The following is a 57,497-nucleotide window of genomic DNA, read 5'->3' as shown; positions in this document are numbered from 1 at the left end:
CTGCATCCACTTCGACAACTCGTGGCGCGGGCCTTCCTCGCGCGAGCCCAGGAGCAGCGAGGCCACGGCGGGCACATGCTCCACGATGCGCACCACGAGCAGCGGGAAGAGCGGCAGCAGCGCGGTCCACCCGAAGGGCGGGTGCCAGGCCGTCAACGTCAACACGCCGTAGGGCACCATCAGCGCCGCGGCGAAGGGATGGCGCAGCGCGCGCGTCCACAGGAGTGGCAGCAGCGCTGGACCGAGGAGCGCGAGCGGGATGGCGCCGCGGAGCTCCGACAGCGCGTGCCCGTGCCACGCCCACGAGGCGTCCGCCAGCACCACCATCGCGCCCACCGCGGAGACGACGCGGAAGGACTCGCCGCCCGCGGCGATGCGCCGCACGGCGGGCACTTCCTCCAGGAGGGCCAGGACACTGAGGAACGCGGCGAGCCCCACCAGGGCCAGCGGGCCGGACGCGTGCAGCGCGAAGGTGGCCTCGAGGGTGGCCAGCACCAGGCCCAGCGTCACGGGCAGGGTCCGGGCGGTGAACAGCGCCGCCAGCGCCGCGCCCATCAGGAACACGGACCCATCACCGGAACGGGACAGGGCCACCGGCAAGAGCGGCAGGAGGAGCGCGAGGATGCCCGCGGTGGTGGTGCTCGCGCTCTTCCCCTTGCGCGCGGCGACGATGGAGGCCACGAGCGACCCCAGGATGAGCAGTCCCAGCGACAGCCCCGGCGGCAGACCCCATGCGGTGTACACGTGCGGCACATCCGGCAGGAGCGCGAAGCCCACGAGCACGACCGCGAACGGCCGCACGCCGGGGAAGCTGCGGGAGGTCACCGCCACGGACGCGGCGGCGGTGAGGAGCACGGGCCCCATGAAGGCCTGATCGACCAGGCCCCACATCACGGCGAGCCCCGCGTACAGGAGGCCCGGCACACCGAACCGCTTGAACAGGCCGCCACGCTCGCCCAGGAGCGCCAGCACCAGCGAGCCGCCCACCATCGTCGCGAGCAGCGCCTGCGTGGAGTGGACCGCGGCGAGCTTCGGCAGGATGGCACCCGCGAGGAACGCGCCGTAGGCCAGGTAGCGCTCGTCGCGCAGCCGCAGCGCGGCCACCAGCACGCCCGCGCCTCCCAGCGTCATGCCCACGACGGGCGCGGCGACAGGCGTCGTGCCGAGCGCGATGGCGAAGCCGCATGTCGCGATGACGCCGACCACGGCGGAGACGAAGCGCCGCGTGCGCTCGTCCGTGAGCCGCCAGACAAGGCCCGCGAGGCCCAGGGCCAACACGCCCGCCACGACGGCCGCGGTGCCCGCGCCGTAGACGCGGAAGGCGGTGAAGGGCAGGAGGCCGAAGAGCACCGAGCCCACGGCGGACAGCGGGAAGCGCTTGAACAGCAGGCCCGCGCCCAGGGACATCACGGCCAGGGCCAGCGTGGCGAAGAAGGAGGGACGCGAGTCGGCGCCCAGGTGCGAGTAGAGCGCGAACGCGGGCGCGGCCCAGGTGGTGGCTCGCAGCAGCACGTCCGCGACCCCCAGGGAACGCGCGTCACCGGTGCGCTCGCCGCGCTTCTGGGAGAAGAACGCGAGCACCAGCCCCGCGAGCACGAACGGAAGGGCCGTCAGCGCGCCGTAGTGGAGGGGCAGCGGCGCCGAGGGCGGGTAGCCCATGCGCGTCTTGAGGGCATTGATGAGGAGGGTGAGCGCGTGCGGGATCAACTGCGCGCTGGACGCATAGCTGAAGTAGGCGCCCACGTACGCCGGGTAGAGCCACGGCAGGCGGTTCACGGGGCCGCGCGACAGCGACACGACCGTGCCGGTGAAGATGGCGGCGGTGAAGAAGAAGGCGGGCTTCGTGCCGGTGATGGCGCCCGCGAGGCAGGCCACCTGGAGCGCGATGATGAGGACCGCGAGCGGATCCGCGGCGCGCTTCTCGTCGAGCGTGCGGAAGCGCAGGCAGGTGGCGAGCAGGAACGCGACGAAGGGCGCGTAGGTGCCTGGAGGGACGGAGGTGCCCTCGGCGCCCAGCGCCAGGTGCAGGCGGATGGCGAACAGCGCGGTGAGGTACAGAGGCGCGGCGAGCGCGAAGGCGAGCGCATCACCCTTGCGCGGGGTGGTGAGGGCCTTGCTCGACAGCAGGAAGAAGAGGATGCACGGCAGGGCGTTGAGCCACACCGCAGGGGCCCCCAGGCGCGCGGCCAGCGGGGCCAGGCCCATGATGAGCGTGGCGCCGACGAGGCCCAGCTGGATGAACGGCCGGGAGGGCGCGTCGAAGGACTCTGCGGGCTTGCGGGCGAGCCAGGCCGCGGCGCCGGACCAGGCGAAGAGGAGCGGCACGAGCAGCACGGGGCGCACGCCGTCGAGTTGGAGGGCTTCACCGAAGCCCATGGGCCCCAGCGCGAGGCCACCGAGCGGAGCCACGGCGGAACCGATGAGGCCCAGGATGTGGCCCGGCTTGCGCAGCGATTCACGGCGGGCGAGGTAGCCGCCCCAGACGGAGAAGCCGACGGAGTAGCCCACGGTCATGAGGAAGACCGTGAGCGAGCGGGTGACGGACGTCATCCCGGCCCAGGACTCGAAGACGAAGTAGAGCGTGCCGGAGAGGATGAGGAACGCGCCGATGAACCACGCGATGCTCTCGTAGAGGAACGGCCGCCACACGCGGCTCCACGTCGAGGTCTCCTCGACGAGGCGGGCGGTGCGGCTGTTCGGAGCGGGAGGCTCCATGAACGCTTCGCCCGGGTTCGGGGGCAACTGGCGGGCCGCGCGCTGTTCGTTCAAGGCCCGCGTGCGGGACTCGGCAGAAGCACGGGCCGCGTTCGAAGCGTGAGCGGCGCGGGGGAGCCCGGGAGACGGAGGGGCGATCCCCAGGGCCGCGGCGAGGTCGAGCGTGGTGAAGCGGACGGCGGAGGCGCTGGTCGCGGCAGGGGGCGCTGAAGCGTCGGTGACAGCGGCGGAAGCGTTCGGAGCTTCGGAGACAGCGTCGTTGGCGACGGAGGCGTGAGCGGTCGGAGCTTCGGAGACAGCGTCGTTGGCGACGGAGGCGTGAGCGTCAGGAGCAGCGGCACCCGCGACGAAAGGCTCGGAGCCAGCCTCCGCGACGACATTCGCAGCCGCATGCGCGACGGAGGCCTCTTCGGCATCGGAGCTCACGCCGTGCGCGACAGGCACTTCAGCGGAAGCAGCGTCCCCGGTGGAGAACGCCACGGGGCCGAGGGCGACAGCCCCCTCCCCCATCGCCTGAGGCGCCACGGCCTCGTCGCGAGGCTCGACGGGCGCGGACGTCAGCGCGTCGACGGGAATCTCGGTGAGGACGGAGAGGAGGATGCGGGCCTGGCGCTCGTAGCGCTCGGTGAGGCGGCGGCCGACGTGGATCGGAACGTCGTGGGCGTCCCAGCGTCGCACCTCGTCCAGGAGGAAGTGGACATGCGCGAGCTCGGCCTCGATGGCGGACCGGGCTCTGGCGGCGAGACGATTGCCACAGACGACGCACTGGGACGCGCTTCCCAGGCGTTCTTGTCGGCAGGCAGGACAGTACATGGTGCTTCCCCCTCTACAACGACCGTGCCACGCACAATGCCCTGGAAGGGCACGGGATTGAAACCCACCGGGGTGCGTCGGGCGCGTGGCGGTTGTGCAGGGCGCTGCACACGTGCACACCCGACGCCGCTGGCCGGCGGGGCGGAGTCATGGGACCGTGGAGGTCATGAGCACGGAACTGACGTTGCGGCCCATCGAGGCCCGGGACGACGCGGCGATGGCCGCGGTCATCCGCGCGGTGATGCCGGAGTTCGGAGCGGACGGCCCGGGCTTCGCGATCCACGACCCGGAAGTGGACGCGATGAGCGCGGCCTACGGCCGTCCCCGGCACGTGTATTTCATCGTGGAGCATGGGGGCCAGGTGGTGGGAGGCGCGGGCATCGCGCCGCTGGACGGAGGCGCGCCGGACGTCTGCGAGCTGCGCAAGATGTACTTCCTGCCCACGGCCCGGGGCCACGGCATGGGCGAGCGCTTGTTGAGACACTGTCTGGAGTTCGCGCGAAGCGCCGGCTTCAAGCAGTGCTACCTGGAAACGCTGGGAGGCATGGAGCAGGCCCAGAAGCTCTACCGCAAGGTCGGCTTCGAACCGCTCTGCGCCCCCATGGGCCGCACCGGCCACTTCGGCTGCGACCGCTGGTACGCGATGAACCTCACCCCGCCCGCCTGAGCGCTACGGCATGAACGCGCGCCGCCCAAGGACCTTGCCCTCGGGTGACACCGCGTACAGCTCGAACCAGTCGAACTCCAGCTGGCTGCCCACGGGCCATCCACATCGGTCGAGCCGTCGATCGACCCGGACAAAGTAGACGCCCCCCTCCAGGCCCACCACCACGTCCAGCGAGCGGGCAGACGACTCACACGCCCCCGCGTCCTGTTTGGGGAAACTGGAAAGGACGCGCTGGAGCACGGCATGGGCCGCCATGACCGCGGGCCCCTCCAGCGTCGCGAGCGGGCGCAAGTCCGTGGGCCACTGGATGCCTGCATCCGAAGCTGCGGCCACGACTCCCCCATCCGGCCTCGCAGGAGTCCCGGCATCGGTTCGAGAGGGCGGGCTTCCGCCATCCGCCACGAGCGACACCAGCAGCAGGACGTGATGAGGCTTCAGCAAGTGGCACCTCGCCCGCGGAGACGATGAACCCGCATCATCGTGGGTAGCACTTCGGAGGAGAAAGGGTCGAACCGATATTGCTGGGAGGAGCGGGCTCGCAGCGGGCCTCGCCAAGTCTGACCGCTGGAAACACCCGCAGGTCCGCACTGCTCATGTCCGTCCCACACGGATGGTTGTGCGCGAAGCCGAAGATGGGCAGGTCGCTTCCGAAGTCCTGATCCACGACACCTCCCATCGGGGACTGACAGCCTCCTCGCTCCCCTATCTGTTTGCGGACGGGCCAGGAGACACGCCAGTCCTTCGGCGTCCGATACACGGCGAGGCAATACTCGGTGGCATCGGGTCGCGGGCGTCCTGTGTTCGCGTCACACGCATCCGTGGCCCCAGGAAGTGCCATCAAGGTCTTGAGTGCGGGTAGCACCAAGTCATCAGGGACAGCGCCCATGTCCGCGTACACCACGGGGACATCCGGATGCGTCCAGGGCCCAGGCGCGACAATCAACCTCGGGTTGTTCTCCAGTTGAGGCAGTTCACTGCTCAGGAAGTAGAGCCTGGGGCTCGCGCAGGCGAGTACCAGCCCAAGGAGGCTCCACAGGATGGAGTAGTAACGTTGCCGCATCACCTCACCAGCCTGACCGCCCGCCCACCGGCCCGGCAAGTACGCCCGGCACGTCACGTCCTCCAGACCCAACTTCCCAGGTCAGGAGGCCCGCATGGCGGCCAAGAAGCAGCCCCGGTCCACGACGACGTCAGCACCCCTGCGTGCACCGCGCGCCCAGAGCGCCCGCACCGCGCACTCCGCTCCGTCGAACACGGACAATCTCCCGTTCGACATCGAGGAGGTCCTCCGCCGCGTGCGCCATGAAGTCCGCTCCTTCGCGGACGCGGCCATGTTCGAGCTCGCCGCCAAGGGCCATGGCTCCCTCTTCGAACAGCTCATCGCGTGCATCCTCTCCATCCGCACGCTCGATGAGATCAGCCTCCCCGCGTCCCTCCGCCTCCTGAGCCGAGCGCACACGCCCGAAGCCCTCGCGCGCCTCACGCCGGAAGAGATCGACGCCCTCATCCGCCCCGCCACCTTCCACGAAGGCAAGGCCTGGCAGGTCCACGCCATCGCGGTGCGCACGCGCGACGAGTTCCACGGCCAGCTCCCCGCCGACGCGGACGTGCTCCAGTCCTTCAAGGGCGTGGGCCCCAAGTGCGCGCACCTGGCGCTCGGCATCGCTTGCAGCCACGAAGTCATCAGCGTGGACATCCACGTCCACCGCGTCACCAACCGCTGGGGCTACGTGAAGGCCTCCACCCCGGAACGCACCCTGGCCGCGCTCGAAGCCGTGCTCCCCCGCCCCTACTGGGTGGAGCTCAACCGGCTCCTCGTCCCTTTCGGCAAACACGTGTGCACCGGCAACCGCCCGAAGTGCTCCACCTGTCCCGTCCTCCCCTACTGCCGGCAGGAGGGCGTCACCTCCCACCGCTGAGGAACGCCGCTACCGGTCGTGCCCCGCCCACTGCGTGGCCCGCCGCGCGAACCTCCGCCACGGGTTCGTCCGGCCGCCGTTCTCCAGCGAGATCTCCTTCGAGTGCCGCACGTCCTTCTCCCAGCACCCCTCCAGCTTCGAAGCAATCTCCCGGTCCTCGAACACCAGCGACCCTTCGCTCAACTTGTTGAGCGACAGCGAGTCCATGTTCGTGGAGCCCACGACACACAGCCAGTCGTCCACCAGCATCGTCTTCGAGTGCAGCATCGCCGGCTGGTACTCCCAGATGCGCACCCCCGCCGCCAGGAGCCGCTCGTACGTGGACCGCTGCGACGCGCGCACCACTGGCACGTCGTGGTTCGGTCCCGGGCCCAGCACCCGCACGTCCACGCCCTGCCGGACCTTCACCTCCAGCTGCTCCAGGATGTCGTTGGGCGGCGTGAAGTACGCGTTGGCGATCCACAGCCGCTTCGTCGCCGCCGCCACCACCAGCCGCACCATCCGCTCCGCCTCGGTGATGCCCAACCGCCCGGCGCTGTCGATGAACGCCGCGCACCCGCCGCCGTCCGCCTTCAGCTCCGGGAAGCAATCGCGCGGCAGGAACCCTCCGCCCGACTCAATCCAGTGCTTGGAGAACGTCACCTGGATGCGCCGCACCTCCGGCCCCTCCACGCGGATGTGCGTGTCGCGCCAGTTGTCCGGCTTCAGCCCGTCCCCCTCCCACACCTTCCAGATGCCGAAGCCGCCCGTGTACGCGATGCGCCCGTCCACCACGACGATCTTCTGGTGCGACCGGCTCAACAGCCGCCCCAGCACCTTGCCCGCGAGCAGCCGGTAGTAGTGCACCTCCACGCCCGCGTCCGTCAGCCGCTTCTCGATCTGCTGGTCGAAGTCCTTGTCCCCGGTCGTCTCCTCGCTGCCCACCGGATCCACCACCACGCGGCACTGCACACCCGCGCGCGAGCGTTCAATCAACGCCTCCACGAACCGGTCCGACAGCTCGCACGGCCGCCAGATGTAGATGAGCATGTGCACGCTGTGCTTCGCCGCGCGGATGTCCTCCAACATCCGGTCGAAGACCTGGCTGTTCTCCAGGAGGTGCATCCGGTGCCCCGGCGACAGCCCCACGCCCGTGGCCTGGTAGAGCGCGAACGAGAAGCCCTCGGGCCCGGGTGGCAGTTCGAACGGGCCCTGCATCTCGTGCTTGCGCGTCTCGTCGCCGCCGTCGAACCCATGCGCCCCCGGCTGGGGCAGCAACTCGTCCGTAAGCTCGCTCATGGTCCCTGCAACGTAGGGACGCCCGCCCACTCCTGGGAGTCTCCGCCCGCCCTCCGGCTCCGCCCGGTGAACAGGTCCCCATTCCGTCGTTGCCGGAGCCTTCCGCCATGGCGACACTGCCCGGATTCGGTTCCCTCGCCTGGAGAGACTGCATGCTCGACGCCCCATCACGCCCCTCCGCCCGGGAGCTGCTGTCCCTGGCCAGCCTCGCGCCGCTGGTCCCCATGCTGTACGTCGCCTGGACGGACGGCGAGCTGACAGGCGACGAGCTCCGGACCCTGGGCGCCGCTGCCCGCACCCAGCCCTGGCTGGACCTCAAGTCCAGCTCCGTCCTGGCCCTCTGGGTGGATCCGCTGCGTCCGCCCCCGCCCCGCGAGCTGGCCCTCCTGCGCGAACACATCCGCGCCACCGCGGAGAAGCTGGCCAACAGTCAGCAGCAGAACCTGGCGGAGCTGGGCGTGCAGCTGGCCCAGGCGCTCGCGGGGGATGCGCCCCTGAGCATCGCGCCGGCGGAGCTGGCCAGGGCCCTGGCCTCCATCGAGGCCACCCTGGGCGTGGACGGCAAGGAGGCGGTGCGCTCGCTGGTGCCCAGGGCGTCGCGCGTCCCGCGCGCGGAGCCGCGTTCCCACACGGCCTCGTTCGACCCCGCGGCGATGACCGCCGTGTTGGACCGCACCTACGCGGACGTGCGCCAGCGGGTGCGCGGTTGGCTGGAGGACGCGGACTTCCGTTACAAGGAAGGGCTCGGCACCACCGCCTACCGCGACCAGGTCTTCGACTGGCTCAAGCACCTGGCCGATGACGGTCTGGGCCAGCTCGCCTTCCCCAAGGGGCGCGAGGGCGGCGGGGACCTGGGCGCGTTCATCGCCGCGTTCGAGACGATGGCCTTCTTCGACCTGAGCCTCGTCATCAAGGCGGGCGTGCACTTCGGCCTGTTCGGCTCCAGCATCCTGTTCCTGGGCACGAAGCGGCACCACCAGCAGTACCTGCCCAAGGTCGCCTCGTTCGAGCTGCCCGGCTGCTTCGCGATGAGCGAGCTGGGCCACGGCTCCAACGTGCGCGACTGCGAGACGGTGGCCCGCTACGACGCGGCCACCAGCGAGTTCGTCATCCACACGCCGTCGGAGACCGCGCGCAAGGAGTGGATTGGCAACGCCGCCCGCCACGCGCGCATCGGCACGGTGTTCGCGCAGCTGGAGGTGGATGGGGAACGGCTGGGCGTGCACGCGCTGCTCGTCCCGCTGCGCGATTCTCACGGCAAGGTGCTGCCGGGCATCCGCATCGAGGACTGCGGCGAGAAGATGGGCCTCAACGGCGTGGACAACGGCCGGCTGTGGTTCGACCACGTGCGCGTGCCGCGCGACAACCTGCTCGACCGCTACGGCCAGGTGACGGAAGCCGGCGAATACACCTCCTCCATCACCGGCGACTCCAAGCGCTTCTTCACCATGCTGGGCGCGCTGGTGGCGGGCCGCGTGAGCGTGGCTTGCGCGTCGCTGTCCGCGACCAAGAGCGCGCTGACCATCGCGGTGCGCTACGGCGACCTGCGCCGCCAGTTCGGCCCCCAGGGCGCGCCCGAGGTGCGCCTCCTGGATCACCAGTCGCACCAGCTGCGGCTGTTGCCGCTCGTGGCCAAGGCCTACGCGGTGGACTTCGCGCTGGAGTACCTGGTGGACCGCTACGTCCACCGCACGGAGGACGACGCGCGCGAGGTGGAGGCGCTGGCCGCGGGCCTCAAGGCCTACGCGTCGTGGAACGCCACCGCCTCCATTCAAGAGTGCCGGGAGGCGTGCGGCGGCCAGGGCTACCTCACCGCGAACCGGTTCGCCTCGCTCAAGGCGGACACGGACGTGTTCACCACCTTCGAGGGCGACAACACCGTGCTCATGCAGCTGGTGGCCAAGGGCCTGCTCACGGGCTACCGCCAGCGCTTCGAGGACGACCGCGTCTTCGCGGTCTTGCGTCTCATCGTGGACCAGGCCACCACGGTGATCACGGACAGGAACCCCATCGCGGGCCGGCGCACGGACACGGACCACCTGCGCGACAGCGACTTCCAGCTGCGCGCCCTGCGCTTCCGCGAAGAGGCCCTGCTCGCGTCGGTGTCCAAGCGGATCCGCAAGCGGCTCACCGCGGGCGTGGAGGCCTTCGAGGCCTTCAACCAGGTGCAGGCGCACCTGCTGGCCCTGGCGCACGCGAGCGTGGAGCGCATCGTGCTGGAGCAGTTCCTGCGCGGCGTGGCGGCGGTGAAGGATGAAGCGCTCAAGCCGGTGCTGGGGCGCATGGCGGACCTCTTCGGCCTGTCCTGCCTGGAGTCCGCCAGCGGCTGGTTCCTGGAGCACGGCTGGCTCACGGCCCCCAAGGCCCAGGCCATCCGCAAGGAGCGCGTGAAGCTGTGCGAGGAGCTGCGGCCGGACGCCGTGGGGCTGGTGGACGCCTTCGGGATTCCGGACACGTGCCTGGCGGCGCCCATCGGGCTGGGGCGGCTGGCGCCCGGCGGTGAACGCTTCGACGACACGGCGGCTGACAGCGCCCGTGCGGGCCCGGCAGATTCCCGCGCGTCATGAGGACCTGTGTGTCGTGGGTGGTGGTGGGGCTCGTGGGGCTGACCGGTTGCGCGACGGTGTCCCCGGCGGAGCGGGCCCGGCAGGTGGGCGAGTCCAACAAGGAGCGCGCCCGCCTGTTCACCGAGGAGATCTACAACCAGAAGCGCCTGGAGCGCATCCCGGAGTACGTCGCGGCCGACTTCGTGGACCGCTCCGAGGGCGCGCCCCAGGAGCTCCGGGGCCCGGACGTCGTGCGAACCCAGGCGGAGCAGGGGTTCACCCTCTTCCCGGACCTGAAGTTCGAGCTGCTCCACGTGATGGCGGAGGACGACTGGGTGCTGGTGCGCTGGCGCGCGACGGGCACGGACACCCAGGGCCCGCCCACCCTCGGCGGCAAGTCCCGTCCGGTCACGTTCCACGGGGACTCGCTGTACCGCCTGCGCGACGGCCGGCTGGTGGAGTCGTGGGACCTCACCGACCGGCTGGCACCGCTGCTCCAGCGCGGGTTCAAGATCGTGCCGCCAGACCCTTGAAGAATCTCCGCAACCTCTTCGCCAGACGCGGGTTGAAGGGGGCTCATCCCTCCGGAGGCCCCTGGTGCCGAAGACCGTCCAAGCGTTGCTGCTGGCCCTCACCCTGACCGCGTGCGGGGGCGCCTCCACGTCCGGAGGCCCCGCGGACGACGGCGGCACGGCGGAGGCGCCGGACGCGGGCGCCGTGGATGCCGGGGGACAGGACCCGTGGTCGCGCGTGGATGCCATCGTCACGGCGACCGTGGCGGACGCGGGCGTGCCGGGCCTGACGCTCGCCGTCTACGACGCGCAGGACCGCCGCGTCTTCGTGAAGAGCTACGGCGACTTCGAGCCCACGCGCCGCGTGGCCATCGCGTCCGCCTCCAAGATGGTGTCCGGCATGGCGCTGCTGCGGCTGGTGGACGCGGGCGTGCTGTCGCTGGACACCACCACGGGCCAGGTGCTCGGGTGGACGGGGCTCAAGGGCACCATCACCCTGCGCCACCTGTTGTCCTTCACCTCCGGGATGAACCCCCGGGCCGACTGCAACGTGCAGTCCGGCATCACGCTGGCCCAGTGCGTGGATCAGATCGCCGCCGCGGCGCAGGTGGCCACGCCCGGCACGCGCTTCGACTACGGCTCCACGCACCTGCACGTCGCCGCGCGGATGGCGGAGGTGCTCACCGGCAAGACGTGGCAGCAGATCTTCACGGAGCAGGTGAAGACGCCGCTGGGGCTCACCAGCGACGAGCTCGCGTACTACACCTTCCCGCGCAACACCCTGGGCACCACCAACCCGCTGATCGCGGGCGGCCTGCGCGCCACGATGGACGAGTACGCGAGGATGTTGGCCGTCGTGTACCACCAGGGCCTCACCGTGGACGGCGCGCGCTACGCGTCCCAGGGCCTCTTCGAGGCGCAGTCGCGCGAGCCGTACACCGTCGAAGTGGGCAGCTCGCCCATGGCGGACGTGGGGCTGCCGTACCGCTATGGCCTCACCGCGTGGTTGGAGTGCGACACGCCGTCCACGGGCTGCGCGGCGGTGTCGTCCCCCGGCGCGTTCGGCTTCACGCCGTGGGTGGACCGCGACAGCGGCTACTACGCCATCCTGGGCATGGAGCTGGAGGTCAGCCAGGAGGAGCGCGTGGCCGCCTTCTCCATGGGGCTGGAGCAGCAGCTGCGGCCGGAGATTCGCGCCGCCGTGGCCCTGACCCGTTAGCGCGCCGAACGGCCACGGGTCGTGCCCGACGCCGCTGGAGTCAGGAAAAACCGGTCACCGTCGAAACGTCTCCCCATTGACACCCACGCACCGGACCCATCAGGGTCCGGGGATGAGGATGAACGCGGGACCCATGCGGGCCGCGGACAAGGCCCGCCAGAAGGCCTTCCGCACGGCCTTTCCCTCCTACGGCCAGCGGCCGTCCTGGGGCAGCAGGTTGTTGCGCCTGTTCGGATGGGGCCTGCTCCTGCTGGGCGTGGTCCTGCTGATTGTCGTCATCGACGGGTGGCGTGCGTTCGGCACGGGGGCGGAAGGGGCGCGGCTGGAGCGGATGGCGCGCTCGCCGCAGTGGCACGACGGCGGGTTCGTGAACCCGCAGCCCATCCTCAACAACTGGGAGCGCACGCTGTCGGACCTGTTCCACTCGAGTCCGGAGAGTTCGCCCCGGATGCCGGTGGTGGTGGACCGCATCGACCCGAAGCGCTTCGCCACGCCGCCCGCGGACGGGCTGCGCGTCACCTGGATGGGGCACTCGTCCACGCTGGTGGAGATTGACGGGCTGCGCGTGCTCACCGACCCCATGTGGGGCGAGCGCACGTCGCCGCTGGAGTGGATTGGCCCGAAGCGCTGGTTCCCGGCGCCCATCGCTCTGGACGCGCTGCCCCCCATCGACGCGGTGGTGATCTCCCACGACCACTACGACCACCTGGACTTCGCCACCATCACGGCGATGAAGGACTGGAACACCACGTTCGTGGTGCCGCTGGGCGTGGGCGCGCACCTGGAATACTGGGGCGTGCCGGCCAACCACATCGTGGAGCTGGACTGGTGGGAGCGCACGAAGGTGAAGGGGCTGGACATCGTGTGCACGCCCGCGCGGCATGCGTCGGGCCGGTTCCTTCAGCAGGACAAGACGCTGTGGGCGGGATGGGCGCTGGTGGGGCCGCAGCACCGCGTCTACTACTCCGGCGACACCGGCCTGTTCCCCGCGATGGAGGAGATTGGCGCGAAGCTGGGGCCGTTCGATTTGACGATGATTGAAACGGGCCAGTACGGCGCGGGCTGGCCGGACTGGCACCTGGGCCCGGAGCAGGCGGTGCTCGCCCACCGGCTGGTGAAGGGCCGCTTGATGCTGCCGGTGCACTGGGGGCTGGTGACGCTCGCGTACCACGGCTGGACGGAGCCCATCGAGCGCTCGCTGGTGGCCGCGAAGCACGACGGCGTGGGCATCACCGCGCCCCGGCCCGGGCAGGACTTCCTCGCGTTGGCGCCGCTGCCCGTGGAGCGCTGGTGGCCCGACCGCCCGTGGAAGACGGCGGAGGAGGCCCCCATCGTGGCCAGCCAGATTCCGCCCAAGCTTCGGGAAGGACACCCGGCGCTGCCGCTGCTCCTGGTTCCAGCGGCCGTGAGCCCGCAGGGCACGGGCACGCAGGCCGCGAAGCCGAACGCGCAGACCGCGCCGCCCACCGGGAGCGTGCCGGCCGCGAATCCACAAGCCGCACCGCAAGGCGCGAATCCGACGGCCGCGAAGCCACCGGTCACACCTCCGGCCACGAATCCTCCGGAGATGAACGCGCCGGCAACGGCTCCGCGGGGCGCGAGCCCGACGGCCGCGAATCCGCAAGCCGCACCGGCGACCGCGAGCCCGCCGTCGTCGCCTCCGCAGGGTGCCGGGACGAAGCCCGCGAACCCACCCGCCGTGGCCGCTCCGGCCACCAGCCCGCAGGGGGCGGGCCCGGCGGTCGCCACTCCGCATGAGTGACGCAGGACGGGCCGCGCTGCACGCGGCCTTCAAGGCCACGGGCTACGTCGTGCGTCCGCACCCGCTCGTCGGAAACGCCAAACACGTGCTGCGCGTGGACGCCGAGCACCCATCGCTCGACGCCGCGCTCACCGTGCACGGCTTCACCACCTGGGCCTTCCTCACCGCGTGGAACCCCCACGCGCAGGCGCGCCCGCCCCGCACCAACGCGCGCCTTCAACAGCGCCTCGTTGCACTGCTCGAAGCCCAGAGCCACCCGAGCGTGTCCGGAGTGGGCGTGGCTGACGACCGGCGCTGGTTCGAGGAGAGCCTCTTCGTCCCCGGCCTGTTCCGCGACGAGGCCCTGCGCCTTGGCCGCCTGTTCGACCAGGAGGCCGTGCTCTGGGGCGCGGTGGGCGGCACCGCGGAGCTGGTGATGTGCCTGGAGCCCTCCCGCTCCTGAGCCCGCCGCGGGTATCGGACAGGTCACATCCACCTGGACGACACCCATTCGGAACCCGGCCCTCACAGGCGCGCCACGTGACGATGCAAGGGTCCCCCCTCGCTTGTCAGCCCCAGGAGCCGCCTCGATGCAGCCTTCCGCCCCGCGCGCGCGTGATGTCGCGCGTCCCAGCGTCTTCCTCCTCGCCGGCGCCTTCGTCACCGGCCTGCTGCTCGCCTTCCACGGCGGCTGTGGCAACAACGAGTGCACCAACGCCTTCGACTGCCAGGCAGAGAACCCCGCGCCGGAAGGCCAGGGCTGGACCTGCGTGGACCACGTCTGCAAGGCCGTCACCTTTCCGCCTCCGGGCGGCGGTGACACCGACGCGGGCACCGGCGACGCGGGCACCGGCACGGACGACGGCGGCACCACCGTCTCCGTGAAGATCATCGCATTCAACGACTTCCACGGGCAGCTGGAGCCCGCGGCCGGCAGCGGTGGACAGATTGCCCAGGCCCTCCTGCCGGACGGTGGCGTGGACACCACCAGCCGGGTGAACGCGGGCGGCGCCGTGTACTTCGCCCGGTATGTCGCGGACCTGCGCGCGAAGACCCCGAACTCCATCGTGGTGTCCGCCGGTGACCTCATCGGCGCCACGCCGCTGCTCTCCGCGCTCTTCCACGACGAGCCCACCATCGAGGCCATGAACGACATCGGCCTGGACATCAGCGCCGTGGGCAACCACGAGTTCGATGAGGGGGGCTCGGAGCTGCTGCGCATGCAGGCTGGCGGCTGCCACCCGAAGGACGGCTGCCAGGACGGCACCGGCTTCACCGGCGCGAAGTTCAAGTTCCTCGCGGCCAACGTGGCCACCGGCCCGGACCGCACCCTCTTCCCGCGCTACGACGTGCGCACCTTCGAAGGCGTGAAGATCGCCTTCGTCGGCATGACGCTGGAGGGGACGACGACCCTCGTCACGCCCACGGGCATCGCCGGCCTCCAGTTCAAGGACGAGGTGGAGACCGTCAACGCGCTCGTCCCGGAGCTGAAGGCGCAGGGCGTGAACGCCATCGTCGTCATCGTGCACGAGGGCGGCGTGCCCGCCGTCAACTCGCTCTACGACGAGTGCAAGGGCATCACCGGCCCCATCGTGGACATCGCGGCGAACCTGGACCCCGCCGTGAGCGTCATCGTCAGCGGCCACACGCACAACGCCTACAACTGCACGCTGAGCGGCAAGCTCGTCACCAGCGCCGCGTCGGTGGGCCGGCTCGTCACGGACATCGATCTGACGCTGGACGCGGCCACGGGCCAGGTCGTGAAGGCCCAGGCCCAGAACCTCATCGTCACCCGCACGGTGACGCCCGACCCCGAGGTCACCGAGCTCATCACCCGCTACAAGGGCCTCACCTCGCCGCTGGAGAACCGCGTCATCGGCTGGATTGACCAGACGCTCACGCGCGGCAGCATCCAGACGGACCCCACCGGCCAGTCCACCCTGGGCTTTGTCATCGCGGACGCGCAGCTGGAGGCCACGAAGCCCGCGAACCTGGGCGGCGCCCAGATTGCCTTCATGAACCCCGGCGGCGTGCGCGCGGACCTGGTGCGCGACCCGGCGGACCCCAACGACCGGGGCGCCGTCACCTACGGCGAGGCCTTCACCGTGCAGCCCTTCGGCAACACCCTGGCCACCCTGACGCTGACGGGCGCGCAGATTGAACGCCTGCTGGAGCAGCAGTGGCCCAACGCCACCACCACCCGCATCCTCCACCCGTCCGCGGGCTTCACGTACGCGTTCAGCGCGTCCGCGCCCACGGGCTCCAAGGTGGACCCCGCGAGCATCCAGCTCAACGGCGTGACCCTCGACCCGGCTGGCACCTACCGCGTCACCGTGAACAGCTTCCTCGCGCCCGGCGGCGACGGCTTCAGCGTCCTCCCGGAGGGCACGAACCTGTTGGGCGGCGCGGTGGACTCGGACGCGCTGGAGGCGTACCTCGCCGCGAAGAGCTCGCAGGGCACACCGCTGCGGGCCCCGGCGCTCGACCGCATCACCCGGCTGCCGTAGCCGTCACTGGGGGCCCGAGCCGCCCGTCGCGGGGCTCGACTCGCTGGGCAGGGAAGTGCGGGGGATGGGCGACTGGGCGGAGGTGATGTCCAGGCGCCGCGACCCCGTCACGCGCTGCGCCAGCTCGTCGAAGTCCAGCTCCAGGAACTTCCCGGAGCCCTCCTCCGGGAGCCCGAAGCGGATCCGCCAGTAGTTGGGGCGGATCCGCACCGCATCACCGTAGTCCGCCAGCACCATGCCGTTCTGCCGGGCGTACTCCGCGCCCGCGTCGACGACGTTGCGCTCGCCCAGCTCCTCCTGGACCGGCTGGGAGCTGGGGGGCACGGGCAGGCGGCCCGTCGGGCCAGTGGCGCACCCCACACCGGCAAGGAGGGCAGGCAGCAGAGCGGCAACGAGGAAGCGGGGAGCCATACCCGAACGCTGGGCACGTCCCCGTCAAGCCGCACCCCGGGACGGCTTGCGAAGCCGCCACCCGTCGCATGCCCGCCCGGAGGAACGGCACGGGGCCTGCTCCTCCGGTCTCCTTCGGAATGGAAAGCTACTTGGGCGCAGGCACGCCGGAGGCGCGCTCCACGACCTCGTCGATGAGGCCGTACTGCCGGGCCTCCTCGGCGCTCATGAAGTAGTCGCGCTCGGTGTCCTTCTCGATGCGCTCGATGGTGTGGCCCGTGTGCTTCACGAACAGGCCGTTGAGGTACGTGCGCAGGCGGAGGATTTCCTTGGCCTGGATGTCGATGTCCGTCGCCTGACCCTGCGCGCCGCCCAGCGGCTGGTGGATCATGATGCGGCTGTTGGGCAGGGCGTAGCGCTTGCCCTTGGAGCCCGCCAGCAGCAGCAGCGCGCCCGCGGAGGCCGCCTGGCCCACGCAGATGGTGGACACGGGGCATTTGACGTACTGCATCGTGTCATACATCGCGAGCGCCGCCGTGACGGAGCCACCGGGCGAGTTGATGTAGAGGTTGATGCCCTTGTCCGGGTCCTCGGACTCCAGGAACAGCAGCTGGGCGACGATGAGGTTGGCCACATCGTCGTTGATGGGCGTGCCCAGGAGGATGATGCGGTCCTTGAGCAGACGGCTGTAGAGGTCGTACGCCCGCTCGCCGCGGTGCGTGGTCTCAATGACGAAGGGGACGTTCATGGCTCCCGTACCCTAATCGTCCCCCCGCGCGCGCGCTCCCCCCTTCTTGCAGGAGCGTGCGCTGTCCCACGCTTGGGCGGGTCGGAGGGGGGCCTACAGGTTGCCAGTCATCTTCTCCGGGCGGACCCACTGGTCGAACTGTTCCGCGGTGACGAGCCCCAGCTCCACGGCGACCTCCTTGAGCGTCTTGCCCTGCTTGTGCGCCGTCTTCGCGATCTTCGCCGCGTTGTCGTAGCCGATGTGCGGGTTGAGGGCCGTCACCAGCATCAGGCTGCGCTGGAGGTTCTCCTGAAGGCGCGGGAGGTTGGGCTCGATGCCCACCGCGCAGTTGAGGCGGAAGCTGCGCATGCCGTCCGCCAGGAGCCGGGTGCTCTGCAGGAAGTTCTGGATGATGAGCGGCTTGAAGACGTTGAGCTCGAAGTTGCCGGACGCGCCGCCCAGGGAGATGGCCACGTCGTTGCCCATCACCTGGGCGGACAGCATGGTGAGCGCCTCGCTCTGCGTGGGGTTCACCTTGCCCGGCATGATGGAGCTGCCCGGTTCGTTCTCCGGGATGTTGATTTCCCCAATGCCCGAGCGGGGGCCCGAAGACAGCCAGCGGATGTCATTGGCCACCTTGAACAGGACCGCCGCCAGCCCCTTGAGCGCGCCGTGCGCCTGCACCAGCGCGTCGTTGGCGGCCAGCGCCTCGAACTTGTTGGGCGCGGTGACGAAGGCGTGGCCGGTGAGCTTCGCGATTTCGGCCGCCACGCGCTCGGCGTAGCCCGGGGGCGCGTTGAGGCCGGTGCCCACGGCGGTGCCGCCCAGCGCCAGCTCCAAGAGGTGCGGCAGGGACGCCTCGATGTGGCCCTTGGCGCGGTCCAACTGCGCCACGTAGCCGCTGAACTCCTGGCCCAGGGTGAGCGGCGTCGCGTCCTGCAGGTGCGTGCGGCCAATCTTCACGATGGCCTGGAACGCCTGGGCCTTCTGGGCGAGCACGTCGCGCAGGGCCTGGAGCTCCGGCAGCACGTGCTTCACCACGGCCTCCACGGCGGCCACGCTCATCGCGGTGGGGAACACGTCGTTGGAGCTCTGGCCCTTGTTGACGTCGTCGTTGGCGTGGACCTTGCGCCCTTCACCGCGCTCGCCGCCCAGGAGCTCCGAGGCGCGGTTGGCCAGCACCTCGTTGCAGTTCATGTTCGTCTGGGTGCCGCTGCCCGTCTGCCAGACCAGCAGGGGGAACTCCTCGTCGTGCTGGCCGGCGAGGACCTCGTCCGCGGCCTTCACGATGACCTGGGCCTTCTCCTTGGACAGCGAGCCGTTCTCCTGGTTCACGAGCGCGGCGGCCTTCTTCACCAGCACCAGCGCGTGCACGAGCGCCAGGGGCATGCGCTCCGAGGAGATGGCGAAGTTCTGACGGCTGCGCTGCGTCTGGGCGCCCCAGAGCCGGTCGGCCGGGACTTCGATGGGACCAAAGGTGTCCTTCTCGATGCGAACGTTCTTCGTGCTCACGGTGGGGCCTCTCCAGGCAGGAACGATGTCCCGCGCCATTAACACCGCCGCGCCGCCACGGCAGGCCTGAGTGACGGGCCGCCCCCTCACCAAAGAAGCCCCCCAGCGTTAGTGTCACGTCGTGAGCACCGCAGGCACCATCCGAGCCCTCTTCCTGGCCCAGGAGCGAGGCACGCCCATGCGCCGGGTCCCCGAGGCCCGCGCCGTGGAGCAGCACGGCTTCGAAGGCGACCGCCACCAGCGCAGGGCGGTGGGCCACAAGCGCCAGCTCCTGCTGCTGGATGAGGCCGAGCGAGCGGCGCTGGATGTGCCCGAAGGCGCGCTCAAGGAGAACGTGCTGGTGGAGGGCCTGTCCCTGGACGCGCTGCCGCCGGGACAGCGCCTGGCATTGGGAGACGCGGTGGTGGTGGAGCTGACCGAACCCTGCGTCCCCTGCTGGAAGCTGGACGCCCTGCGCCCGGGATTGTTGAAGGAGAGCTGGGGCCGGAGGGGTCAGCTCGCGCGCGTGCTGAAGGCAGGCACCGTGCATGAAGGCGACACCGTGCGCCTGCTGGACGTGAACCCGGACGCACCGCGCATCATCCGGCCGAAGCTGCCCTGAGCCGTCACCAGAGCCAGAGCTTGCCCATGTTCAAGGGCACCGCATCGAAGGGAGCGGCATTCACGGTTCCACTGCCCAGGTGCACGCCGTGCAGGCGCCACTGCCCTTCCTGGAGACGGTGGATCTCCAGCCCCTCGCCCAGCGGATCAATGAACCACAGCCATTCCACGCCCGCGCGCGCATAGACGCGCATCTTCGGGCCGCGGTCCCACGCCTGCGTGACGTCGGACACCACTTCGCATGCCCAATCCGGCGCGAGTGAGAAGTAGGGCACATCGGGCATGCGGGGCATCCGCTCTCGCCGCCACGCGGTGACGTCCGGAACCAATGCATCGCCCAACGCAGGAAAGCGCAGCTCCGGCTCGAACAGGAAGATCCAACCACCGGGTCCATTGCTGCCCTCATCGAACGGCCCATCCAGCCACCCCCCAAGCTTCGTCGCCGCCCGCGCGTGGGGAGACGCGGGCCTGGGACTGACGACCAGCTCCCCTTCGATGATCTCCCCCACCTTCGTCGGCGGCACGTCCTCCAGGACGGCATACGACACCGACTTCCCCTTCCCGCTCCCGTTTCCATCGCCCATGCGCGCAAGGATGCCTCCTACCCCTGACATCCTCAAGCCAACGGCCGACCCCATCCCCAACACACAGGAGCAGGAAGACAGGCCCGCGCAGTGCTGCCTGCCCTGAAACCGCTGAAAACACGCTTAATTTGAATTATTCAAATCACGCCCGCCTGGGTGACTGCGCGAACGGTTCCATGACACACTTTTCTCAACCGTTCTCACGGCTCCTGGGGGCGTCTGTTGATGGCCATATTCTGGATGGGATTGGCGCTGACCGTTGGGGGTCAGCTCCCTCCCGACGGTGTCGCGCAGCTCCAGAAGGTGGACGGCGTGATGCCGCACCTGCGGCGGCTGGCTGAAGACCCGGAAGTGGTGCGGGCCATCCGCGCCCAGAACGCGCGCCGCGTCCCGCTCGCCACCATCCAGCAGCACGACGCGGAGTGGATGGCGACCCCGGCCCTCACGCCGTTCAAGCAACGCATCCTGGACGGCCCGTGCACGGGCGCGCTCCGCCGCCTGCGGGAGCGGCTGGGCCCGGCGATGGCGGAGGCCTTCGCCATGGACGGCCAGGGCGCGCTCGTCTGCGCCAGCCGGCGCACGTCCGACTACTGGCAGGGGGACGAGTCCAAGTGGCTCCGCACCTACGCCGGAGGCCAGGGCGGTCCCGCGCTGCGCGAAGCCCCCTTCTTCGACGAGTCCTCCCAGGCCTACGTCATCCAGGTGTCCCTCCCCGTCCGCGACGGCGCCCAGGTCATTGGCGCGCTCACCGTGGGCCTGTCCCTGCTCGACCTGTGACACCGACCGTTCCCACCCAGGGTCCTCACGCATGCGCCTGTCCGGATTGAAGTTGCGGGGCCGCCTCACGCTGTGGGTCTGCCTGCTGCTCGTCGCGGCCCTCACCCCCGTCGTCGCGGTAGGGGTCCACGTCATCCGGCGCAACCTGGAGCAGCAGGTGCAAGGCGTCCTCCACGTGGAGGCCCAGGGCCTGCAAGACCTCATCGAAGCGTCCCTGCACGAGCGCGAAGCGAACGCCCGCGCGTGGACCGAGGACGCCATCGTGCGCGGCGCGCTCCTCTTCGACACCTACGCCAAGAGCGACGCGGTGCTCGCCTCCCTCAACGGCCGCCACACCAGCTTCGCGGGCCTGGTGCTGTTCACCGCGGATGGGCGCGCCGTCTCCGTGAGCCGGCCGGAGCTGCGTCAGGCCTTCGCTGGACGCGAGCAGGAGGTGCTCGCCGCCCCCTGGTTCCAGACCGCGCTGGAGGGCCGGCTGGACGCCGCCATCCTCACGAACGCGCTGACGAAGAAGGACCCCTTCTTCGCCCGCCCGGTGATGCCCCTGGCCCTGCCCGTCCTCAGCCCCATCTCCGGCGCGCGCGTGGGCGTGCTGCTGGCCGCGTATGACTGGGGCCAGTTGGAGGAGGTGGTCGCGGGCGCGGTCAACCGCGCCCACGACCGGGGGCAGAGGAGCTTCACCCTGGAGATCTTCGCGCCCGACGGAGGCCGCCTCTTCAGCTCCCGGGCCGCGACCGCGCCAGGCCTCGTGGACTCCGTCCGGGCCGAAGCCCGCGACGACACCGCCCGCTTCACCGCGGGCAAGGGCTGGCGCTTCGTGGCGGCGATGGACGCGAACGAGGCCTTCCTGCCCCTGCGGCGCTTCCTCCAGCTCAGCCTGTTCGCGGTGGCCGTGCTCCTGGGGCTGGCCGTCCTGGCCGCCTGGGCCCTGGCGCGCGGCGTGACCCGGCCCATCACCACGCTGAGCGCGCTGGTGACTCGCGTGGTGCGCGAAGGCGACCTCACCCAGAAGGTGGAGTCGCACGGCCACCAGGACGAGGTGGGCGAGCTGGCCTCCGCCGTCTCACGGATGATGGACCACCTGCGCGAGTCCACCACCAGCCTCCAGCAGGCCACCCGCGTGCTGGGGCAGACGGTGGGCGAGCTCACCCAGGCCACCGAGCAGCAGGAGCGCAACCTCACCCGGCAGGGTGCCGCCATCCAGGAGACGCAGGTCACCGCGAAGGAGATTCAGCAGACCTCGCAGCTCGCCGCGGAGCGCTCACAGGCGGTGCTCGCGCTGGTGGCGCGGGCGCGCGAGGCGGGTGGCTCCGGACAGAAGGCGCTCGGCGCCAGCCTGGACGGCTTCGAACAGCTGCGTGAGCACGGCGCGCGCCTGGCGGATGGCATCTCCTCCCTCCACGAGCGCACGCACCAGATTGGCGGCATCACCCAGACGGTGAAGGACCTGGCGGACCAGTCCAACATGCTCGCGCTCAACGCGGCCATCGAAGCGGTGCGCTCCGGCGAACACGGCAAGGGCTTTGGCGTGGTGGCGCGCGAAATCCGCAGCCTCGCGGATCAGTCCATCCATGCCACCGGCCGGGTGCGCGAAATCCTGGACGCCATCCGCGGCGGCATCCGCGACACCGTGGCGCTCTCCGAGGAGGGCCAGCGCCGCTCCGAGGCGGGCCTGGCCCAGGTGCGCGAAAGCGGGCAGAGCCTGCATGCGCTGACGGACATCATCCAGGACAACGCTTCCGCGGCGCAGCAGATCGCCGCCGCCGTCATCCAGCAGAACGCCGGCATCGCGCAAATCTTCACCGCCGTCACGGACCTGTCCCGGATGATGGACGACACCCTCCAGGCCATGCACGGCACCCAGCGGATGACGCACGCCCTGCGGGGCGTGGCCGAGCGCATGGAGTCCGTGGCCGGCGTCTGGCGCGTCTAGCGGAGCGCCCCCCAAGCCGCCGTCAGACGCGCTTCTCCCAGCGGGGCGTGTCGTCATCCACCGGCGCGTTCGCCACCTTGGACACCCAGTCCAGCGTCCCCTGCAGCGGAGCCTGGCCCCAGGCCCTGGCCGGGATGAACGCCCAGAGCAGCAGGTAGAGCGCCGCGCTCATCCCCCCGGACGCGAAGAACATCAGCACGAACGCCACCCGCACCAGCGCGGGATCCACGCCCAGCTCACGGGCCAGCGCCGCGCAGACGCCCAGGAGCGCCCGCCCCTCGCCCCGGTGCATCGGCAGTGTCCGCGTCCGGCAGTGCGGGCAGCGCGCCGCCTCCCCGGACAGCTCCCTCGAACAGGCCCTGCAACGTGTCGTGACGTCCATGAGGTGACCTCCCGGTCGGTCCCCCGCTTGGCACGATGGGGGTCCCATTCCTACCTACGGAAATCCGCCGCGGTTGATTGCCGTGTCACCTCCGGCGCCCTGATTCCGGGGGTTTATGTCCGGCCGCGTCAGTGGATTTACAAATTTAATCCCGATGATGTTGACAGCCTTACAGGCAAGCAGCTTCTAATTCACCAAGGCTTCCCTTCCACAGACGGCAGGGACATCTTTCAGCCCGTTGAAGCGCTTTTACAACGCATCTCGTCAGGAGCCGACATGGACGCGCGCACCTCCCAGAATCCCCCGGACTTCGGCCCCGGCGTGACCGTGGAGGGGACCTGGCATCCGGATTACGCGGAAGTGCTGACGCAGGAGGCCATGGCCTTCGTCGCCAAGCTGGTCCGCACCTTTGGTGAACGGCGGGAAGCCCTGCTGGAGCGGCGCAAGAAGGTGGCGCAGGCCTGGCGCAAGGGCGAGCGCCCGCACTTCCTGCCGGAGACGGCGGATGTCCGGAAGGGCGACTGGCAGGTGTCCCCGGTGCCCGCGGACCTGCAGGACCGGCGCGTGGAGATCACCGGTCCGGTGGACCGCAAGATGATCATCAACGCGCTCAACTCCGGCGCCAGCGTCTTCATGGCGGACTTCGAGGACGCCAACAGCCCCACCTGGGACAACGTGGTGCGCGGCCAGTTCAACCTGCGCGACGCCGTGCGGAAGACCATCTCCTTCACGGCGGAGAACGGGAAGCACTACGCGCTCAACGACAAGCACGCGGTCCTCTTCGTGCGCCCGCGCGGCTGGCACCTGCCGGAGCGCCACGTGCGCATCGACGGCAAGCCCATCTCCGGCTCCCTCTTCGACTTCGGCCTGTTCTTCTTCCACAACGCGCGCGAGCAGCTGAAGCGCGGCACGGGCCCCTACTTCTACCTGCCCAAGATGCAGAGCCACCTGGAGGCCCGGCTGTGGAACGACGTGTTCCACCTGGCCCAGAGCGAGCTGGACATCCCGCGCGGCACCATCAAGGCCACGGTCCTCATCGAGACGCTGCCCGCCGCGTTCGAGATGGACGAGATCCTCTACGAGCTGCGCGAGCACTCGGCGGGCCTCAACTGCGGCCGCTGGGACTACATCTTCAGCTTCATCAAGACGCTCCAGTCCGACGCGTCCGTGGTGCTGCCCGACCGTGGGCAGGTGACCATGGACAAGGGCTTCCTCAACGCCTACTCGCAGCTGCTCATCCAGACCTGTCACCGCCGGGGCGCGCACGCCATGGGCGGCATGGCCGCCTTCATCCCCATCAAGGGGGACACGGCCGCCAATGACGCGGTGATGGCCAAGGTCCGCGCGGACAAGCTGCGCGAGGCGAAGAATGGCCACGACGGCACCTGGGTCGCGCACCCCGGCCTGGTCCCCGTGGCGAAGGAGATCTTCGACGCGCAGATGCAGGGCCCCAACCAGGTGGCCAACAAGCGCGAGGACGTGCGCATCACGGAAGCGGACCTGCTCAAGGTGCCCTCCGGCACGCGCACGGAAGAGGGCCTGCGCCACAACATCCGCGTGGGCATCCAGTACACCGCCGCGTGGCTGGGCGGCCTGGGCTGCGTGCCGCTCTACAACCTGATGGAGGACGCGGCCACGGCCGAAATCTCCCGCGCCCAGGTGTGGCAGTGGCTCCACCACGACGCCACGCTGGAGGACGGCCGCAAGGTGACGCAGGAGCTGTTCCGCAAGCTGCTCGCGGAGGAGATGGAGCGGATGGGCCGCGAGGGCGCTGTCGAGCGCTACGGCCAGGCCCACATGGAGAAGTCCCGCGCCCTCTTCGAGCAGCTGTCCACCGCGCCCGTCTTCGAGGACTTCCTCACCCTGCCCGCCTACGAGGCCCTGGACCCGCAGGCCTGACGCCTTTTCCAACGCAGCACCGACGTCTTCTTCAACCCTTCACCGCAGCCCGAGGAGTCCTGGCATGTACGACGCGACGCCGACCACTTCCGATGCCTCCCCTCATGCGAAGCTCCATGCCCAGCGCTTCGAGGGAATCACGCGCACCTACACCGAGAAGGACGTGGAGAAGCTCCGGGGCTCCATCCGCGTGAGCCACACGCTGGCGGAGATGGGTGCCCGCCGCCTCTGGGAGCTGCTCCACACCGACGAGTACATCAACGCGCTGGGCGCCCTCACCGGCAACCAGGCCGTGCAGATGGTGCGCGCGGGCCTCAAGGCCATCTACCTGTCCGGCTGGCAGGTCGCCGCGGACGCGAACTCCGCGGGCCAGATGTACCCGGACCAGAGCCTCTACCCGGTGGACTCCGTCCCCAGCGTGGTGAAGAAGATCAACAACGCCCTGCGCCGCGCGGACCAGATCGACCACGCGGAAGGCCGTCATGACCGCAACTGGTTCGCGCCCATCATCGCGGACGCGGAGGCCGGCTTCGGCGGTCCGCTCAACGCCTATGAGCTGATGAAGGGGATGATCGAAGCGGGCGCCGCGGGCGTGCACTTCGAGGACCAGCTGGCCAGCGAGAAGAAGTGCGGCCACATGGGCGGCAAGGTGCTGGTGCCCACCAGCCACTTCGTGCGCACGCTGACCGCGGCGCGCCTGGCGGCGGACGTGATGGGCGTGCCCACGCTGCTCGTCGCCCGCACGGACGCGGACAGCGCCAAGCTGCTGATGAGCGACGCGGACGAGTACGACCACGCCTTCATCGACAAGGCGGCGGGCCGCACGGCGGAGGGCTTCTACCGCATCAAGGGCGGCCTGGAGTGCGCCATCGCGCGCGGCCTGGCCTACGCCCCGTACGCGGACCTGGTGTGGTGCGAGACCAGCACCCCGGACCTGGCGCAGGCCAAGGCCTTCGCGGAGGGCATCCACAAGAAGTTCCCCAACAAGATGCTCGCGTACAACTGCTCGCCGTCCTTCAACTGGAAGAAGAACCTGGACGACAGCACCATCGCGAAGTTCCAGCGCGAGCTGGGCGCCATGGGCTACAAGTTCCAGTTCGTCACGCTGGCCGGCTTCCACGCGCTGAACTTCTCGATGTACGAGCTGGCGCGGAAGTACAAGGACCGCGGCATGGCGGCCTACAGCGAGATGCAGCAGTCGGAGTTCGGCGCGGAGAAGGACGGCTACACCGCCACGCGCCACCAGCGCGAGGTGGGCACCGGCTACTTCGACCAGGTCGCCGAGGTCATCTCCGGCGGCAGCGCCAGCACCCTGGCCCTGCACGAGTCCACCGAGGCCCACCAGTTCTAGGCCGGGCGGATCAGCCCCAAGGCTGAAAGGCATGGAGGCCGCGGCGTCCCAGGGGAAATTCCCCCGGGATTTCGCGGCCTTCGCCGTTCCCAGGGTCCTGGGGCCAGCGGGCTTGGAAGCGGAAGAGGCAACTTCCCGGGGCCCGGGGCGATAATGGGGAGAACGAACTTGAAGCCCCAGAGGCGCGCCCAGGCGCGTCTCGAGTTGACCGGGGCCTTTTGACGGGAGCCGCCATGAACCGCATCACGTCCCTCTCCGGTCCGCGGGTGCAGCCGGCCACGACGAACACCGCCTCCTCCGTGTCGGGCAGCCGCTTCGGCTCGCTGATGTCGGGCGCGGCCGCGCAGCCCAAGGCGGGCGCGCAGCTGACGGGCGCGTCGGTGGTGTCGTCGGCGCTGGCGCAGATGGGGGCCACGCCGCACGGCTCGCTCCTGGGCACCTACACCGCGGGCGCCACCTCCACGCCGGTGAACGTCACGGGCCAGCAGCCGCAGCAGCAGGCCGCGACCTCGCAGACGGGCACGGGCGCGGAGCCCAAGAGCGAGGAGATGCAGGCCATCGAGGATCTGGCCACCATGTCCGCGGTGTCCATGTCCCAGTCCATCCTGCACATGGGCGGCATGAAGCTGGACCTGGAGCGCGAGTAGTCAAAGCGCCCCAGGCCGTTCTTCAGCACCCGATTTCACGAAGCCCTGGGGGAGACCTCAGGGCTTTTTCTTGTCGCTGTCGTCGCTGTACTGGTCGCGGATGCCGTCCTGTCGGCTCCGCGCGTCGTTCCAGGGCTTGTCCACGTCGGTGCGCTGACCGCCGTTCTGTCCGGTGACGTCGTTGAGTTCCTCGGCGCGGCCTTCCGCGGGCACCCTGTCGCCGTCCTCGTCCGGGTCCTTCTGCCTCTCCGGATCCAGTGGGATGCCGGCGCTCTTCTTCAGGTATTCGTCCTTGGGGTCCATGCCGTCATTCCTCCCTTGAGCCCTCAAGGTGGTGACGGAGTGCCGTTCCGGGAGCGGCCGGGCGGCCAGGGCCCCCCTTCCTCAGTTGAGGTACTTCGGCTTCGCGGGGGCCGCTGAAGCCGGTGCCTGGGCCTTCATCATCTCCAGACCCTGGCGGGTGAGGACGAAGCGGACCACGCCGGAGCCGCGCTCGGTCTCGATTTCGGCCTCGAAGGCGGGCCCGGCGATGCCGCCCAGGGACACGTCCTTGCGCAGGTTGTTCACGCGGCCGGAGAGCAGATCGCCGGCCACCTCGCGTGAGCCCTCGCCGCGCGAGTACAGCTCGAAGGCGGCCTCGTGCAGCGTCATGGCCAGCGCCGGGGTGAGGGGCTGGGAGCTGAAGAGCACGGAGATGAGGAGCCAGTAAGGCGTCTGTTCAGCCATCGCGCGAGTGTAACGGGTGCGGCTAGCGGGCGCGCGGCTGTCTGCGGGCGGCGATGGCCTCCGCGAGCACGCCCTGCGCCCTCCAGTGGCCATACAGGCGCCCCTGGGACGCGAGGAAGTCCAGCCGCTGCTGGGTGCGCGCGTCCAGGCGGCCGGGGGCCGCGTCGCGGTAGGGCGTGCCGGGCAGCGGCATGAAGGTGTGGCCGTGCACGCGGGCGCCCAGGTCGGACAGCCGCTGCATGAGGTCCAGGGTGGCCTCCACGTCCGCGGGCTCCTCGCCGGGCAGGCCCAGGATGAAGTCCACGTTGGGCACGAAGCCGCCCTCCACCGCGAGCCGCGCGGCGCGCACCACGGTCTCCACGTCGTGACCGCGGCGGGTGGCCTGGAGGATGCGCTCGGAGCCGGACTGGCCGCCGATGATGAGGTTGTCATTGGCCACGTAGCGCTTGAGCAGCGCCAGGGCCTCCGGCGTGACGTGCTCCGGGCGCACCTCGGACGGGAAGGTGCCGTAGTAGATGCGCCCGTCCGGGGCCATGGCCTCTGTCACGGCGGCGAGCAGTTCCTCCACGGCGGCCAGGTTCACGGTCTCGTCGGGAGTGCCGTAGGACATGGACGTGGGGGTGATGAAGCGCAGGTCGCGCCGGCCCGCGCGGCGCAGCTCGCGGGCCCAGTGGGCGATGTTGGCGACGGTGCGGTGCCGGAAGCGCGCCTTGGACATGAAGGGCGTCTGGCAGAAGCGGCAGGCGTAGATGCAGCCCCGGGTGATCTCGATGGCGCCGAACTTCACGTGCCGCGCGGCGAACGGGGGGAAGTCGTCCAGGCGCACCCCCTCGCCGTGGCCGTGCTGCACGAGCTTGCCGTCCTTCAGGTGCGCGGTGCCGTGCGTGGTGCGCGGGTCCTCGCCCTTGAGGATACGGACCAGCAGGGCGCGCAGGGTGTGTTCGCCCTCGCCCACGGCGACGAGGTCGAAGCCGGCCTGGAGCGTCTGGAGGGTCTCCGCGGTGGCGTGCACGCCGCCCGCGATGCAGAGGACGTCGCGGCCCTCCAGCCGTTCGCGCACCCAGGCCAGCTCCTCCACGGAGGGGCCGAAGCTGGCGGAGTAGAAGGACCACGCGGCGACGACGGTGTCGCCCGCGTCCACGCGCTCGCGCACGGTGGTCAGCAGGTCCTCGCGGTTGCGAGGAAAGTGCAGCGACACGTCCGCGAGCGCGGGGTCCGCCTCCACGGCGCCGGCGAGCACGGTGAAGGCGTACTTGCCGGGGTACTGGTAGCTCAGGACGAGCGAGACCTTGCGAGGCGTCTGCGGCATGGCGGCTGGGGATGATGCCACAGGGCCTGTCCGCAGCGAGGCACGCCTGCCGGGTGCGCGGTCAGAGGAAGCGGCGCTCCCACTGGCGGACCTCGGCTTCGGTGAAGAAGCCCCATTCGCCTTTGTGCGCATAGAGCCAGGGTTCCAGCACGCGGGCCAGCTCGCGGTACGCGGGCAGCGTGTCACCGGCATCCATGTCCCCGGCTTCGGGGACCGGGCCCAGGGACACGAGTGCGCGGTCCGGAGACAGGGATTCGACCTGGGTTGAAGGTGAGCGCAGCTGGGAGCGCAGTCCTTCCACGCCACCCAGTTCGTTCAGGACCGGTGGCCCCAGGAACGTGAGCCACGCGGGGGGACGGAGCTTCGTGCCCAGGTACAGGGCGAGTTTGTTCAGTCGATTCAGGTCGAAGCCCGGGTGACGCCGGGTCACTTCATGGAGGCGCGGCGTGAGGGTCTTGGGCCAGGTGCCCAACTCAAGCGACAGCCCCGCGTGCCCCGAGTTCCAGGGCAGTTCGTGCCCCAGGTCGATGGCCAGCGAGCGGATCCACTCCGGCCCCCGCTCGGCCAAGAACTCGATGGGCAGCCGGAACTCCAAGGCACAGGTACTCTCCTGTTCCTCCTTCTCGAAGCCAGCCGCCGCTTTGCTCCGCCCCTGGTATTTGAATGCGATTCCCGTCACGGAGTCGGGGCGCTCGATCAGCTCGACCAATGCAGAGGTTGCCAGCAGCCGCTTCCGAATGACTGCCTCGCCCTCGGAGTCCAACGGCTGCCAGTCCCCCGAGTAGTCTACGTACCAGCCAGGCTGGCGCGGGCTGATGGCCTGACGGTAGCGCTCCAGTGCTCGCCACACGGCCGAGGCCATCAACTCGTGGGGCTGCCGCATGTAGAACGCGATGCTGATCCCCTCCCGCACGAGGACCACCCACTGGTCCTCGATGTCCATGCCTTCACGAATCCTTGGGACTGGCCCGGTCATGGCGTGACTCCAAAATTGGGAGATATCAGCTGAGGAGTCTGCTCGCTCTCAAGCAGCTGCTGGTAGATCTCACCCTGCTCTTTTGGGGCGAAGGGGTGCCCTTCAGGATAGGGATCCCATCGAGGAAAGTTGCTCACCGGGCACGGGAACTTGAAGTCGTAGATCCGCTGTACCTTCAGTGGGTTCCCCAAGGCGTGCAGCACCACATCCGGCGCGATGGTCCCCGTCAGCAGGAAGAACTGTCCGGCAGCCAGCCAGCGGGCCACCTCCTCTGGATCCAACCATCGCGTCCGCCCGGTCTTCGCGTCCCGCAGGTAGCGCGGCTCCAGACTGAACCGTCCCGCGTCCGTGGCGCCCAGTTCCCGCTGTACGCACTCCAGCGCCGCCGCGTGCTTCGCGTTCCCCAACTGCACGGCCCGCGTCATCTCCCGGCCGTTCGCGTCCACCACCTTCTGCTCACAGATCTCGCGAGAGGTCCGCCGTCCGGGCCCCAGCATCCGATCGTTTACCTCGCGGTTCGCCTGCTTCGCGCATTCCACCAGCACATGCTCCACGCGGGCCACCTCCGCCGCCTCCCACAGGCGCATCACCGCCGCGGCCTCCGCAGCACGCACCGCCGCGCGGGACAGCCACGGCAGGATGGCGTCCTGTCCCACCTGGGACGCGCACGCCGGGCTTCGCAGACACCCCGCCGTCGCGGAGTCCATCGCCACCTGGGAGTAGCTTCGCGGCGCACGAACCTCCGGGCCCGCGCACGCAGTCCACAGCAGGAAGCAGCACAGCCACCACATCCTTCGGGGAGGAGTCATTCCGCGCCTCCTCGCATGGAAGCGCGGACTCCTTCAACCCACCTCCCGCTCCGGACGCACCGGAGCGGGAAGGCCCTTCACCCGCGCTTCAGCTCCGGCGGCGGCGCGCCTTCACCAGGCCCAGCAGGCCCAGCAGCGAGAACGCGGCCAGCGACCCACCACTCGCGGAGCAACCGCCGTGGAAGTTCGTGTCGCCTTCGCCCTCATCCAGCGGAGACGGCTTCACGCCCGTGCCCGCGCCCGCATCCACCGACGTGCCCGCGTCCGCCACGGGGTCCGGATCCACGGGCGAGCCCGCATCCACCACCGGATCCACCGGCGAGCCCGCATCCACCACCGGATCCACCGGCGAGCCCGCGTCCACCGCCGAACCCGCGTCCGCCGGAGTGCCCGCGTCCACCACGGGATCCGGATCCGGCTGCACCACCGGGAACACGTCCTCGCGGCTCGTCGCCTGGATGAACCCGTCGTGGTAGACGACGCCCACCGGCTTGATGGTGTCGTCCCGGTACAGGCCCAGCTTCAGGTAGTTGTTCTGGCCAGCGAACATCGTCATGGCCTTGGTCTTCTTCAACACCTGCACGCCGTTGTGCCACAGCTCCACGTAGCCCACGGACGCGTCCGGGGACCACTTCACGTGGAAGATGAACTCCTGCCACACGCCGCGCTTGAGCGCCGTGCTCCACACCGTGCCGTTGTCGTTCAGCGTCAGGCGGATGAGCTCGCCCTTCACGAAGAACTCCACCGGCGGCGACCCGCAGCACCCGTCGTGGTGCCACTGCGTGAAGAGCTGCCAGGCGTCCACGCTGGGGAAGTCGTTCGCGAACATCACCTTCCAGCGGTACCAGTACTCCGAGCCCACCTTCTCGTTGCTCAGGTAGACCAGCTCATTGCGGTTGCCGCTGGAGTTGATGGGGTCATCGCCCTGCTTCACCGTGGCCTTGAGCGCGTACTTGCCCTCCGCCACCGGACTCGACACCACCTGGAGCCGGTCCGAGCTCACCATCTGTTCCGTGCTGAATTGAGAACGGTTTCCCGTCTCGAAATCGCCCCGCCAGACGATTTCCGCCGCAGCGAGGCTCGGGAGCAGACACGCCACGAGCCAGAGGTGCAGTGCTTTCAATGAGGTGTCCTTGGGGGAGGGGGAAGACTTGATGCTTTGCTTTCAAACTTCGACAGCGATTGGCCAACATCATTCCCTGTCTTCATTCCGCCGCCAAACCATTCCCAGACGCCTGACAACACAGCATGCAACCAGGCAAGCCCCCACCTGGATTGAGACATGTTTCACGACGGGACCGGGCCGTCCGTACCCACCGGGCGGACGGCGGAGCGATGTCCTGAACGCAACGCGTCATTGACAAGGGAGCATGCAGGAGGCTGACGGGCCGGGGGCGTGGTGTAAGGTCACGGGCCCTTCCGGCGCTCCCTTCCCGGGGCGCTCTTCAGCGTGCCCCATGCTCGTGTTGCGAGACGTCCAGAAAACCGATTTGCCCGGCCTGAAGCGTCTTGCCGCGGTGCTGAACACGGTCAACCTGCCGAACAACGAGGAGACGCTCGAGGCCATCATCGACAAGTCGGTGAAGAGCTTCGCCGGCAAGGTGAAGGACCCGTTCGAGCGCGAATACCTGTTCGTGCTGGAGGACGTGCGCAACAGCCTCATCATCGGCACGTCGATGATCATCGCCCAGCACGGCACGTACGACGCGCCGCACATCTACTATGAGGTGAGCGAGCGCGAGCACTACTCCGCCTCGCTGGAGCGGCACCTGCGGCACAAGGTGCTGTCCATCGCGTACAACTACGAGGGCCCCACGGAGATTGGCGGCCTGGTGGTGGACCCGCCCTACCGCGCGACGCCGGACAAGCCCGGCAAGCAGCTGTCCTTCGTGCGCTTCCTCTTCATCTCCATGCACCGGCGCCTGTTCCGGCCGCGCGTGCTGGCGGAGCTGCTCCCGCCGCTGCTCCCGGACGGCCGCAGCCTCTTGTGGGAGGCCTGCGGGAAGAAGTTCACCGGGCTCACCTACCTGGAGGCCGACCGGCTGAGCCGCCAGAACAAGGAGTTCATCAAGGAGCTGTTCCCCGCGTCGGACATCTACGCGTCGCTGTTCCCGGACCGCGTGCAGAAGGTGCTGGGCGAAGTGGGCCCGGCCACGCGCGGCGTGCAGCGGATGCTGGAGCGGGTGGGCTTCCGGTACGTGGAGCGCATCGACCCGTTCGACGGCGGCCCGCACTTCGAGGCGGACACGGCGGACATCACTTTGGTGCGCCGCTACCGCACGGTGAAGCTGGCGGACGAGGACTTCGAACTGGAAGGCGACGACGTGCTGGTCGCCGCCGAGCGCGAGTCCGGCCGCAACCGCTTCCGCTCCGTGCGCTGCCAGGCCCGGCTGGACAACACCGTCATCTACCTGCCCGCGCGCGCCAAGGAGATATTGGAAGTGAAGGCCGGCGCGAAGCTGTCCATCATTCCGTTCGAGTAGCGCGCACCACGCGCCAGTCTCCGCGCAGGAGCGACAGCCATCGCTCCCCGGCCTCCAGGCCGGGGCCGTCCGGCGGAACCAGCGCCAACGCCAGGTGCGTGTCCGGACGCACGGAGTCCAGGGACGTGGGGTCCAGGTCCAACGTCCCGCCGCCCCGCAGCGCCACCCGCACCCAGGCGTGCGGCCGGGCGGCGCCGCCGTCCACCACCAGCAGCCCGTGCACCAGCCCCACCCGCTGCCCCCTGGCGCGCGCCAGGGACGCGAAGCGCAGCGCGTGCGCCAGGCAGCCTCCGGCCTCGCCCTCCCCTCCCGAACGCCAGTCCGCCGCCGTGGGCTCCTTGTCCGGGAAGGCCGCGTGCACCTTCGCGGACAGGGCCCGCGCTTCGGCTGTCGTCCACTCCGTCATGTCCGGCAGCCGGGCGGGAACCGCTGGAGCGCGCGGTGCCTCCTGCCGGGCCGGCACGAGCCTCAGGGCGCCGTCGGTGCCGCCCTCCACGGGCACCCCGTCCGCGAAGAGCTCCGGCGGTGCTCGCAGCCGCGCCCCGGGCGCCGCCAGGGTGAAGCGGGAGTCGCCCACCTCCAGCGCCTGGAGCTGGCCCTGTTCGTCATAGCGGGCACGGAAGCGCGCGCCGAGCATCGTGCCCTCGGCGGTGGTGGCGCCTCTCGCCGTGACGCAGTGGGGTCCCTCCTGGCCGGACAGCTCCTCGCGGCCCTTCACGCAGCCCTCGGGCGGCGGCCCGTGCCACAGCCACAGGGCCTGGGGCACCGCGTCCGCGCCCGTCACGCGCCCCGCGGCGTCCACTCGCAGCGTCACCTCACGCACGCGTTCGCCCGCGCGGCCATCGCGCACGTGCAGGTGCCGGCTGGTGTACGTGAACCGCCCCGCGTCCAGGGACAGCCCCACCGTGCCCACCGGCACGCCCCGCCACGCGAAGACGTACCGGGCCGAGCTTGCTGCCCTGGCGGCCTCAGCGCCCGTGCTGGCGGGGATTCCCGGGAGCGCCAGCATGGCGATGGCGAAGAAGGCCTTCATGTGTCGCCAAGCATGCGTCGAATTGAGGACCGGCGCGAGAAGGCGGGATAGCGTCCCCCCGTCCATGGGCGCCAAACGGTACCTCTTCTCGTTCGGGCTGGCGGCGGCCCTGGTTTCCGCGCTCATCCTGGGCCTGCTGCTGCGGTGGGTGACGGGCCAGCCGGATGACGTGGCCGGCTGGGCGGTGCTGATTCTTGGCGTGCCGTTCCTCTGGCTCATCGGCAGCTATCTGGCGTGGTTCCGCTTCGCGGCGATGCGCCGGCGCGAGCGGCGCGACCTGATGTCCCGGCTGGCGGAGGGCGACCTCACCACGCCCATCCACACGGGCTTCGAGGGCCAGGAGGACCTGCGCCGCCTCATCCTGTCCCTGCGCCGCGCCATGTCCCAGGTGCAGCGCGTGACGAGCAACCTGCACCGCACCGGCAACGGCGTGAGCGAGCAGGCCCGCATGCTGCTGGAGGCCGCGCGCCGTCAGGGCGGCGCCGTGGAGCGGACGCTCAGCGCCGTGGGCGGCAACGGCACCAGCCTCCAGGTCGCCATCAAGCGCGTGCAGCACATCGAGACCTTCGCGCACGAGACGACGGGCGCCCTGCTGGAGATGACCGAGCGGCTGCACCAGGTGGTGGACGGCCTGGAGACCGTCAACGACTTCAGCCAGCGCACCAGCGGCCTCACCCAGGCGATGACGGAGCGGCTGACCCACATCGCCGCGTCGGGTGACGAGCTGGGCCGCTTCGCCTCCGAGGCGGAGGACTTCGTCGCGCTGGTGGAGGGCGGCATCGACGCCGTGCGCCGCCGCGCCACCGACACCAACAGCATGGCCATCGCCGTCACCGCCACCGCCCAGCGCGGCGAGGCGCTGGTGAGCGACAGCGTGCAGGGCATGTACCGGGTGGAGGAGACGGTGCGCAAGGCGGCCGAGCTGATGGAGATGCTCGGCACGCGGTCGCTGGAGATTGGCCGCATCGTGGACGTCATCCAGGAGATCGCCGACCAGACGAACCTCCTGGCCCTCAACGCCGCCATCATCGCCGCGCAGGCGGGCGAGCACGGCCGACCCTTTGGCGTGGTGGCCAACGAGATCCGCAGCCTCGCCGAGCGCACCACGCGCTCCACGCGCGAGATTGGCACCATGGTCACCGGCATCCGCGACGCGGTGGAGACCGCCGTGGCGCTGGTGCAGGAGGGCCGCGAGCAGGCCACCGCGGGCGTGGCCCTGGGCGACCGCGCCTCCGAGGCCCTGAGCGAGATCCGCTCCATCACCCAGCGCACCTTCGCCGCCGTGGAGGCCACGGTGATGGAGACGCAGCGGCTGGAGGCGCAGGGCGCCACCGTCGTGGAGGCCAGCAAGCGCGTGGCCCGGCGCGTGGAGGACATCACGCGCATGGCCATCGAGCAGTCCGGCAACGCGCGGGACCTGGTGCGGCAGATTCAGGAGATGTCGCGCGTGGGCCAGAGCGCCGGCCAGAAGGCCGAGGCCCAGGCACGCACCGGCCGCGATCTGTCCGAAGCGGTGATGCGCCTGAGCGCGGCCATCGAGGAGCTGCGGGCCGCGCACCAGGTGCTCACCCGGGGCGACGCGTCCATCCGTGAAGAGATCGCGCAGGTGCGCGAGGACGCGCGCCGGGTCATCCGCATTGGCGACGGGTTGGACCGCACGGTGGACCAGCTGGGCCACGAGACGGCGAGCCTGGAGGCGGAGGTGTTCCGCTTCCAGCTGCCCCGGGCAAGGGCGGGCGGCACGCTGCGGGTGGGGCTGCACCAGTCGGGCTCGCTGCGCGCGCGGCAGGTGGTGGATCCGCTGTTCAGCGTCGAGAACCAGATGGCGGAGCTGACGGCGTGTCTCTTCTCCTGCCTCGTGCGGCTGGAGGACGGCGTGCTGGTGCCCGACCTGGCCGAGCGCTGGGACGCGGACCCGTCCGCTCGCCGCTACCGCTTCTACCTGCGCCGGGGTGTCACCTTCCACGACGGCACCATGCTCAACGCCCAGGACGTGAAGCGTCACCTGGAGCGGCTGATGGACCCGGCGCTGCGTTCGCCGGACCGCAGCCTGCTGGAGGACGTGGAGGGCGCGCGCGAGTACTCCAGCGGCATGGCGCGCGAGGTGACAGGCATCGAAGTCCTGGACGAGGGCACGCTGGAGATCCGCCTGCGCGAGCCCAAGGCGTTCTTCCTCCAGCTCATGGCGCTGACGGCCACGGCGGTGGCGAAGCTGGACCCTTCGGGGAAGCTGGTGGGCACCGGCCCGTTCCGCGTCGTCGGCATGCAGCAGGACCGGATGGTGCTGGAGCGCAACGCCACCTACTGGCGCGGCGGGGTCCCGTTGCTGGACCGGTTGGAGTTCGTCCTCGCGGACACGCGTCTCCAGGCCGTGCGGCAGTTGTTGGACGGGCAGGTGGACCTCGTGTCGTTCCTGCACGTGGAGCACACGGAGGCCAAGGGGCTGGAGGCGCACCAGGTGGTGACCAGCACCACGCCGTCCACGGCGTTCCTGGGTCTCAACCTGAACGAGGCGCCCTACAACGACGTGCGCGTGCGGCGGGCGCTGCGCGCGGGCATGGACATCCCGGGCGTGGTGGAGCAGTTCCATCCGGGCGCGCGTGTGGCCCGTACGTTCACGCCGCCGGAGCTGCTGGATGGCGCACAGGAGCTGGGGCCCGCGCCGGTGCCGGACCTGACGCTGGCGGAGCGGCTCTTGCGCGAGGCGGGCGTGCGGCGGTTGCAGCTCACCCTGCACCACCCGGTGGGCCGCGACACGTCCGCGGAGGACGCGGTGCTCTTCCGGCCCTTGATTCAAGCGGGGCTGCTGGAGCTGCGGCACGAACAGATGACGCCGGAGGAGTACCTGCCGCGCCTGCGCGAGGGGAAGGTCCCGGCGTTCCGCACGCTGTGGCTGGCGGACTTCCCGGATCCGGATGCGTTCCTGCACTTCCTGCTCAACTCCAGCGCGCAGACGGTGTATCCGCTGGGCTATCGCAACCCGGAGCTGGACCGGCTGACGGCCGAGGCGCGCGTGTCCATCGACCCGGAGCTCCGCTCGCAGCTCTACAAACGCGCGGAGATGCTGGCACGCGAGGACTGCCCGCTCATCCCGCTATACCACGACCGCACGCACGCGGCGGCGACGGCGGCGGTGCAGAACCTGCGGCTGCACCAGACCCCGCCGCAGGTGCGCTTCGAGGATCTCTGGGTGGACCCCGCCGCGGTCGGCTAGGGCACCACCTCTTACGCTTCAACTGGGAGCAACCATGGCGAGTACTCACATCAAATGCGCGCGTGAACTCAACCTTCATGCCGTCAAACCCCCGATCTACAACTCGGGCTACTGGGACTTCTCGCCCGAGGAGGCAGCTCAGCTCGTCGGCGGAACGATCTACCTCCACGAGACCAAGGGGAAGCGCTCGTACTTCGGCGGGACCGTGCTCTCGTACGAGGTTGTCGAGGTTCCCGAGAAGGCGAACGCCAAGCGCATCATGTTTCGGATCCACTCCACGGCTGAGGCGAAGAACAAGGAGTGGCGAGGCACGAACCACGTCCGGGCGTGGACGGGCGGGATTCTTCCCTAGGAGTCAGGCGCGCGGAGTTTGAGACTCCCCGCCGACCCGACTGCACCGCACGCTGCCTGTCGCTGCCCGAAGCGACAGGCAGCCTCCTCGTGCGTGCTGCACGGTCAAGCCACAGGGGTTCAGGGCACGGCCCTGCGTGTCCCGCCGGGACTGGCGTTGCGCTGGGGCCAGCCGCGGGATTCGGCGCGCCCACCGAGGGGATAGGCCTCCAGCCACCAGACGCCGTCGCGGCGCAGGGCCACGTGCAGCAGGTTCCCCGCGAACACCGCGCCCGCGACCTCCACGCGGCCCGGCAGGGCGCACTGATTGACCTTGTTGCCGAAGGCAATCCATTCGAGCCACGCCTGACGCTGACCGTTCGGCAGCGCCGCGTCCGCGAGCACGCCCACGGTGTTCTGCTCCAGCAGCGCGGCCTCATGGAAGGTGCCGGGCAACAGCGGCGAGGGCAGCACGTCCACCTCCGAGAGGAAGTGGCCATCGTCGGAGCTGAAGGAGCGCAGCACGGTGCGCAGCTCCGCGTCGACGCAGGGGGTGCCGTCCGTGTGGTCGCATGCGAGCGCGAGCGCATGGCCGGTCGTGCCTCCGGGCGACATGAGAACGGGCTCGGCCAGGGGCGACAGCGTGCGCGTGCCCGCGTCCCAATCCAGCGCGCCGAGCACGCCCCCATCCGTTTCCACGAAGGCCTGCGTGCCCACGAGCAACCGTCCCGATGCGAGCGCCAGTGACGATGCGCCCCCCGGAACACCGGGCCCGAGCGGTTCGAGGCTCAGCGCGGCGACGCCTCCGTCCTCGAGGACAGCCGGCCCGAACATGGGTCCAACCTCCGCAGTGGATGCGCCGGCCCATGTCGCAAACGCGGGCCGTACAGGGCGCGCAGCGCCGAACCCGCTCGCGTGCGCGTCGGCCTGGCGCGTGGCCAGCACAGGGCCTGAGCCCGAAACATCCGCGGAGTACGGTCCGACGGGCGACGCAAAGCCCGCGACGGCAGTCCCGCCGTCCGTGCCCGGCTCAGGCAGTGCCCAGCTCGTGAAAGCCAGCCGTCCATCCCACGGCGTGTAGAGGTACGCGCCGCGCGTGTCGTCCACGGCGAGCCTCGCCGCTCCGCCTCCATCCTCCTCCGGCCCCATCGCCAGCGGTGCTCCCGCGTCCGCGCTCAGCAACACCAGCCGGGAGCGCAGTGGCTCCGTGCCCGCATCGCCGCTCCACGTGACGTACGTCAGCACGTCCCCTTCCTTCGTGAGCGCCACCCGGCCCGTTCCCGTACCGGGCACGCCCTCCGGTGTCCCTCCATCCAGCGCCGCGTCGGAGAACGCCAGCGACGTGCGCCAGCGCAGCTCGCCCACGCCCCGGGGCGCGTACGCCTCCAGCGCTTCCGGCGCGAGCACCACCACGCCCGCGTCCGAAGCCGCGAGCAACGTCCTCACACCTCCGTCTTCATAGGGCGACGCGTAGCGCAGCAGTCCGCTCTCCGTGTACGCGGCGAGCCAGCATCCTCCGTCCTCACCGCACACCGACGCGTAGACCGTCCCGTCGTCCGCCAGCAGCACCGGTCCCCCGTCCTCCGCGACGGGCGCTCCACCCAGCTCCGCGCTGAAGTCGGGCTTCAGGTCGCCCGCGTCCGGGCGCATGCACTCACCCGCGCTGCACTTGCCCTCGTCCTGGCAGGGCGTGGCCGGCGCGCAGACGAAGCCGTCCGGCGGCTTCACCGTCCGGCACGTGCCGCTGAAGCAGACCTGCGCCGCCTTGCAGCTCACCGCGCCGCACGGGCTGAAGTCCGCCACGTCCACCTCCTGGCAGCCCTCGTTGCGGTCGCACACGCCCACCTTGCAGGGGTTGCTCGACGACGGGCACGCGACCTCCGCCCTCACGCAGCCCAGTGCCGGAGAGCAGCTGTCCTCCGTGCACGGGTTGTCGTCATTGCACGTGCGGGGCTGCCCCACGCAGGCGCCCGCCTGACAGCGGCCGTTCTCCTGGCAGCGGCTGCTGGGGATGCACGACGCACCGTCGGACAGCGGCGACTCGATGCATTGGCCGGACTCCAGGTCGAAGCGCGAATCGAGGCACTCGCCCGTTGGCACGCACGGCAGCGGACGCACGCCCACGCCGGTGAGCCGCACCTTCGCCGTGGTGCGCCCCGCGGTGAGCACCAGCTCGCCCTCCACCGGCGTGCTGCCCGCGGAGAACAGGATGTCCACCGTGCCCGTGCCGCTGCCCCCCACGACAATCTGCGACACGACGACGAAGAAGGGCGCGTCCGTCACCGCGTCCACCGTGACGCCCGCGCGCCCGGTGGCCACCAGCGTCAGCGAGCGGCGCACCTGGGTGCCCTCCAGCACCCGGCCGAAGTCCACCACCTCTTGCTGCGGCCGGAAGCTGGCGCTCGCACCGCCCACGTTGGGGTCGTCGCCACAGCGGCACCCTCCCACCAGGACGAGCAACACGAGCAGCCACCAGCGAGCACGGGCGCGGAACATGCCCCCGACTCAACCGCGCCACCCCGGGCCCGCGCAACGTGCGCGCCGCTCCGGCACGCCGTCCCCACACATTTCCCTGCCCGGCCGGGCCCGCTACGGTTCCACGGCCGACTCACGCCGCCGCGTCAACGCCCGCACGCCGAACCCCAGCGCCGCCACCACCAGCAGCCCGATGACCGCGTACTGGTAGCGCGACACCAGCACCGTCAGCCGCTCCAGGTTGCCGCCCACCGCCATGCCCAACGCGATGATGAGCCCGCTGTGCGCCAGCGCGGACACCGCGCCCAGCACCAACGCGTTGAAGCGCGGCACCCGCGCCGCCCCCGCCGCGATGAAGATGACGCCCCGGATGCCCGGCAGGAACCGGTTCACCAGCAAGAGCCACGGCCCCGCGTGCCGCATCCGCGTCTGCACCTGCTCCAGCCGCGCGTGCGTGAGCCCGAAGAAGGACCGCCCCGGCTGCGCCTCGAAGCGCTTCGCCAGCCACTTGCCCACCGCGTAGTTGATGAACGCGCCCATCACGCTGCCCGCCGTCACCACCGCGAGCACCAGCCACCAGGGCTTCTCCCCGCGCACGGCGTAGATGCCGCCCATCAACACGATGGTGTCCCCGGGGAACGGCGGCACCACGTACTCCAGCATCGCCGCCACGCCGAGCACCAGGAACCCGAACGGCCCCAGCGCCCCAATCAGCTTGTCGACGTGCTCGATCCACATCCGCGCGGTGCCCTCCAGGACTGCAAGCTCCCTGCGCGAGACTTAAGTCGTCTCCCCGCCCGGCGGAACCCGGGGCCCGCTCCACCCGCGCGCGGGTGAACACGGCGGCACGTCAGGCCTGTCGGGGCGCCGCGGCCGGCGTCGGCAGCACCGTACCGCCGTACTGGCTCGCCGCCAGCGTGCCGCACGCCGCACCAATCTCCTTGCCGCCCGAATAGCGCCGCGCGATGGGCGCCTTCAAAATCTGCAGGTGGTCCCGGAACGCGCTCAACTCCTCCGCCGTGGGCGGCAGGTACTTGCCCGTCGGATCCGTCACGTCGATGAGGTCCACCTTGATGGGGATGCCCTCGAACGCCGCCTTCAGCGCCTCCGCGTCCTCGCGCTCCAGGTTGAAGCCCTGGATGGCCACGTAGGCGATCATCGCCCGCTCGCGCCGCGCCTCGCTGTACTCGCGGATGGCTTCAATCAGCTCTGGCAGCGGGTGCGTCTTCTCGATGGGGAGCACCTTCGCGCGCTTCTCCGGGATGGCGCTCGTCACGCTGAACGCCAGCCGGAACGGATGCCCTTCCCGCGTGTAGCGGCGGATGGCCGGCACGTGCCCCGCCGTGGAGAACGTGATGGCCGTGCCGGAGATGGAGAACCCGGCCGGGTGCGAGAGGATCTGCGCCGCGCGGATGGTCTCTTTGTAGTTGAGCAGCGGCTCGCCCATCCCCATGAAGACCACGCCCCCCACGCGCCGGTCCGCCTCCGCGCGCACCTGCATCACCTGGTCCAGAATCTCCCAGGTCTGGAGGTTGCGCTGGAAGCCCAGCTTGCCCGTCATGCAGAAGTCGCACGCCAGCGCACAGCCCACCTGGCTGGACACGCAGACGACGTACTTCTCCTCGAAGATGGGGATGCGCACCGCTTCGATGCGGCCACCCAGCGGCGACTCGAAGAGGTACTTCACGAAGCCGTCTTCCGCCTGCCGCCGCTCGACGACCTTGAGGGACGGCATCTCCGCCTGCGCGCGGAGCAGGTCCGCGACACGGCGCGGCACCTGGGGCGCCAGCGCGACGGCCTCCACCGTGGGACGGGCATGGGCGAAGACGCCCGCGAACACCTTGCGCACCGCGATCGCGGACGGCTGGGCCGGCGCGAGCGCCGCTTCCAGCTCCGGCAGCGACAGTTGTTTCAGGTTCACGAGCAGGACTTGATCTTCGAGCGCAGGAACTCGGTCAGCTTCGCCGACACCTCCCGGGGCATCTTCAGCGCCATGGCGCGCTTGCAGAGGCCGGGAGTCGCCCGATAGGTGCTGAGGAATTCCTCGCAGGGCTTACAGCCCGACAGGTGCTCCTGCAGGTGCCGCGCCTCCTCCTCGGGCATCTCGCCTTCGAGGAACTCCAGCAGGAGGTTGATGGAATCTTTGCAGGTATACATCCGAACCTCGGCTGACTGCGGCTCCCCTCGTTCCAGTTCGAAGATGCCGAGACGCCCTGGGGGTTTCACACCCCGCGATTGTCCCGGTTGTAGAACAGGTCGATGGCTTCTCGCAGCGCGAGCCGTGCCCGGTGAAGCCGGCTCTTGATGGCGGGGATGGAAGCCCCCGTCACTTCTGCGATTTGTTCGTAGCTGAGGCCGTCCACGTCTTTCAAGAGGAAGACTTCCCGGTAGCCCTCCGGCAACCGGTCGGCCGCCTGCTGGATGGCCTGCCCCAGCTCCGCGTCCAGCGCCTTCTCCTCCGCGTCCCGGCTCCAGTCCGTGACGGGGTAGTCCGCCAGGGTGCCCCGCTCCGTGAATTCCGGCGCCTGGAGCTCCGACTCGGCCGCCTGGGCCACCCGGCGGTGACGCAGGCGCATGAGGGCGTGGTTGGCCGCGATGCGGTGCACCCAGGACCCGAAGGCCGCCTCGCCCCGGAAGTCCTTCAGGTGCTGGTAGGCGGAAAGGAAGGTGTCCTGGGTGATTTCCGCCGCGTCCGCCTCCGAACGCGTCATCCGCAGCGCCAGGCCGTACACCCGGTCCTGGTGCAGGCCCACCAGGGCCTCGAAGGCGGACACGTCACCGTCCTGGGCGCGCGCCAGGAGCCGCCGGTCTTCTTCCTGCCGGTCTTCTTCCTGGGAAGCCTCTTGGGACATGGCGTTTCCCACCCAACCAGCCGGAAGGTTCCGCGTCAAGGCCGACGGCGAGGCCGCCTGGACACGAAGCGGCTGACGTGTCCACTGTCCCGGTCCCACAGCCGGAAGGGTTCAGCGGCCCACGCCCCGGCGTACTCCACGCCAATGCGCGGCCCCCGCTCCACCCGCGCGTCCGGCACCGGCGTCCCCGGGAGCAGGTGCAGCCCGTCCGAATCCAGCGGAAGGTTGTTGTGGTTCAGGTTCAGCCCCAGCACCCGGCACAGCTTCCCCGGCCCGTCCGTCCGCTCCCCGGGCGGGATGCCCTCCACCGGCTCCACGCCCCGCACCAGCACCGCCGCCGCCACCCCGGGCGCGTCCGTCACCACGTTGAAGCAGTGGTGCATTCCATAGATGAGGTAGACGTAGGAGCGCCCCGCCGGACCGAACATCACCTCGGTGCGCGGCGTGCGCCCCTTGGACGAATGAGCCGCCAGGTCATGCTCGCCCAGGTAGGCCTCCACCTCCACGATGCGGGCCACCCGCCGGCCTTTCGCGCCGTCCACCACCAGCAGGGTGCCCAGCAGGTCGCGCGCCACCTCCAGGGCGGGCCGCGCGTAGAAGGACAGGGGAAGGGGTTTCATGGGTCGCGGAGCGTAACCGGACCGGGAGCCGGGGCCAGATCCACCCACGACGCCAGGGGGGCTTGCCCGGGTGCGAAAGATGATGGCACACGGACTCATGCACAACCCACTGAGGAGGCCTCCCCTCTGCCGCCGTGCCCCGTTCGCGCTGCTGCTGTCGCTCGCGGTCCTGGGAGGGACCGGGTGCGGCAAGGAGCCCGGGGTCACCGGCCATATGCGGGTGCGGCATGGCGACGTCTGGGAGGAGTTCCCCACGCCGGGTTCTGGCGGGTTCCTTCCCAATGCGGACCGGAGCTCCGATTTCGACCTCGGCCCGGTCTTCGCCTTCTGCAATTCGGACGACCTCTCGTTGGAGGAGCGCCGGGAGGACGCCCGGGGCCTCTGCGTCTACGTGGACTTCGAATCCTTCGCGAAAGGGAGCGGGCCCGCGGAGTACGCCATCGAGGGAACAACCGAGGTCCCGGACCAGCGGTACGCGGGCTCCAGGTACAAGGTCCAATTCGAGCCCGGCCCTGGACACTCGCCGGGACTGAAGGCGGCGTGGACCCAGTCGTTCTGCCCGGACGGGGACGACACGGTCACCGCCCTCCAGCAGGTCTCCGGCCGGTTCGTGCTGGAGGAGAACTCGGAGGACCGGCTCCGGGGGCAACTGGAGCTGACGGTCCAGGGACCGACGGCCGGCACCTGCCCTGGGGATGCCGCCGAGGTCTCCCTGGACTTCGACTTCCAGGACTGAAGGAGCGGCGCCCCCGACGCCAGGGAGCCAGGCGTCCGCGAGGCGGTCGAGTCCCGCCTCGCGTGCACTTCGTCCACCACTGAGCGCTCGCGCCGGCAAAGCGTCCAACGCTGCGTTTTCCAACCGGCGGACAGGCAGGCGTGTGCGCACCGCGTCGCGACAGCAGTTCACACCGGCCCGGGGCTGGGGCAGATTGCGCCGCATGTCCACTCCTGGCCGGCTCTCCGGTCTCCTGCTTCCCCTGTTCTCCCTGCGCTCGCGGACGGACTTCGGCATTGGCGACTTCGGCGCCATGGACGGCCTGTTCTCCTGGATGAAGGCCGCGCGGCAGCGCCTGTTGATGGTGCTGCCCCTGCTGCCCACCGCGCCCGGCGACCCGAGCCCCTACGCCACGCGCTCCGCGTTCGGTTTGAACCCGCTCTTCATCGACCTCCACCAGGTGCCGGAGTTCCAGGCCACCGGCGGCGAGGGCGCGCTCAGCGACGCGCAGAAGCAGCAGCTGACGGAGGCCCGCTCCGCGCCGCGCGTGCGCTACGACCTGGTGTTCCCGCTGAAGGACGCCGCGTTCGCGCGCGCCTTCGACCACTTCGAGAAGCACGAGTGGACCCCGCGCACGCCGCGCGCCCAGGAGTTCCAGAAGTGGCGCGAGGCGCAGGGCGAGTGGCTGGAGAGCTACGCCCTCTTCACCGCCATCAGCGAGAAGGAGGACCGCCGTCCCTGGTGGCAGTGGCCGGAAGGGCTGCGCACGCGCCAGCCGGCGGCGCTGCTCGCCATCCAGAAGGAAGGCCTGGAGCGCCGCGTGCGCTACCACGCGTGGCTCCAGTGGCTGGCGGAGGTCCAGTGGAACCAGGTCCGCGCGCAGGCGAAGGCGAAGGACGTGCTCTTGTGCGGTGACGAGCCCTTCATCATCGGGCAGGACAGCTCCGACTGCTGGGCCCACCCGGACATCCTGCGCCGCGACGCGCGCCTGGGCGTGCCGCCGGACGACTTCTCCGCCACGGGCCAGGACTGGGGCCTGCCCTACTTCGACTTCGCCGCCATGGAGAAGGACGACTACGCGTGGCTGAAGAAGCGCGCGGCCAAGGCGGCCAGCTACTACGACCTGCGCCGCGTGGACCACGCGGTGGGCTACTTCCGCCAGTGGATCCGCGACGAGAAGAACCCCACCGGCTACTTCGTCCCCGCGGACGAGGCCACCTGGCGCCGCCAGGGTGAGAAGCACTTCCGCCTGCTGTCGGAGGGCGCGGGCATCGTCGCCGAGGACCTGGGCGTGATTCCGCCGTTCGTGCGCCAGATCCTCGCGGACCTGAAGCTGCCCGGCTACCGCGTGCTGCGCTGGGAGCGCGACGACAACACCTACCGCGACCCGCACCAGTTCCCCGCCGTGTCGCTGGTCACCACCGGCACGCACGACACGGAGCCGCAGGCGGAGTGGTGGGAGCAGGCGCAGGAGCACGAGCGCCAGAACGCCGCGCGCGCGTGGCCGGAGTTCCAGGGCGTGGCGGTGACGCGTGAGTTCACCCCGGACATCCACCGCGCCACGCTGGCCGCGTCGCTGAACGCGGGCGCGGACCTGTGCGTGCTGCCGTGGCAGGACGTGCTGGGCACGCGCGACCGCATCAACCTGCCCGGCACCATGGGCGACGCCAACTGGGCCTACCGCATCGCGCAGAACACGGACGCGCTGCTCACGGACGCCCAGACGAAGGACGCCGCGGAGCGCCTGGCGTGGCTCACCGCCTCGTCGCGCCGCTGACGTGATTTCCGCCCCGGGGCCGCTGGACGACGGCCGCCCCGGGAGCGGGCACTGACGGGACGCCTCGCGGCCCCGTTACTGGCCGTCGTCCTCGACGCACTTCACCTGGCCGGGGAAGCCGTCGAACACGGCGCAGCGGCGGCCGGACTTCGCGCAATCCAGCCGGTCGCAGATGTTCTCCGAGACGCACAGGGGCGGCGAGCGGCCGAACTCCAGGAACAGCTCCGCGCAGAAGCGGAACGGATCCGCGCACCCGAGCGAGCCGCAGTAGGGCGTGTCGGAGAGGTTCTCGCCCTCCTTGAGTTGGACCACCTCGTCTTCGTTCACGCCGCAGCCGGTGGCGAGCACCAGCGTGGCCGACAGCAACATCACGATTCGCCGGACCATAGGAGCCCGAATCTGACGCACCCCGGGCCGGGTTGCACGCGCCACGGCGGGGCCCGGGGGTTGGCGGACACTGACCCCGCCCCCGAGGTCGCGGAATGCGACACTCTCCACACAAAGAAACATTGCGAAACGCGTCAGGCACTGGCCTTCCGGTAAGAAACATGACGTGGCCGACGTCCGACTCCTTCGATCCCGCCTCGCCTTGACCCTCGCGCTGACCGTGCTGTTGACGGCGTGCGCCACCACTTCCAATCAGCCCACCGGGCCGAAGGTGAAGTCCCTGGACATCGAGGGGACGAAGAAGGTGGACGACGGGGACATCAAGGACCGCATCCTCACGTCCTCCACGCCCTGGTACGCGTTCTGGCCCTTCGGCAAGGCGCACTACTTCGACACCAACGCATGGCAGGCGGACCTGCGCCGCATCGAGCGCTTCTACCAGGCGGAGGGCTTCTACCAGGCACAGGTGGAGTCCAATGAGGTCATCCCCGACGGCGACCAGGCCGTGCGCCTCAAGGTGGTGGTCAACGAGGGCGAGCCCACCCTCATCGACCGCATCGAACCGCACGGCCTGGAGCCGTTGGGCGAAGGGGAGGATCGGCCCTCGCAGCGCGAGCGCGAGCGCATCCTGGAAGAGCTGCCGATGAAGCCCGGGGACGTGTTCCGCGAGGAGACGTGGGCCACCACCAAGGACCTGGTGCTCCAGCGGCTCAAGGACCTGGGGTACGCGGAAGCGGAGGTCGGCGGCGAGGTGCGCGTGGACGTGGCCACGCAGAAGGCCGTGGTGGACCTGCAGATGGCCCCGGGCCTGCGCTACCGCTTCGGCAACATCTTCATCGCCACGGACGCCAATCCGCAGGTGCCGCCCCGCCGCATCATCGAACAGGCGCAGGGCGCCGTGACCAAGGGCGCCTACTTCAGTGAAGCGGCGCTGGCGGAGGCGCAGGCGCGCGTCTTCCGCATGGGCGTCTTCGGCGCGGTGAAGGTGAACCGGGGCGCGCCGGACCGGCAGAACGCCACGGTGCCAGTGGTGGTGGACGTGCGCGAGGCGCCCTTCCACTCGCTCAAGCTGGGCGGCGGTATCGGCGTGGACGCCGCGCGGCAGGAAGGCCGCGTGCTGGGCGAGTGGACCAACCGCAACTTCCGCGGCGGCCTGCGAAGGCTCACGCTGCGCGGGCGCGTGGGCTACGCGTTCATCCCCAACGTGCTGGCGGGCCTCCGCGCCGACGAGGGTTCGCAGTCCGGCCCGGTGTTCACCCTCACCACGGAGTTCGAACAGCCACGCTTCCTCTTCCGCGACGTGGCCCTGCAGGCCTCCGTCACCGCGGAGAAGGGCCTGCAGCAGGCGTACTCGTTCTACGGCGGCTACCTCAAGACGGGCGTCATCTGGACACCCCACCCGTCCTTCTCCGTGTTCCCTTCGTACAACCTGCAGCTCTACCGGCTGAACGGGCAGGTGACCGCGGATGAAACCGTCCCGCCCATTATCCTGGGTTGCAACAACCCGGAGGGAAAGTGCGACGTCGCGCTCAGCTTCCTGGAGGTGGCGTTCGCCTGGGACCGGCGCGACGACCGCACCGAGCCGCGCGAGGGCTACTACGCGGCGCTGTCCGTGCAGAAGGGCGGCGGTCCCTTCTTCGGCAACTACGACTACGTCCGGCTGCTGCCTGACCTGCGCTACTACTACTCCATCGGGGAGAAGAAGGACCTGACGCTGGCGGTGAAGCTGCGCATGGGCACGCTGGATCCGGCGGGCGGCGGCCAGAGCTCCATCGTCACCCGCTTCTTCTCCGGCGGCGCCACCGCGATGCGCGGCTTCAACGGCCAGCGGCTGTCGCCCATGACGCCGCTCGCTCCCACCTACAAGGAAGACGACGACGGCAACATCCTGGTGGACGAGGCCGGCAACCCCATCCTGGATTCCTGGGACACGGTGCCCGTGGGCGGCAACAGCCTCTTCGAGAGCGCCGTGGAGCTGCGCTACATGCTCACGGACAGCCTGATGCTGGCCCTCTTCTACGACTCCGGCCTCGTAGGCACGGAGGGGCTGATTGGCAAGAACGCCCCCAAGCTGTTCGGTCCCGAGCACTACCACGCCGTGGGCGCCGGTCTGCGCTACCTGACGGTGGTGGGACCCATCCGACTGGACATCGCACGGCGCTTGAACATCGGGCGGGGATTGCCCGTCAGCGATCCCGGATACATCTATCCGTCCTCTGGTGGATGCCTGGGCTTCGGGCGCAAGTTCGACAAGACCTCGACCTCCGCCGAGGCAGCGTACGCGGGCGCCCCTGAAGGGCTCTGCGCGGTCCATATCTCCATCGGAGAGGCGTTTTGAGCGACCCCACGACCCCCGCGCCCACCGCCCCGCCCCACCGGCGCAAGCGCTGGGGACGGCGGATCCTGTGGGGCTTGCTTGGCTTGCTGGGGCTCATCGTCCTGCTGGTGGTGGGCGCGCTCGTGTACGCCACCAGCGCCAGCGGCTCCGCCCGCATCGCGCGCTTCGGCGTGGACCTGGCGAACAAGCAGCTCGCCGGCCGGCTGGAGCTGGGCGGGTTCGACCTGGACCTGAACGGCGCGGTCCTCACCGGCATCAAGATCTACACGCCGGAGGGAGACCTGGCGGCGGAGATCGCCCGCGTGGAGGCGCGGCTCCACCTGGCGCCACTGCTGGGCCAGCGGGTGGACCTGACGAAGGTGCGCATCGAGGCGCCCCGCCTGTACCTGGTGCAGGACGAGCGCGGCCTCAACCTGATGCGCGCGCTGGAGCCCAGGAAGCCCAAGCCTGAGGAGCCGCCGACGGAGAGCCAGAGCGCCCTGCGCATCCACCTGAAGGACTTCGAGCTGAGCCACGGCTACGTGGACTTCCAGCAGGAGCTGCCCGACGGCGGCGAACGCCAGGTGCGCCTGGAGGAGTTCGGCGCGAAGGGTGAAGGCCACTACGGGCTTGCGGACATGGACTTCGCCGCGGACCTCCAGGCCACGGGCGGCCTCACCCGTCCGCTCACGGGCCCGGTGCGCCTGGTGCTCAAGGGCCAGGGCAAGGACGTGGTGCGCCAGGTGGACGCGCAGCTCGCGCTGGCGGGCATCGAAGCGGACCTGGGCGCGAAGCAGACCGGCGAGACGGCCGCGGCCGTGGAGCTGCGCCGGCTGACGGTGCCGCCCGAGCCGGTGAAGGCCTTCGTGCCCGCGTACCCGCTCATGGTGCCCATTGAAGCCAAGGGCACCGCGTCCATGGATGGCGACCTCGCGAAGGCTCGGCTGGGCGCGTCCGCGGGCAAGGCCACGCTGGACCTCACGGGCGACGTGAACCTCAAGACGTTCCGCACCACGGAGACCACCGTGAAGGCGCGCGGGGTCAACCTGGCGGAGCTGATGGAGAACGGCATCCCCACCAACATCGCCGCGGACCTCATCGCGCACGGCGGTGGCGACAGCGTGGAGACGCTGGACGGCGACGTGGCCCTCACGGTGTCCCCTTCGGAGTACCGGGGCCAGTCGGTGGGCCCCATCGAGATGAAGGCCAGCGCCAAGGACGGCCGCTACAACGTGGCCAACCTGCGCGTGATGATGCCGGGCGCGGCGTTCATCGCGTCCGGCGAAGGCACCGCGAAGGCGCTGGAGGCGCGCGGCAGCCTGTCCGCGGGCGACCTGAAGCTGCTGTCGCAGGCGCTCGACAAGCTGTTGCCCGGTGGCACCGTGCCGCCCATGTCCGGCAGCGGTTCGCTGGAGCTCCAGGTGCAGGGACCTCCGCGCTCGCCGGGCGTGAAGGTGGACGGCAACTTCGTCGCGCTCGACTACGGCGACATCGCCATCCAGGACCTGTCGCTGAAGGCGAACGTGCCGGACGTCACCCGTCCGCTCACCACCGACGCCACCGTGCTGGTGAGCCAGCTGAAGACCGCGGGCAAGACCTTCCGCGACCTGTCCCTGGCGCTCACCACCGACGACCACCGCGAGCTGAAGGCGAGCGTGCGCGTGGACGGCGACGCGCAGCTCGCGCTGGGCGTGGAGGGCACCGTGGACGCGGACAACGAGGGGCTGGCCATGCGCGCCTTCTCGCTGTCGTGGCCGGAGGCCACCTGGACGCTCCAGCAGCCCACGCACCTGGCCTTCGGGGGCGGGCGCATCGCGCTGGAGCCGCCGCTGTCACTGGCGTCCGGGCCGCAGACGCTGAAGATCGCCGCGGTGAAGGACGGCGAGCGCGTGGACGCGCGCATCGACCTGGGCGCCTTTGATTTGTCCAAGCTGCCGCGCATCGCGGTGCCGGAGTCCCTGGGGCTGGGCGGCACGCTGAGCGGCCACGTCGCGGCGAAGGGGCGCATGGCCCGGCCGGACGCGGACGTGGACCTCACCTGGGCGGACGGCCGCGCGCGCGGCTACGAAGGCCTGGGGCTCCAGCTCCAGGCGCAGTACGTGAAGGACCGCGCCACCGGCATGCTGAACGCGGGGCTGAGCGCGGCGCGCGTGTCCTCGAAGTTCGACGTGCCCGTGCAGGGCGTGCTGCGCCGGCGCAACGAGCCCCTGTCCCTGACGGTGAACCTGGAGAAGCTGGACGTCGCGGAGACGCTGAAGCTGGCGAACCAGCCGCCCGGCCCTTCCGGTCAGATGACCGGCACGCTGGTGGTGAACGGCTCCGCGAAGGACCCGCGCCTGGACCTGAAGGTGGTGGGCGAGGACCTGCGCTACCCCGGCCGTCCGGAGGCCCTCTTCGCGCAGGCGCTGGGCTTCGAGCTGCACGCGAACTCCGACGCGAACGACGCCACGCTGGGTGCCCGGCTGGACGTGAAGGGGATTGCCCCGCAGGCCTACGTCGCGCTGAAGACGCCCTTCACGCTGGGCGGTGTCATCGCGAAGCCGCCCACGCCCGCGCAGGCCCTGGAGGCGCCGCTGCACCTGGAGGCGCTGGTGGCGGAGCTGCCCCTGAAGCTGCTCGAGGGCGCCGAGGGCGTGGACAAGCCCGGCGGCACGGTGACGCTGAAGGCGGACGTGAACGGCTCCGCGCTCGCGCCGCTGGGCCGCGTGGAGATGCAGGCCCGGGGCGTCACCGCCAACGGCCTGCCGCCCCTCAACGGCACCGCGCTGGCGCTGGCGGGCAACGAGGACGTGAAGCTGACGCTGGACGTGCAGCGCCCCAACGGGCCGCTCGCCACGCTGGAGGCGCGCGTGCTGGCGCCGCTGGCCGCGCTCCAGGACCGCGAGGTCATCGCCCGCGTGCCCTTCCGCATGAAGGGGCGCGTGGGGCCGGTGCCCCTCAATGAGATTCCCGGCATGGTGGTGGACCCTGGCCCGGGCAACCGCGGGCCGCAGGGCGTGCTGTCCATGGAGCTGGTCGCGCGCGGCACGCCGGAGGCTCCGGAGCTGGAGCTGAACGGGGGCCTGCAGGGCCTGGGCGTCGCGCAGACGGCGCTGGGGCAGGCGCGGCTGCACTACTCCTACTCCCAGGCGAAGTCCCTCTTCGACGCCATGCTCACCGCGCCCGGCGGCGGGTCGCTGCTGCTGGGCGGCACGATGGAGCTGGACCTGTCGCTGCCCGCGTTCCAGGCCGCGCAGGGGCCCGCGAAGAAGGTGGACCGGGCGCCGGTGGAGGTGTCGCTGCGCGCGCGCCGCTTCGACCCGACGTTCCTCTCCGGCATCTCCCCGTACGTGCGCTCGCTGGGCGGCCTCATGCAGGCGGACGCGAGCCTGGGCGGCACCGTGGGCGCGCCCACCTTCAAGGGCAGCCTGGAGTGGAAGAACGGCCGGCTGGGGCTGATGGGCTTCGGCGAGTACAACGACATCCAGCTCGCGCTGAACGCGTCACAGCAGCGCATCGAGCTCAAGCAGCTCACCGCGAAGTCCGGCAACGGCACGCTGGAATTGACGGCCACCGCGAACCGCCAGGGCAAGAGCGGCGAGTTCGTGCTGGAGGGCAAGGGCAACACCAAGAACCTGCCCATCGTGGTGGAAGACCAGCTCATGGCCCTGCTGACGATGAACCTGTCCATGAAGGGCAGCCTCACCGAGCGGCTGGTGAACATCAGCGACCTGTCCATCCCGGAGGCGCACGTCGAACTGCCGGAGGCCAAGCGCAAGGACCTGCAGCCGCTGGAGCGCCCCGTGGACGTGGTGATGGTCCGCAACGGCGTGCCGGTGGACAAGCGCAAGAAGAAGGAGAAGGCGCCCACGCAGGTGGCGACGTCGCAGAAGGCCCAGAACCCGCGCAACGCGCCGGACTCGCCCGGCATGCCCGGCAACCCGGAGTCGACCCTGGGCAGCGGTGGCGCGGGCGGCCCCACGTCGCAGGCGGAAGCCGAGGCCCTGGCGGAGGAAGGCGAGGAGAAGGAAGCACCGCAGCGCCAGTTCTGGGTGAACATCAACGCGCCCCGCAACCTCTGGGTGCGCGGCACGGACCTCAACGTCCAGCTGGGCCTGTCCGAGGGCTTCCGCGTCGAGTACGCCAACGAGGCGCGCATGTTCGGCGAGGTGATGGTGCTGCTGGGCCGCGTGGACGTGCTGGGCCGCCGCTTCGACGTGCAGCGCGACAGCCAGGTGCGCTTCACCGGCCCGGTGATGATGCCGTACATCAACGTCACCGCCGAGCACCGCAACGACAACGCGAACGTCACCGTCTTCGTCACCGTGCGCGGCCAGGGCAAGGAAGTGACGCTGAAGACGACCAGCGACCCGGCCCTGCCGGAGTCGGAAATCTACACGCTGCTCGCCACCGGCCGGCGCACGCTGGAGCGCGGCTCTGGCGCGTCCATGAACGCGAGCGCGCAGGCCGCGTCGGTGGTGGGTTCGTTCGTCGCCAACGAGGCGCGCAAGGCCATCGCCGCGAAGCTGCCCCTGGACGTGCTCTCCATCGAAGCGGGTGACAGCGGCATCGCCGGCACCAAGCTGGAGGTGGGCACGTACGTGACGGATAAAATCTACGTCGGCTACACCGGCCGCGTGGGCGCCAACCTCCAGAAGGGAGAGAACGCCAACGCCGTGCGCTTCCAGTACCTCTTCAGCCCGCGCTGGAGCCTGGAAGGCATGTACGGCGACGCGCGCTCCGGCGGCCTGGACCTCATCTGGACCAAGGAATACTGACCGCCCGGACCTGGCGTGTCCCATCCGGGCGGCGGTGTGACGGTCTACAGCGCGTACGACGCGTAGCAGGTGCCCACGGGCCCCACGCCCGTGGTGCCCGCGCCCGGCGCGTCCCGCCACGCCCCTTCCGCGCCGCACTGCTGCCAGACGGTGGTGCTCACCTGCACGCAGGTGCGCAGGGGCACGCCGCGGCCCAGGCGCGTGGAGACGCAGTACGGGAAGGACACGTTGCAGTTGGACGGTTTCGCGGTGGTACCGCCAATGAAGACGCCCTGAGAGCACTGGCGCCACAGCGCGTCCGACGAGCTCTGCACGCACGCGCCTTCCGGCACCGTGCCGTCCACCGTGCCGGAGTAGCAACCCTCCGCGGTGGTCAGCGTCCACGGGTACGCCGTCTTGTAGCGGTTGTAGATGGACGCCATCAGCGACGAACCGCCCACCGTGGTGCGGCCACATTGGATGGCGTACGCGCCCACCCAGGGCGTGTACGTGTAGAGCGCGGCGGTGGCGTTGTTCACCGGCTTCACCGTGCACGGGTCGGACGTGGACTTCGTCACCCCCGTCTTCCAGCCGGAGATGGTGGCGCGGCCCGCCTCCAGGTCCGTGAGGTAGCCGCGCATCTTCTTCGCGGCGCACTCCACCTGCTTGCCGAAGCCCACGTATTGCGCGTCACAGCCGCTGGTGTCCGGACAGCCACAGCCCGTGGCCTTGCTCAGGTTCGTGGACGTGCCGCTCTGGATGAGGCTGGACTCGCCCTGGATGCGCGCCAGCATGTAGAGCGGGCTGATGTTGGACGCGCGCGAGCGCTCCACGATGAGCGTCGCCGCCGTCTTGCCGTAGGCCGGGTCCGTGTAGCCCGCCAGGTACGAGCCCTGCTGCTGGAGGAACGCCTGCACCTGCGCCGGAGTGATGCCCGTCCCACCCGTGACGTCCGAGTCCTCCAGCAGGCGGTGCATGTCGTACTTCGTCGTCGCCTCCTGGAGCACCTGTCCGGTCAGCTCGTCGATGACCGGCGCGGGGACTTCTTCCAGGGGACCGCAGCCGGCCGCCAGCAGCGCCGGCACCAGCAGCACGCACATTCGGAGCTTCATCTCGCACACCTCGGGGGGAAGGCCGGCTGTTGGCCGGTGGGGTGAGCGTGACTCAAGACTTTCATGGAATGCCAGAACAACCCTTCAGCAGGGAGGGGCATGCGGGGACGGGAGCGGAGTAGAGTTTTGGACATCATGCGGACCCCTGCCCTGATTCGTCGGAAGTGTTGGCCGTTCCTCGCCGCGGGCCTGCTGGCCGTGGCGGGCTGTTCGGATTCGAGTTCGCCGGGTGAGGAGCCCGGACCGGGCACGGATGGGCCCGGGGTGACTCCGGGAGACGGCTCGGAGTGCCTGGGCGCGAAGTTCCTCACCACGCTGGGCAAGAGCACGCTGCTGGTGGGCGCGCAGATGGAGGAGGAGACCGCGGGGAAGGCGCCCTTCGACGTGCGCTACCTCTACATCGCGGCGGGCGTGTTCGATTCGAAGGACGCCTGCAATTCATGCACGTCCGGGTGCACGTCCGCCGGCACGTCGTGCGCCAACGGCAGCTGCAATTGGTGGGGCTGCTGGCAGGATGTCCAGGAGGCGCCCGGCGCCTACGTGCGCGACTTCATCAAGGCCACGCAGGCGAAGGGCCAGCTTCCCTTCATCACCTACTACGAGGCGTTCCAGGCCAGCGGCTACACGGAGGGCGAGGAGCAGCTGAAGGCGCTCAACGACTCGGCGTTCCTGGGGCGCTACCTGGCGGACTGGCGGTTCCTGCTGAAGCAGGTGGGCCAGGAGAAGGTGCTGCTCCAGATTGAGCCGGACATGTGGGCCTACCTCCAGTTCTTCCCCAAGGACGGCAAGGCGCAGTCCACGGCGGTGGCGGTGAAGGCGGCGAACCCCACGGACTGCGGCAGCCAGGAGAACAACGCCGCGGGCCTGGGCAAGTGCATGATCGCCATGGTGCGCAAGTACGCGCCCAACGCGAAGGTGGGCCTGCACGCGAGCGCGTGGGCGACGAAGACGGACGTGTCCGGCAACACGGACGCGTCGTTCGACGTGGCGGGCGAGGCGAACAAGGTCGCGGACTTCCTCCTGTCCGTGGGCGCGGGTGACACGGACTTCGTCACGGTGGAGGCGTCCGACCGCGACGCGGGCTGGTACCAGGAGACGACGGGCAACGCGGTCTGGTGGGATCCGGAGAACCGCAAGCTGCCGCACTTCCACCAGGCATTCACCTGGGCGAAGGCCGTCTCCGCGCGGCTGAACAAGCCGCACCTGTGGTGGCAGCTGCCGGTGGGCAACATGGCCCTGCCCAACAGCGGCAAGCAGTGGCGCGACAACCGCGTGGACTACTTCCTCACCCACCCGGGTGAAGTGGCCGCCGCGGGCGGCGTGGGCATGCTCTTCGGCGCGGGCAACTACGAGCAGACCACGCCGGAGACGGACAACGGAAACCTGGTGAAGCGCGTGAAGGCGTACAAGGACGCGGGCGGCCAGTCCGCGTGCGTGAAGAACTGAGTCGTTGAGCGGTGCCGTGCGCCCGGCCTCCATGCCGGGCGCACGAGCCAGTTCAGGTCCGGGCTCGCGTGCGCTTGGAGGCCGCGGGCTTCTTGGCCTTGGCCTTGGCGGGCTTCGTGGCCTTGGCCTTCGCCTCCTTCCGGGCCTGGATCTTCTGGATGTACTGAGCGGCATCCGGCGTCTCGCAGGCCGTGTCGCCCTGATCCACCTCCACCTTGCCCAGCCGCTTCGCCGTCGCGAGCGCCGCGGTCTGGACCGCGCCTCCAGTGGCGCCCAGCGCGATGAGCGCCCCGTTCATCGCCTCACGGACGCGGTTCTTCGCGCCCGGCAGTTCCTGTTCAATCCGCTTCACCCACGGCGGCAGGTCCTCGTGCGCGAGCACCGCTGTCTTCGTGAGCAGCGCGGCCAGGCCCTGCCAGCCCGCACGCCCCACCCATTCGGACTTGGAGCGCGTCCACGTCAGCGCCTTCGCCGCGTGCGGTGAGCGCAGCACCACGTTCGTCACGAAGACGTCCGCCAGCATGTGCCAGTCGAGCCCCTTCGCCCAGGCGTCCAGCTCCGTCCAGGGCATCGCGGGCGCGTCCACCACCATCGTCGCCAGGAAGCGCGCCTCTACGTGGCCCGACGCCCAGAGCGCCCGGGCGAGCACGGCGTCCGTGCCGATGCGCTTCTTCAACACCGCCAACGGACCGAAGTTCACACCGGACAGGGGCTGTGGAGCGCCGTGCCGCAGATAGGTCTTCCGCGTCTGCTCCGTGCCCAGCCGCTCCAGCTCCCGCATCGTCTCTTCCAGGGTCATGTCGCGCGGGATTCTGCCAGCACTAGCTCAAACGAGTGACTGCCACTCCCCGTTCGCCTTCTCCAACTTGGGGCCCGTGAAGGGCGGAGGTTGCGCCATGCGAGGGGGAAGCGATGACCAGCGCTGAGTTCATGTCCGATGTGGAGTCCCTCGACACCATGGACGCCTGGGAGGGCGCCGATGCCCTCCAGGAACTGGAGGAACTGGCGGACGCGTTCAGCGACATGGAGGCCTTCGAGGCGGAAGGCTTCGAGGCGGACGGCTTCGAGGGGGACGGCTTCGAGGACGACGGCTTCGAGGAGCTGTTCGCCGAGGCCGAGGCGGACGACGCCTTCCTGGAGGAGGACGGCTTCGACGCGTTCGAGCAGGACCTGGCCAGCGGTCTGTACATGCCGACCACTGCCCAACGCCTCGTGTCCGGTCCCGCCGCCGTGACGCTCGCGCGGACGCTCAACCCCTTCGTGCTGGAGTCGATGGACGCGGATGACGCCGAGGCCTTCCTCCGCCGCGTCGCCCGGCGCGTGCGGAGTGCCGCGCGCGGCGTCGCGCAGGGTGTGCGGCGGGCGGGCAGGCTCGGGGCCGCGGCGCTTCGCCGCGCGGGGCCGCTGCTCGCTCGCGCGCTGCCGGTGGTCCAGCGCGTGGCGGGGCTCGCGGGGCCATGG

Annotated in this window: 46 protein-coding genes and 1 pseudogene (1 of these 47 running past the window's edge); 23 read left to right on the top strand and 24 right to left on the bottom strand. The window is 70.2% G+C overall.

Going from position 1 to position 57,497, the window contains the following annotated elements; all coding sequences use genetic code 11:
• Positions 1-3,393: the 5' portion of a hypothetical protein gene (locus tag D7X32_RS06200; RefSeq protein WP_120601573.1), read on the bottom strand. Its footprint begins 2,217 nt before the window's first position; the window shows 3,393 of its 5,610 coding nt (coding positions 1-3,393); it begins with the start codon at positions 3,391-3,393; its stop codon lies beyond the left edge, outside the window.
• Positions 3,394-3,694: 301 nt separating this feature from the next.
• Between D7X32_RS06200 and D7X32_RS06195 the strand changes: the two genes are divergently transcribed.
• Complete coding sequence (locus D7X32_RS06195) at positions 3,695-4,195, top strand: GNAT family N-acetyltransferase (protein ID WP_120601600.1); 501 nt, start codon at positions 3,695-3,697, stop codon at positions 4,193-4,195.
• A gap of 3 nt (positions 4,196-4,198) precedes the next feature.
• On the opposite strand, the gene D7X32_RS06190 is transcribed toward D7X32_RS06195, so the two are convergent.
• On the bottom strand, positions 4,199-4,528 hold the full coding sequence (locus D7X32_RS06190; protein WP_244238871.1) for a hypothetical protein: 330 nt from the start codon (positions 4,526-4,528) through the stop codon (positions 4,199-4,201).
• An 821-nt stretch (positions 4,529-5,349) separates the two neighbouring features.
• Here D7X32_RS06190 and D7X32_RS06185 point away from each other — a divergent pair.
• On the top strand, positions 5,350-6,114 hold the full coding sequence (locus D7X32_RS06185) for an endonuclease III domain-containing protein (RefSeq protein ID WP_120601572.1): 765 nt from the start codon (positions 5,350-5,352) through the stop codon (positions 6,112-6,114).
• A gap of 9 nt (positions 6,115-6,123) precedes the next feature.
• On the opposite strand, the gene D7X32_RS06180 is transcribed toward D7X32_RS06185, so the two are convergent.
• The gene (locus D7X32_RS06180) at positions 6,124-7,392 is read right to left on the bottom strand and encodes a phospholipase D-like domain-containing protein (RefSeq protein ID WP_120601571.1); all 1,269 of its coding nucleotides are present in this window, start codon (positions 7,390-7,392) and stop codon (positions 6,124-6,126) included.
• Positions 7,393-7,544: 152 nt separating this feature from the next.
• Between D7X32_RS06180 and D7X32_RS06175 the strand changes: the two genes are divergently transcribed.
• The 6 genes from D7X32_RS06175 to D7X32_RS06150 all read left to right on the top strand — a co-directional run bounded on the left by D7X32_RS06175 (position 7,545) and on the right by D7X32_RS06150 (position 15,917).
• A complete protein-coding gene (locus D7X32_RS06175; protein WP_120601570.1) occupies positions 7,545-9,959 on the top strand; it encodes an acyl-CoA dehydrogenase family protein in 2,415 nt (804 codons plus the stop codon).
• A complete protein-coding gene (locus D7X32_RS06170) occupies positions 9,956-10,471 on the top strand; it encodes an ester cyclase (protein ID WP_120601569.1) in 516 nt (171 codons plus the stop codon). Before D7X32_RS06175 ends, D7X32_RS06170 begins: the two co-directional genes overlap by 4 nt.
• 64 nt (positions 10,472-10,535) lie before the next feature.
• The gene (locus D7X32_RS06165; protein ID WP_244238870.1) at positions 10,536-11,669 is read left to right on the top strand and encodes a serine hydrolase domain-containing protein; all 1,134 of its coding nucleotides are present in this window, start codon (positions 10,536-10,538) and stop codon (positions 11,667-11,669) included.
• Between the two features lie 118 nt (positions 11,670-11,787).
• Positions 11,788-13,431 (top strand): MBL fold metallo-hydrolase, encoded by a 1,644-nt coding sequence (locus tag D7X32_RS06160; protein WP_279635561.1) that lies wholly within the window; start codon positions 11,788-11,790, stop codon positions 13,429-13,431.
• Positions 13,424-13,873: a DUF3293 domain-containing protein gene (locus tag D7X32_RS06155; RefSeq protein ID WP_120601568.1), complete on the top strand. Its 450-nt coding sequence runs from the start codon at positions 13,424-13,426 to the stop codon at positions 13,871-13,873. The genes D7X32_RS06160 and D7X32_RS06155 overlap by 8 nt, the downstream gene beginning before the upstream one ends.
• A 127-nt stretch (positions 13,874-14,000) precedes the next feature.
• Positions 14,001-15,917 (top strand): bifunctional metallophosphatase/5'-nucleotidase, encoded by a 1,917-nt coding sequence (locus D7X32_RS06150; protein ID WP_120601567.1) that lies wholly within the window; start codon positions 14,001-14,003, stop codon positions 15,915-15,917.
• A 3-nt stretch (positions 15,918-15,920) separates the two neighbouring features.
• On the opposite strand, the gene D7X32_RS06145 is transcribed toward D7X32_RS06150, so the two are convergent.
• The 3 genes from D7X32_RS06145 to fumC all read right to left on the bottom strand — a co-directional run bounded on the left by D7X32_RS06145 (position 15,921) and on the right by fumC (position 18,546).
• Complete coding sequence (locus tag D7X32_RS06145) at positions 15,921-16,241, bottom strand: hypothetical protein (protein ID WP_244238869.1); 321 nt, start codon at positions 16,239-16,241, stop codon at positions 15,921-15,923.
• 214 nt (positions 16,242-16,455) lie between these two features.
• Positions 16,456-17,055 (bottom strand): ATP-dependent Clp endopeptidase proteolytic subunit ClpP, encoded by a 600-nt coding sequence (gene clpP / locus D7X32_RS06140; RefSeq protein ID WP_014399808.1) that lies wholly within the window; start codon positions 17,053-17,055, stop codon positions 16,456-16,458.
• Between the two features lie 93 nt (positions 17,056-17,148).
• Positions 17,149-18,546, bottom strand: coding sequence for a class II fumarate hydratase (gene fumC / locus D7X32_RS06135; protein WP_120601565.1), 1,398 nt, complete (start codon positions 18,544-18,546; stop codon positions 17,149-17,151).
• Between the two features lie 121 nt (positions 18,547-18,667).
• Between fumC and D7X32_RS06130 the strand changes: the two genes are divergently transcribed.
• A complete protein-coding gene (locus tag D7X32_RS06130; protein WP_244238868.1) occupies positions 18,668-19,147 on the top strand; it encodes an MOSC domain-containing protein in 480 nt (159 codons plus the stop codon).
• A 4-nt stretch (positions 19,148-19,151) separates the two neighbouring features.
• On the opposite strand, the gene D7X32_RS06125 is transcribed toward D7X32_RS06130, so the two are convergent.
• Entirely contained in the window at positions 19,152-19,730 is a 579-nt protein-coding gene (locus D7X32_RS06125) for a Uma2 family endonuclease (RefSeq protein WP_120601564.1), read from the bottom strand.
• Between the two features lie 225 nt (positions 19,731-19,955).
• On the opposite strand from D7X32_RS06125, the gene D7X32_RS06120 reads away from it, so the two are divergent.
• Entirely contained in the window at positions 19,956-20,507 is a 552-nt protein-coding gene (locus D7X32_RS06120; RefSeq protein WP_171447126.1) for a PDC sensor domain-containing protein, read from the top strand.
• A gap of 31 nt (positions 20,508-20,538) precedes the next feature.
• Entirely contained in the window at positions 20,539-22,440 is a 1,902-nt protein-coding gene (locus D7X32_RS06115) for a methyl-accepting chemotaxis protein (protein ID WP_120601563.1), read from the top strand.
• A gap of 22 nt (positions 22,441-22,462) precedes the next feature.
• Here the strand turns inward: D7X32_RS06115 and D7X32_RS06110 are convergent, their stop codons facing one another.
• Positions 22,463-22,822 (bottom strand): PspC domain-containing protein, encoded by a 360-nt coding sequence (locus D7X32_RS06110; RefSeq protein WP_120601562.1) that lies wholly within the window; start codon positions 22,820-22,822, stop codon positions 22,463-22,465.
• Between the two features lie 276 nt (positions 22,823-23,098).
• Here D7X32_RS06110 and aceB point away from each other — a divergent pair, with 276 nt between their 5' ends.
• The 3 genes from aceB (at position 23,099) to D7X32_RS06095 (ending at position 26,719) form a co-directional block, all read left to right on the top strand.
• Positions 23,099-24,721 (top strand): malate synthase A, encoded by a 1,623-nt coding sequence (aceB, locus tag D7X32_RS06105; protein WP_120601561.1) that lies wholly within the window; start codon positions 23,099-23,101, stop codon positions 24,719-24,721.
• A gap of 64 nt (positions 24,722-24,785) precedes the next feature.
• The gene (aceA, locus tag D7X32_RS06100; protein ID WP_120601560.1) at positions 24,786-26,072 is read left to right on the top strand and encodes an isocitrate lyase; all 1,287 of its coding nucleotides are present in this window, start codon (positions 24,786-24,788) and stop codon (positions 26,070-26,072) included.
• A 233-nt stretch (positions 26,073-26,305) separates the two neighbouring features.
• Entirely contained in the window at positions 26,306-26,719 is a 414-nt protein-coding gene (locus tag D7X32_RS06095; protein ID WP_120601559.1) for a hypothetical protein, read from the top strand.
• A 57-nt stretch (positions 26,720-26,776) separates the two neighbouring features.
• On the opposite strand, the gene D7X32_RS06090 is transcribed toward D7X32_RS06095, so the two are convergent.
• The 6 genes from D7X32_RS06090 to D7X32_RS06065 all read right to left on the bottom strand — a co-directional run bounded on the left by D7X32_RS06090 (position 26,777) and on the right by D7X32_RS06065 (position 31,662).
• Positions 26,777-27,022, bottom strand: a complete 246-nt coding sequence (locus D7X32_RS06090) for a hypothetical protein (protein ID WP_120601558.1) — start codon at positions 27,020-27,022, stop codon at positions 26,777-26,779.
• 81 nt (positions 27,023-27,103) lie between these two features.
• A complete protein-coding gene (locus D7X32_RS06085) occupies positions 27,104-27,445 on the bottom strand; it encodes a hypothetical protein (RefSeq protein ID WP_120601557.1) in 342 nt (113 codons plus the stop codon).
• A gap of 22 nt (positions 27,446-27,467) precedes the next feature.
• Positions 27,468-28,754, bottom strand: coding sequence for a TIGR04013 family B12-binding domain/radical SAM domain-containing protein (locus D7X32_RS06080; RefSeq protein WP_120601556.1), 1,287 nt, complete (start codon positions 28,752-28,754; stop codon positions 27,468-27,470).
• A 61-nt stretch (positions 28,755-28,815) separates the two neighbouring features.
• On the bottom strand, positions 28,816-29,697 hold the full coding sequence (locus D7X32_RS06075; RefSeq protein WP_120601555.1) for a type VI immunity family protein: 882 nt from the start codon (positions 29,695-29,697) through the stop codon (positions 28,816-28,818).
• 29 nt (positions 29,698-29,726) lie between these two features.
• Positions 29,727-30,539, bottom strand: a complete 813-nt coding sequence (locus tag D7X32_RS06070) for a hypothetical protein (RefSeq protein WP_120601554.1) — start codon at positions 30,537-30,539, stop codon at positions 29,727-29,729.
• A gap of 88 nt (positions 30,540-30,627) precedes the next feature.
• Positions 30,628-31,662, bottom strand: a complete 1,035-nt coding sequence (locus D7X32_RS06065; RefSeq protein WP_120601553.1) for a heparin lyase I family protein — start codon at positions 31,660-31,662, stop codon at positions 30,628-30,630.
• A gap of 334 nt (positions 31,663-31,996) precedes the next feature.
• Here D7X32_RS06065 and D7X32_RS06060 point away from each other — a divergent pair, with 334 nt between their 5' ends.
• Positions 31,997-33,022 (top strand): arginine N-succinyltransferase, encoded by a 1,026-nt coding sequence (locus D7X32_RS06060; RefSeq protein ID WP_120601552.1) that lies wholly within the window; start codon positions 31,997-31,999, stop codon positions 33,020-33,022.
• On the opposite strand, the gene D7X32_RS06055 is transcribed toward D7X32_RS06060, so the two are convergent.
• Positions 33,006-34,055 (bottom strand): lasso peptide biosynthesis protein, encoded by a 1,050-nt coding sequence (locus D7X32_RS06055; protein ID WP_120601551.1) that lies wholly within the window; start codon positions 34,053-34,055, stop codon positions 33,006-33,008. The two genes, D7X32_RS06060 and D7X32_RS06055, sit on opposite strands and share 17 nt — an antisense overlap.
• 64 nt (positions 34,056-34,119) lie before the next feature.
• Here D7X32_RS06055 and D7X32_RS06050 point away from each other — a divergent pair, with 64 nt between their 5' ends.
• Entirely contained in the window at positions 34,120-37,269 is a 3,150-nt protein-coding gene (locus tag D7X32_RS06050) for an ABC transporter substrate-binding protein (protein WP_120601550.1), read from the top strand.
• 34 nt (positions 37,270-37,303) lie between these two features.
• A complete protein-coding gene (locus tag D7X32_RS06045; RefSeq protein ID WP_120601549.1) occupies positions 37,304-37,621 on the top strand; it encodes a hypothetical protein in 318 nt (105 codons plus the stop codon).
• Between the two features lie 119 nt (positions 37,622-37,740).
• Here D7X32_RS06045 and D7X32_RS06040 read toward each other — a convergent pair whose 3' ends face one another.
• From D7X32_RS06040 to D7X32_RS06015, 6 genes are all read right to left on the bottom strand, one after another.
• Positions 37,741-40,095 carry a hypothetical protein gene (locus tag D7X32_RS06040; protein ID WP_244238867.1) on the bottom strand — a complete coding sequence of 785 codons (2,355 nt, stop codon included), beginning with the start codon at positions 40,093-40,095 and terminating at the stop codon, positions 37,741-37,743.
• Positions 40,096-40,188: 93 nt separating this feature from the next.
• Positions 40,189-40,812, bottom strand: coding sequence for a DedA family protein (locus D7X32_RS06035; protein ID WP_120601548.1), 624 nt, complete (start codon positions 40,810-40,812; stop codon positions 40,189-40,191).
• 112 nt (positions 40,813-40,924) lie between these two features.
• Positions 40,925-41,995, bottom strand: coding sequence for a radical SAM protein (locus D7X32_RS06030; RefSeq protein ID WP_120601547.1), 1,071 nt, complete (start codon positions 41,993-41,995; stop codon positions 40,925-40,927).
• Positions 41,992-42,231 (bottom strand): anti-sigma factor family protein, encoded by a 240-nt coding sequence (locus D7X32_RS06025; protein WP_014399836.1) that lies wholly within the window; start codon positions 42,229-42,231, stop codon positions 41,992-41,994. The genes D7X32_RS06030 and D7X32_RS06025 overlap by 4 nt, the downstream gene beginning before the upstream one ends.
• 65 nt (positions 42,232-42,296) lie before the next feature.
• Positions 42,297-42,926: an RNA polymerase sigma factor gene (locus D7X32_RS06020; RefSeq protein ID WP_120601546.1), complete on the bottom strand. Its 630-nt coding sequence runs from the start codon at positions 42,924-42,926 to the stop codon at positions 42,297-42,299.
• Positions 42,927-42,961: 35 nt separating this feature from the next.
• Complete coding sequence (locus tag D7X32_RS06015; protein WP_120601545.1) at positions 42,962-43,546, bottom strand: DNA-3-methyladenine glycosylase; 585 nt, start codon at positions 43,544-43,546, stop codon at positions 42,962-42,964.
• Positions 43,547-43,643: 97 nt separating this feature from the next.
• Between D7X32_RS06015 and D7X32_RS06010 the strand changes: the two genes are divergently transcribed.
• Positions 43,644-44,282, top strand: coding sequence for a hypothetical protein (locus D7X32_RS06010; protein ID WP_147450045.1), 639 nt, complete (start codon positions 43,644-43,646; stop codon positions 44,280-44,282).
• 202 nt (positions 44,283-44,484) lie between these two features.
• Positions 44,485-46,038: a 4-alpha-glucanotransferase gene (locus D7X32_RS06005; protein ID WP_120601543.1), complete on the top strand. Its 1,554-nt coding sequence runs from the start codon at positions 44,485-44,487 to the stop codon at positions 46,036-46,038.
• Positions 46,039-46,113: 75 nt separating this feature from the next.
• On the opposite strand, the gene D7X32_RS06000 is transcribed toward D7X32_RS06005, so the two are convergent.
• The gene (locus D7X32_RS06000; RefSeq protein ID WP_120601542.1) at positions 46,114-46,425 is read right to left on the bottom strand and encodes a hypothetical protein; all 312 of its coding nucleotides are present in this window, start codon (positions 46,423-46,425) and stop codon (positions 46,114-46,116) included.
• 202 nt (positions 46,426-46,627) lie between these two features.
• Here D7X32_RS06000 and D7X32_RS05995 point away from each other — a divergent pair, with 202 nt between their 5' ends.
• The gene (locus D7X32_RS05995; RefSeq protein ID WP_208752330.1) at positions 46,628-48,763 is read left to right on the top strand and encodes an autotransporter assembly complex protein TamA; all 2,136 of its coding nucleotides are present in this window, start codon (positions 46,628-46,630) and stop codon (positions 48,761-48,763) included.
• Complete coding sequence (locus D7X32_RS05990; protein ID WP_120601540.1) at positions 48,760-53,499, top strand: translocation/assembly module TamB domain-containing protein; 4,740 nt, start codon at positions 48,760-48,762, stop codon at positions 53,497-53,499. The genes D7X32_RS05995 and D7X32_RS05990 overlap by 4 nt, the downstream gene beginning before the upstream one ends.
• 44 nt (positions 53,500-53,543) lie before the next feature.
• On the opposite strand, the gene D7X32_RS05985 is transcribed toward D7X32_RS05990, so the two are convergent.
• Positions 53,544-54,590 carry a hypothetical protein gene (locus D7X32_RS05985; RefSeq protein ID WP_120601539.1) on the bottom strand — a complete coding sequence of 349 codons (1,047 nt, stop codon included), beginning with the start codon at positions 54,588-54,590 and terminating at the stop codon, positions 53,544-53,546.
• Between the two features lie 135 nt (positions 54,591-54,725).
• Between D7X32_RS05985 and D7X32_RS05980 the strand changes: the two genes are divergently transcribed.
• Complete coding sequence (locus D7X32_RS05980) at positions 54,726-56,036, top strand: hypothetical protein (RefSeq protein WP_244238866.1); 1,311 nt, start codon at positions 54,726-54,728, stop codon at positions 56,034-56,036.
• A 52-nt stretch (positions 56,037-56,088) separates the two neighbouring features.
• Here D7X32_RS05980 and D7X32_RS46185 read toward each other — a convergent pair whose 3' ends face one another.
• Complete coding sequence (locus tag D7X32_RS46185; RefSeq protein WP_120601537.1) at positions 56,089-56,835, bottom strand: DNA alkylation repair protein; 747 nt, start codon at positions 56,833-56,835, stop codon at positions 56,089-56,091.
• Positions 56,836-56,948: 113 nt separating this feature from the next.
• On the opposite strand from D7X32_RS46185, the pseudogene D7X32_RS05970 reads away from it, so the two are divergent.
• A pseudogene (locus tag D7X32_RS05970) lies at positions 56,949-57,497 on the top strand (hypothetical protein); the annotation flags it as partial.

It is taken from the genome of Corallococcus carmarthensis, from assembly GCF_003611695.1.
Taxonomy (GTDB): domain Bacteria; phylum Myxococcota; class Myxococcia; order Myxococcales; family Myxococcaceae; genus Corallococcus; species Corallococcus carmarthensis.
Note: the sequence above shows the minus strand (reverse complement) of the source record. Positions and strands in the feature narration are given on the sequence as shown.

What these genes read in the sequence shown, in the direction of transcription:
- D7X32_RS06195 (WP_120601600.1), top strand. Translation starts at nt 3,695, where the DNA reads ATGAGCACGGAACTGACGTTGCGGCCCATCGAGGCCCGGGACGACGCG.
- D7X32_RS06185 (WP_120601572.1), top strand. Translation starts at nt 5,350, where the DNA reads ATGGCGGCCAAGAAGCAGCCCCGGTCCACGACGACGTCAGCACCCCTG.
- D7X32_RS06180 (WP_120601571.1), bottom strand. Translation starts at nt 7,392, where the DNA reads ATGAGCGAGCTTACGGACGAGTTGCTGCCCCAGCCGGGGGCGCATGGG.
- D7X32_RS06175 (WP_120601570.1), top strand. Translation starts at nt 7,545, where the DNA reads ATGCTCGACGCCCCATCACGCCCCTCCGCCCGGGAGCTGCTGTCCCTG.
- D7X32_RS06170 (WP_120601569.1), top strand. Translation starts at nt 9,956, where the DNA reads ATGAGGACCTGTGTGTCGTGGGTGGTGGTGGGGCTCGTGGGGCTGACC.
- D7X32_RS06160 (WP_279635561.1), top strand. Translation starts at nt 11,788, where the DNA reads ATGAACGCGGGACCCATGCGGGCCGCGGACAAGGCCCGCCAGAAGGCC.
- D7X32_RS06155 (WP_120601568.1), top strand. Translation starts at nt 13,424, where the DNA reads ATGAGTGACGCAGGACGGGCCGCGCTGCACGCGGCCTTCAAGGCCACG.
- D7X32_RS06150 (WP_120601567.1), top strand. Translation starts at nt 14,001, where the DNA reads ATGCAGCCTTCCGCCCCGCGCGCGCGTGATGTCGCGCGTCCCAGCGTC.
- clpP (WP_014399808.1), bottom strand. Translation starts at nt 17,055, where the DNA reads ATGAACGTCCCCTTCGTCATTGAGACCACGCACCGCGGCGAGCGGGCG.
- D7X32_RS06125 (WP_120601564.1), bottom strand. Translation starts at nt 19,730, where the DNA reads ATGGGCGATGGAAACGGGAGCGGGAAGGGGAAGTCGGTGTCGTATGCC.
- D7X32_RS06120 (WP_171447126.1), top strand. Translation starts at nt 19,956, where the DNA reads ATGGCCATATTCTGGATGGGATTGGCGCTGACCGTTGGGGGTCAGCTC.
- D7X32_RS06115 (WP_120601563.1), top strand. Translation starts at nt 20,539, where the DNA reads ATGCGCCTGTCCGGATTGAAGTTGCGGGGCCGCCTCACGCTGTGGGTC.
- D7X32_RS06110 (WP_120601562.1), bottom strand. Translation starts at nt 22,822, where the DNA reads ATGGACGTCACGACACGTTGCAGGGCCTGTTCGAGGGAGCTGTCCGGG.
- aceB (WP_120601561.1), top strand. Translation starts at nt 23,099, where the DNA reads ATGGACGCGCGCACCTCCCAGAATCCCCCGGACTTCGGCCCCGGCGTG.
- aceA (WP_120601560.1), top strand. Translation starts at nt 24,786, where the DNA reads ATGTACGACGCGACGCCGACCACTTCCGATGCCTCCCCTCATGCGAAG.
- D7X32_RS06095 (WP_120601559.1), top strand. Translation starts at nt 26,306, where the DNA reads ATGAACCGCATCACGTCCCTCTCCGGTCCGCGGGTGCAGCCGGCCACG.
- D7X32_RS06090 (WP_120601558.1), bottom strand. Translation starts at nt 27,022, where the DNA reads ATGGACCCCAAGGACGAATACCTGAAGAAGAGCGCCGGCATCCCACTG.
- D7X32_RS06085 (WP_120601557.1), bottom strand. Translation starts at nt 27,445, where the DNA reads ATGGCTGAACAGACGCCTTACTGGCTCCTCATCTCCGTGCTCTTCAGC.
- D7X32_RS06080 (WP_120601556.1), bottom strand. Translation starts at nt 28,754, where the DNA reads ATGCCGCAGACGCCTCGCAAGGTCTCGCTCGTCCTGAGCTACCAGTAC.
- D7X32_RS06075 (WP_120601555.1), bottom strand. Translation starts at nt 29,697, where the DNA reads ATGGACATCGAGGACCAGTGGGTGGTCCTCGTGCGGGAGGGGATCAGC.
- D7X32_RS06070 (WP_120601554.1), bottom strand. Translation starts at nt 30,539, where the DNA reads ATGACTCCTCCCCGAAGGATGTGGTGGCTGTGCTGCTTCCTGCTGTGG.
- D7X32_RS06060 (WP_120601552.1), top strand. Translation starts at nt 31,997, where the DNA reads ATGCTCGTGTTGCGAGACGTCCAGAAAACCGATTTGCCCGGCCTGAAG.
- D7X32_RS06055 (WP_120601551.1), bottom strand. Translation starts at nt 34,055, where the DNA reads ATGAAGGCCTTCTTCGCCATCGCCATGCTGGCGCTCCCGGGAATCCCC.
- D7X32_RS06050 (WP_120601550.1), top strand. Translation starts at nt 34,120, where the DNA reads ATGGGCGCCAAACGGTACCTCTTCTCGTTCGGGCTGGCGGCGGCCCTG.
- D7X32_RS06045 (WP_120601549.1), top strand. Translation starts at nt 37,304, where the DNA reads ATGGCGAGTACTCACATCAAATGCGCGCGTGAACTCAACCTTCATGCC.
- D7X32_RS06040 (WP_244238867.1), bottom strand. Translation starts at nt 40,095, where the DNA reads ATGTTCCGCGCCCGTGCTCGCTGGTGGCTGCTCGTGTTGCTCGTCCTG.
- D7X32_RS06035 (WP_120601548.1), bottom strand. Translation starts at nt 40,812, where the DNA reads ATGTGGATCGAGCACGTCGACAAGCTGATTGGGGCGCTGGGGCCGTTC.
- D7X32_RS06025 (WP_014399836.1), bottom strand. Translation starts at nt 42,231, where the DNA reads ATGTATACCTGCAAAGATTCCATCAACCTCCTGCTGGAGTTCCTCGAA.
- D7X32_RS06020 (WP_120601546.1), bottom strand. Translation starts at nt 42,926, where the DNA reads ATGTCCCAAGAGGCTTCCCAGGAAGAAGACCGGCAGGAAGAAGACCGG.
- D7X32_RS06015 (WP_120601545.1), bottom strand. Translation starts at nt 43,546, where the DNA reads ATGAAACCCCTTCCCCTGTCCTTCTACGCGCGGCCCGCCCTGGAGGTG.
- D7X32_RS06010 (WP_147450045.1), top strand. Translation starts at nt 43,644, where the DNA reads ATGCACAACCCACTGAGGAGGCCTCCCCTCTGCCGCCGTGCCCCGTTC.
- D7X32_RS06005 (WP_120601543.1), top strand. Translation starts at nt 44,485, where the DNA reads ATGTCCACTCCTGGCCGGCTCTCCGGTCTCCTGCTTCCCCTGTTCTCC.
- D7X32_RS06000 (WP_120601542.1), bottom strand. Translation starts at nt 46,425, where the DNA reads ATGGTCCGGCGAATCGTGATGTTGCTGTCGGCCACGCTGGTGCTCGCC.
- D7X32_RS05985 (WP_120601539.1), bottom strand. Translation starts at nt 54,590, where the DNA reads ATGAAGCTCCGAATGTGCGTGCTGCTGGTGCCGGCGCTGCTGGCGGCC.
- D7X32_RS05980 (WP_244238866.1), top strand. Translation starts at nt 54,726, where the DNA reads ATGCGGACCCCTGCCCTGATTCGTCGGAAGTGTTGGCCGTTCCTCGCC.
- D7X32_RS46185 (WP_120601537.1), bottom strand. Translation starts at nt 56,835, where the DNA reads ATGACCCTGGAAGAGACGATGCGGGAGCTGGAGCGGCTGGGCACGGAG.